The organism is Pseudomonas sp. ZT5P21, from assembly GCF_054897785.1.
In genome coordinates, this window is record NZ_CM142705.1 from 2,967,882 (window position 1) to 3,024,576 (window position 56,695).

Annotated in this window: 51 protein-coding genes and 11 pseudogenes (2 of these 62 only partly in view); 35 read left to right on the forward strand and 27 right to left on the reverse strand. The window is 56.3% G+C overall.

Features of this window, described 5'->3' with window-relative positions; translation table 11 throughout:
• Positions 1–225: the 3' portion of a LysR family transcriptional regulator gene (locus tag ACYZT9_RS13910; protein WP_462006027.1), read on the forward strand. The gene continues 684 nt to the left of window position 1, outside the view; 225 of the gene's 909 nt are visible here — the last part of the coding sequence; the start codon falls outside the window, past its left edge; the stop codon is at positions 223–225.
• 81 nt (positions 226–306) lie between these two features.
• Here ACYZT9_RS13910 and ACYZT9_RS13915 read toward each other — a convergent pair whose 3' ends face one another.
• The gene (locus ACYZT9_RS13915) at positions 307–1,245 is read right to left on the reverse strand and encodes a LysR family transcriptional regulator (RefSeq protein WP_462006028.1); all 939 of its coding nucleotides are present in this window, start codon (positions 1,243–1,245) and stop codon (positions 307–309) included.
• A 180-nt stretch (positions 1,246–1,425) separates the two neighbouring features.
• Between ACYZT9_RS13915 and ACYZT9_RS13920 the strand changes: the two are divergent.
• Positions 1,426–1,528: pseudogene (locus ACYZT9_RS13920) on the forward strand (helix-turn-helix domain-containing protein); the annotation flags it as partial.
• Between the two features lie 366 nt (positions 1,529–1,894).
• Here ACYZT9_RS13920 and ACYZT9_RS13925 read toward each other — a convergent pair.
• Both ACYZT9_RS13925 and ACYZT9_RS13930 read right to left on the reverse strand, forming a co-directional pair.
• Positions 1,895–2,023 (reverse strand): hypothetical protein, encoded by a 129-nt coding sequence (locus tag ACYZT9_RS13925; RefSeq protein ID WP_462006029.1) that lies wholly within the window; start codon positions 2,021–2,023, stop codon positions 1,895–1,897.
• 174 nt (positions 2,024–2,197) lie between these two features.
• Positions 2,198–2,602 carry an MFS transporter gene (locus ACYZT9_RS13930; protein WP_462006030.1) on the reverse strand — a complete coding sequence of 135 codons (405 nt, stop codon included), beginning with the start codon at positions 2,600–2,602 and terminating at the stop codon, positions 2,198–2,200.
• Positions 2,603–2,705: 103 nt separating this feature from the next.
• Here ACYZT9_RS13930 and ACYZT9_RS13935 point away from each other — a divergent pair, with 103 nt between their 5' ends.
• The 10 genes and pseudogenes from ACYZT9_RS13935 to ACYZT9_RS13980 all read left to right on the forward strand — a co-directional run.
• A complete protein-coding gene (locus ACYZT9_RS13935; RefSeq protein WP_462006031.1) occupies positions 2,706–3,602 on the forward strand; it encodes a LysR family transcriptional regulator in 897 nt (298 codons plus the stop codon).
• A 410-nt stretch (positions 3,603–4,012) separates the two neighbouring features.
• Positions 4,013–4,507: pseudogene (locus ACYZT9_RS13940) on the forward strand (SDR family NAD(P)-dependent oxidoreductase).
• A gap of 481 nt (positions 4,508–4,988) precedes the next feature.
• Positions 4,989–5,360 carry a transporter gene (locus ACYZT9_RS13945; RefSeq protein ID WP_462006032.1) on the forward strand — a complete coding sequence of 124 codons (372 nt, stop codon included), beginning with the start codon at positions 4,989–4,991 and terminating at the stop codon, positions 5,358–5,360.
• 110 nt (positions 5,361–5,470) lie between these two features.
• On the forward strand, positions 5,471–5,902 hold the full coding sequence (locus tag ACYZT9_RS13950; protein WP_462006033.1) for a transporter: 432 nt from the start codon (positions 5,471–5,473) through the stop codon (positions 5,900–5,902).
• A gap of 58 nt (positions 5,903–5,960) precedes the next feature.
• Positions 5,961–6,904 (forward strand): annotated as a pseudogene (locus ACYZT9_RS13955) (alpha/beta fold hydrolase).
• 83 nt (positions 6,905–6,987) lie between these two features.
• On the forward strand, positions 6,988–7,722 hold the full coding sequence (locus ACYZT9_RS13960; RefSeq protein ID WP_462006034.1) for a pirin family protein: 735 nt from the start codon (positions 6,988–6,990) through the stop codon (positions 7,720–7,722).
• A 25-nt stretch (positions 7,723–7,747) separates the two neighbouring features.
• Positions 7,748–8,353: an isochorismatase family protein gene (locus ACYZT9_RS13965; protein ID WP_462006035.1), complete on the forward strand. Its 606-nt coding sequence runs from the start codon at positions 7,748–7,750 to the stop codon at positions 8,351–8,353.
• A 466-nt stretch (positions 8,354–8,819) separates the two neighbouring features.
• The gene (locus tag ACYZT9_RS13970; RefSeq protein ID WP_462006036.1) at positions 8,820–9,797 is read left to right on the forward strand and encodes an IS5 family transposase; all 978 of its coding nucleotides are present in this window, start codon (positions 8,820–8,822) and stop codon (positions 9,795–9,797) included.
• A 346-nt stretch (positions 9,798–10,143) separates the two neighbouring features.
• Positions 10,144–10,914 (forward strand): annotated as a pseudogene (locus ACYZT9_RS13975) (PAS domain-containing protein); the annotation flags it as partial.
• A 108-nt stretch (positions 10,915–11,022) separates the two neighbouring features.
• Positions 11,023–11,457 (forward strand): annotated as a pseudogene (locus tag ACYZT9_RS13980) (methyl-accepting chemotaxis protein); the annotation flags it as partial.
• Between the two features lie 97 nt (positions 11,458–11,554).
• On the opposite strand, the pseudogene ACYZT9_RS13985 reads toward ACYZT9_RS13980, so the two are convergent.
• The 3 genes and pseudogenes from ACYZT9_RS13985 to ACYZT9_RS13995 all read right to left on the reverse strand — a co-directional run.
• Positions 11,555–11,801, reverse strand: a pseudogene (locus ACYZT9_RS13985) (SDR family NAD(P)-dependent oxidoreductase); the annotation flags it as partial.
• A gap of 321 nt (positions 11,802–12,122) precedes the next feature.
• Positions 12,123–12,506, reverse strand: coding sequence for a reverse transcriptase domain-containing protein (locus ACYZT9_RS13990; RefSeq protein ID WP_462006037.1), 384 nt, complete (start codon positions 12,504–12,506; stop codon positions 12,123–12,125).
• 5 nt (positions 12,507–12,511) lie between these two features.
• Entirely contained in the window at positions 12,512–13,024 is a 513-nt protein-coding gene (locus ACYZT9_RS13995; protein ID WP_462006038.1) for a reverse transcriptase domain-containing protein, read from the reverse strand.
• A gap of 650 nt (positions 13,025–13,674) precedes the next feature.
• On the opposite strand from ACYZT9_RS13995, the pseudogene ACYZT9_RS14000 reads away from it, so the two are divergent.
• Positions 13,675–14,184: pseudogene (locus tag ACYZT9_RS14000) on the forward strand (IS66 family transposase); the annotation flags it as partial.
• 317 nt (positions 14,185–14,501) lie between these two features.
• On the opposite strand, the gene ACYZT9_RS14005 reads toward ACYZT9_RS14000, so the two are convergent.
• Complete coding sequence (locus ACYZT9_RS14005; protein ID WP_462006039.1) at positions 14,502–15,374, reverse strand: LysR family transcriptional regulator; 873 nt, start codon at positions 15,372–15,374, stop codon at positions 14,502–14,504.
• 124 nt (positions 15,375–15,498) lie between these two features.
• Between ACYZT9_RS14005 and ACYZT9_RS14010 the strand changes: the two genes are divergently transcribed.
• From ACYZT9_RS14010 to ACYZT9_RS14025, 4 genes are all read left to right on the forward strand, one after another.
• The gene (locus ACYZT9_RS14010) at positions 15,499–16,578 is read left to right on the forward strand and encodes an alkene reductase (protein WP_462006040.1); all 1,080 of its coding nucleotides are present in this window, start codon (positions 15,499–15,501) and stop codon (positions 16,576–16,578) included.
• A gap of 11 nt (positions 16,579–16,589) precedes the next feature.
• Positions 16,590–16,994, forward strand: a complete 405-nt coding sequence (locus tag ACYZT9_RS14015; RefSeq protein ID WP_462006041.1) for a hypothetical protein — start codon at positions 16,590–16,592, stop codon at positions 16,992–16,994.
• A 201-nt stretch (positions 16,995–17,195) separates the two neighbouring features.
• Positions 17,196–17,447 (forward strand): hypothetical protein, encoded by a 252-nt coding sequence (locus ACYZT9_RS14020; RefSeq protein ID WP_462006042.1) that lies wholly within the window; start codon positions 17,196–17,198, stop codon positions 17,445–17,447.
• A gap of 530 nt (positions 17,448–17,977) precedes the next feature.
• The gene (locus ACYZT9_RS14025) at positions 17,978–18,061 is read left to right on the forward strand and encodes a hypothetical protein (protein WP_462010223.1); all 84 of its coding nucleotides are present in this window, start codon (positions 17,978–17,980) and stop codon (positions 18,059–18,061) included.
• Between the two features lie 59 nt (positions 18,062–18,120).
• Here the strand turns inward: ACYZT9_RS14025 and ACYZT9_RS14030 are convergent.
• Positions 18,121–18,446 (reverse strand): annotated as a pseudogene (locus ACYZT9_RS14030) (site-specific integrase); the annotation flags it as partial.
• Positions 18,447–18,773: 327 nt separating this feature from the next.
• Positions 18,774–18,875, reverse strand: a pseudogene (locus ACYZT9_RS14035) (antitoxin Xre/MbcA/ParS toxin-binding domain-containing protein); the annotation flags it as partial.
• A gap of 251 nt (positions 18,876–19,126) precedes the next feature.
• Here ACYZT9_RS14035 and ACYZT9_RS14040 point away from each other — a divergent pair.
• From ACYZT9_RS14040 to ACYZT9_RS14055, 4 genes and pseudogenes are all read left to right on the forward strand, one after another.
• Positions 19,127–19,379 (forward strand): annotated as a pseudogene (locus ACYZT9_RS14040) (diguanylate cyclase); the annotation flags it as partial.
• Between the two features lie 445 nt (positions 19,380–19,824).
• Positions 19,825–20,085: a hypothetical protein gene (locus ACYZT9_RS14045; protein ID WP_462006043.1), complete on the forward strand. Its 261-nt coding sequence runs from the start codon at positions 19,825–19,827 to the stop codon at positions 20,083–20,085.
• A 35-nt stretch (positions 20,086–20,120) separates the two neighbouring features.
• Positions 20,121–20,351 carry an inositol monophosphatase family protein gene (locus ACYZT9_RS14050; protein WP_462006044.1) on the forward strand — a complete coding sequence of 77 codons (231 nt, stop codon included), beginning with the start codon at positions 20,121–20,123 and terminating at the stop codon, positions 20,349–20,351.
• Between the two features lie 14 nt (positions 20,352–20,365).
• Positions 20,366–20,644, forward strand: coding sequence for a hypothetical protein (locus tag ACYZT9_RS14055; RefSeq protein WP_462006045.1), 279 nt, complete (start codon positions 20,366–20,368; stop codon positions 20,642–20,644).
• Positions 20,645–21,004: 360 nt separating this feature from the next.
• On the opposite strand, the gene ACYZT9_RS14060 is transcribed toward ACYZT9_RS14055, so the two are convergent.
• Positions 21,005–21,979, reverse strand: a complete 975-nt coding sequence (locus ACYZT9_RS14060) for a site-specific integrase (RefSeq protein WP_462006046.1) — start codon at positions 21,977–21,979, stop codon at positions 21,005–21,007.
• A 180-nt stretch (positions 21,980–22,159) separates the two neighbouring features.
• Between ACYZT9_RS14060 and ACYZT9_RS14065 the strand changes: the two genes are divergently transcribed.
• The 4 genes from ACYZT9_RS14065 to ACYZT9_RS14080 all read left to right on the forward strand — a co-directional run bounded on the left by ACYZT9_RS14065 (position 22,160) and on the right by ACYZT9_RS14080 (position 27,791).
• A complete protein-coding gene (locus ACYZT9_RS14065; RefSeq protein ID WP_462006047.1) occupies positions 22,160–23,149 on the forward strand; it encodes a DNA-binding protein in 990 nt (329 codons plus the stop codon).
• Positions 23,150–23,591: 442 nt separating this feature from the next.
• A complete protein-coding gene (locus tag ACYZT9_RS14070; RefSeq protein WP_462006048.1) occupies positions 23,592–25,496 on the forward strand; it encodes an ATP-dependent nuclease in 1,905 nt (634 codons plus the stop codon).
• Positions 25,496–27,289 carry a UvrD-helicase domain-containing protein gene (locus ACYZT9_RS14075; RefSeq protein ID WP_462006049.1) on the forward strand — a complete coding sequence of 598 codons (1,794 nt, stop codon included), beginning with the start codon at positions 25,496–25,498 and terminating at the stop codon, positions 27,287–27,289. Before ACYZT9_RS14070 ends, ACYZT9_RS14075 begins: the two co-directional genes overlap by 1 nt.
• A 235-nt stretch (positions 27,290–27,524) precedes the next feature.
• On the forward strand, positions 27,525–27,791 hold the full coding sequence (locus ACYZT9_RS14080; RefSeq protein WP_046027269.1) for a hypothetical protein: 267 nt from the start codon (positions 27,525–27,527) through the stop codon (positions 27,789–27,791).
• 124 nt (positions 27,792–27,915) lie between these two features.
• Here ACYZT9_RS14080 and ACYZT9_RS14085 read toward each other — a convergent pair whose 3' ends face one another.
• Complete coding sequence (locus ACYZT9_RS14085) at positions 27,916–30,855, reverse strand: DEAD/DEAH box helicase (RefSeq protein WP_462006050.1); 2,940 nt, start codon at positions 30,853–30,855, stop codon at positions 27,916–27,918.
• Positions 30,856–31,046: 191 nt separating this feature from the next.
• Between ACYZT9_RS14085 and ACYZT9_RS14090 the strand changes: the two genes are divergently transcribed.
• The 6 genes and pseudogenes from ACYZT9_RS14090 to ACYZT9_RS14115 form a co-directional block, all read left to right on the forward strand.
• Positions 31,047–31,199: a hypothetical protein gene (locus ACYZT9_RS14090; protein WP_462006051.1), complete on the forward strand. Its 153-nt coding sequence runs from the start codon at positions 31,047–31,049 to the stop codon at positions 31,197–31,199.
• A gap of 282 nt (positions 31,200–31,481) precedes the next feature.
• Positions 31,482–32,099 carry an inositol monophosphatase family protein gene (locus ACYZT9_RS14095; RefSeq protein ID WP_462006052.1) on the forward strand — a complete coding sequence of 206 codons (618 nt, stop codon included), beginning with the start codon at positions 31,482–31,484 and terminating at the stop codon, positions 32,097–32,099.
• A gap of 19 nt (positions 32,100–32,118) precedes the next feature.
• Positions 32,119–32,442 (forward strand): IS66-like element accessory protein TnpA, encoded by a 324-nt coding sequence (tnpA, locus tag ACYZT9_RS14100; protein WP_462006053.1) that lies wholly within the window; start codon positions 32,119–32,121, stop codon positions 32,440–32,442.
• A complete protein-coding gene (gene tnpB, locus ACYZT9_RS14105) occupies positions 32,439–32,774 on the forward strand; it encodes an IS66 family insertion sequence element accessory protein TnpB (RefSeq protein ID WP_462006054.1) in 336 nt (111 codons plus the stop codon). Before tnpA ends, tnpB begins: the two co-directional genes overlap by 4 nt.
• A 61-nt stretch (positions 32,775–32,835) precedes the next feature.
• Positions 32,836–34,383, forward strand: coding sequence for an IS66 family transposase (gene tnpC / locus ACYZT9_RS14110; protein ID WP_462006055.1), 1,548 nt, complete (start codon positions 32,836–32,838; stop codon positions 34,381–34,383).
• Positions 34,384–34,415: 32 nt separating this feature from the next.
• A pseudogene (locus ACYZT9_RS14115) lies at positions 34,416–34,700 on the forward strand (inositol monophosphatase family protein); the annotation flags it as partial.
• Positions 34,701–34,864: 164 nt separating this feature from the next.
• Here ACYZT9_RS14115 and ACYZT9_RS14120 read toward each other — a convergent pair.
• From ACYZT9_RS14120 to ACYZT9_RS14135, 4 genes are all read right to left on the reverse strand, one after another.
• Complete coding sequence (locus ACYZT9_RS14120) at positions 34,865–35,410, reverse strand: antitoxin Xre/MbcA/ParS toxin-binding domain-containing protein (RefSeq protein WP_462006056.1); 546 nt, start codon at positions 35,408–35,410, stop codon at positions 34,865–34,867.
• Between the two features lie 7 nt (positions 35,411–35,417).
• Positions 35,418–35,648, reverse strand: a complete 231-nt coding sequence (locus tag ACYZT9_RS14125; RefSeq protein WP_462006057.1) for a BPSL0761 family protein — start codon at positions 35,646–35,648, stop codon at positions 35,418–35,420.
• Positions 35,590–36,312: a DUF6088 family protein gene (locus ACYZT9_RS14130; protein ID WP_462006058.1), complete on the reverse strand. Its 723-nt coding sequence runs from the start codon at positions 36,310–36,312 to the stop codon at positions 35,590–35,592. The genes ACYZT9_RS14125 and ACYZT9_RS14130 overlap by 59 nt, the downstream gene beginning before the upstream one ends.
• A gap of 67 nt (positions 36,313–36,379) precedes the next feature.
• Positions 36,380–36,814: a hypothetical protein gene (locus tag ACYZT9_RS14135; protein WP_218473541.1), complete on the reverse strand. Its 435-nt coding sequence runs from the start codon at positions 36,812–36,814 to the stop codon at positions 36,380–36,382.
• A gap of 90 nt (positions 36,815–36,904) precedes the next feature.
• On the opposite strand from ACYZT9_RS14135, the gene ACYZT9_RS14140 reads away from it, so the two are divergent.
• The gene (locus ACYZT9_RS14140; RefSeq protein ID WP_462006059.1) at positions 36,905–37,186 is read left to right on the forward strand and encodes a helix-turn-helix domain-containing protein; all 282 of its coding nucleotides are present in this window, start codon (positions 36,905–36,907) and stop codon (positions 37,184–37,186) included.
• A gap of 540 nt (positions 37,187–37,726) precedes the next feature.
• Here ACYZT9_RS14140 and ACYZT9_RS14145 read toward each other — a convergent pair.
• Positions 37,727–38,227 (reverse strand): cupin domain-containing protein, encoded by a 501-nt coding sequence (locus ACYZT9_RS14145; protein ID WP_462006060.1) that lies wholly within the window; start codon positions 38,225–38,227, stop codon positions 37,727–37,729.
• A 207-nt stretch (positions 38,228–38,434) separates the two neighbouring features.
• On the opposite strand from ACYZT9_RS14145, the gene ACYZT9_RS14150 reads away from it, so the two are divergent.
• Both ACYZT9_RS14150 and ACYZT9_RS14155 read left to right on the forward strand, forming a co-directional pair.
• Complete coding sequence (locus tag ACYZT9_RS14150) at positions 38,435–39,880, forward strand: DUF3300 domain-containing protein (RefSeq protein ID WP_462010224.1); 1,446 nt, start codon at positions 38,435–38,437, stop codon at positions 39,878–39,880.
• Positions 39,881–39,906: 26 nt separating this feature from the next.
• Positions 39,907–40,815 (forward strand): DUF2950 domain-containing protein, encoded by a 909-nt coding sequence (locus ACYZT9_RS14155; protein WP_462006061.1) that lies wholly within the window; start codon positions 39,907–39,909, stop codon positions 40,813–40,815.
• Between the two features lie 30 nt (positions 40,816–40,845).
• Here the strand turns inward: ACYZT9_RS14155 and ACYZT9_RS14160 are convergent, their stop codons facing one another.
• The 7 genes from ACYZT9_RS14160 to ACYZT9_RS14190 all read right to left on the reverse strand — a co-directional run bounded on the left by ACYZT9_RS14160 (position 40,846) and on the right by ACYZT9_RS14190 (position 52,220).
• Positions 40,846–42,477 carry a fatty acid--CoA ligase gene (locus ACYZT9_RS14160; protein ID WP_462006062.1) on the reverse strand — a complete coding sequence of 544 codons (1,632 nt, stop codon included), beginning with the start codon at positions 42,475–42,477 and terminating at the stop codon, positions 40,846–40,848.
• A 60-nt stretch (positions 42,478–42,537) separates the two neighbouring features.
• Positions 42,538–44,316: an acyl-CoA dehydrogenase C-terminal domain-containing protein gene (locus ACYZT9_RS14165; RefSeq protein ID WP_462006063.1), complete on the reverse strand. Its 1,779-nt coding sequence runs from the start codon at positions 44,314–44,316 to the stop codon at positions 42,538–42,540.
• Between the two features lie 7 nt (positions 44,317–44,323).
• Entirely contained in the window at positions 44,324–46,858 is a 2,535-nt protein-coding gene (locus ACYZT9_RS14170; protein WP_462006064.1) for an efflux RND transporter permease subunit, read from the reverse strand.
• Positions 46,859–46,889: 31 nt separating this feature from the next.
• A complete protein-coding gene (locus ACYZT9_RS14175; RefSeq protein WP_462006065.1) occupies positions 46,890–47,963 on the reverse strand; it encodes a WD40/YVTN/BNR-like repeat-containing protein in 1,074 nt (357 codons plus the stop codon).
• Between the two features lie 149 nt (positions 47,964–48,112).
• On the reverse strand, positions 48,113–49,471 hold the full coding sequence (locus ACYZT9_RS14180) for a DUF1329 domain-containing protein (RefSeq protein WP_462006066.1): 1,359 nt from the start codon (positions 49,469–49,471) through the stop codon (positions 48,113–48,115).
• 41 nt (positions 49,472–49,512) lie between these two features.
• Positions 49,513–51,525, reverse strand: a complete 2,013-nt coding sequence (locus tag ACYZT9_RS14185; protein WP_462006067.1) for a DUF1302 domain-containing protein — start codon at positions 51,523–51,525, stop codon at positions 49,513–49,515.
• Between the two features lie 128 nt (positions 51,526–51,653).
• Positions 51,654–52,220, reverse strand: a complete 567-nt coding sequence (locus ACYZT9_RS14190) for an RBBP9/YdeN family alpha/beta hydrolase (protein ID WP_462006068.1) — start codon at positions 52,218–52,220, stop codon at positions 51,654–51,656.
• A 353-nt stretch (positions 52,221–52,573) separates the two neighbouring features.
• Here ACYZT9_RS14190 and ACYZT9_RS14195 point away from each other — a divergent pair, with 353 nt between their 5' ends.
• A complete protein-coding gene (locus tag ACYZT9_RS14195) occupies positions 52,574–53,623 on the forward strand; it encodes an AraC family transcriptional regulator (RefSeq protein ID WP_462006069.1) in 1,050 nt (349 codons plus the stop codon).
• 261 nt (positions 53,624–53,884) lie between these two features.
• Here ACYZT9_RS14195 and ACYZT9_RS14200 read toward each other — a convergent pair whose 3' ends face one another.
• The 4 genes in view from ACYZT9_RS14200 to ACYZT9_RS14215 are tightly spaced (each overlapping or abutting the next) and all read right to left on the reverse strand, a layout consistent with a single transcriptional unit that may run on beyond the window.
• A complete protein-coding gene (locus ACYZT9_RS14200; RefSeq protein WP_462006070.1) occupies positions 53,885–54,895 on the reverse strand; it encodes a YeiH family protein in 1,011 nt (336 codons plus the stop codon).
• On the reverse strand, positions 54,892–55,215 hold the full coding sequence (locus ACYZT9_RS14205) for a Rieske (2Fe-2S) protein (protein ID WP_462006071.1): 324 nt from the start codon (positions 55,213–55,215) through the stop codon (positions 54,892–54,894). Before ACYZT9_RS14205 ends, ACYZT9_RS14200 begins: the two co-directional genes overlap by 4 nt.
• Entirely contained in the window at positions 55,212–55,874 is a 663-nt protein-coding gene (locus tag ACYZT9_RS14210; RefSeq protein ID WP_462006072.1) for a DsbA family oxidoreductase, read from the reverse strand. Before ACYZT9_RS14210 ends, ACYZT9_RS14205 begins: the two co-directional genes overlap by 4 nt.
• On the reverse strand, positions 55,871–56,695 hold the 3' portion of the coding sequence (locus ACYZT9_RS14215; protein ID WP_462006073.1) for an MFS transporter. It continues 495 nt past the right edge of the window; the window shows 825 of its 1,320 coding nt (coding positions 496–1,320); its start codon lies beyond the right edge, outside the window; it ends in the stop codon at positions 55,871–55,873. Before ACYZT9_RS14215 ends, ACYZT9_RS14210 begins: the two co-directional genes overlap by 4 nt.

The following is a 56,695-nucleotide window of genomic DNA, read 5'->3' on the forward strand; positions in this document are numbered from 1 at the left end:
CCGCACTTGCTGCTGAATACCGACATGATCTGGACGTTGCCCATAGCCCTGGGTAAAACCCTGGCGCGCTTTTATCCTCTCGCCATACACCCGCTGCCTCTGCAAATACCCTCCTTCGAGATCGATCTGTACTGGCATGACCGGTTTCACCGAGACCCGCAGAACAAGTGGTTGAGAGAAATGGTTGGCCAGGTTTTGCGCAGCCAACAGTCGGCCTGGCGATAGTCGCGCTGAGAGGGAACCGCGGCCATCAAGGCGTTATGTTCACCTGGCTCAAAACATCAACCGGCGCGGCTTTCACCTTCTTCAAGCGACCCGCTCAACGGTGATGCTGCGTTCCTGGATGCTCTGGGGTAAATGGAGGTTCAGGTAGTCGATCAGGCTGCGCACGGAGGGCAACATCCCCTTCGGTTTGGGGTAGAGCAGATGGATGATATGCGTTGCACCGGTCCAGTAGGGGATGACAACTTCCAGAGCCTTCGCGCGCACAGAAGCTGCAGCTATGGGCTCTGGCAACAAGGCGACGCCTAATCCATTGACGGCGGCCTCCAACTGCATACGTAGGTCATCACATATGAGACGCGGTCGGTGGCTGACCAGCAACTCTTCGCCTGATGAATTGCGCAAGAGCCAGCGGCCGGCGCCATCATGGATGTCACCGGGACGTGAAAGCGTCTCGATTTCCGAAATGGCCTTGATCGTGGCAGGCCTTCCGACACGATCGAGAAAGCGCGGACTGGCAACCAGAATCCGCCGGGTTGCGCCTATTTCCTTTGCGACCAACCCGGCCGTTTCTTCAATCCGGGAACGCGATCGCAAGGCCACGTCGAAGCGTTCCTCAAAGAGGTCGACCTCTCGATCTACCGCATTCAACTCAAGCCGTACCTTTGGATATTTTTCCATATACCCAGGCAGCAGGGGGGCCAAATAACTCTGCGCCATGACCTGAGGACAACTCAGGCGTACCAACCCGACGGGCTCACGTCGAAGATGCTCCACACTTTCATAGGCGGTTTGTGCACCCTCGACAACGGGTTGGCTGAGCGTAAAGAAATGATGGCCGGCTTCGGTCAGCGAAACCTGGCGCGTTGTGCGATGCAACAGTCTCGCCCCCATTCGCAATTCCAGATTGGCGACATGACGACTGAGCAACGTTTTTTCAAATCCCGTTGCCCGTGCCGCTGCCGAGAACCCTCCATGTTTGACCACCAGTACGAAGTAATAAAGGTCATTAAGGTCTTTCATGCAGTTGACGCTCTCCTGCGGGGGACGTTGAGCAACCGTCAACGGCACTTGGCACTGTACTGATTGAGTTCGAGGCATGTGGAATGGCTTCGAAGGCTTACGTGGCTATCATTGATCAAAGTGGATGCGGGATAAACTGGCTACAATTGAAATGACTGATCCACTGATGGAGCAATCAACATGGAACATCTGAAAGACATGGCGCTGTTCGTCGAAGTCGTTAAAGCCCATAGTTTTCGCAAGGCCGCAAAAGCGATGGGCGATGCCGAACTCGACCTTGTCGCCAGCACTGGCTACACCGAAACCGATGAGAAATACCATTACAGCCAACTGATAGGGATCACCCAACAAATAACCAGTGATTGCATTGACCAGAGCCTTCACCGAGTACGAGAGTGTTAGCCACAGGGTAGGGGCCGACGCGATCCATCAGCAAGGCCATGAGAACGGCGCCGACGGTACCTCCCAGCGGCACAATGGCGTCAATACGCGAAGCGTAAGCGATATCGTAGCCGGCCTCTTTAAGCAGGGTCGGCAGCTAACTGGTCAGCAGGTAGAACATAAAGAGCGAGCATAAGAAGGTCACCCACAGCAGCAGTGTTCGGAGCATCCGGCCGTCGATGAACAGGTGCGAGATCGGCGACCTGACCTATGCCGGGCGTTCGACATCGAGGATCGTTACACCGGCCCAGCTTTTTCTGTTGATGCGTTCGACCACCCGGCGTAAGGCGTAGGCGTGCTTGGCCGAGGGCGCCATGAACCGAACCGACTCGGGCATTAGCCAACATTGGCAGCAGCGCCAGCGGCATGACGCCTCCGAGTACCAGAACGGAGCGCCAGCCGAACGCAGGAATCATGTGCGGGGCGAGCATGCCGCCCAAGGCAAGGCCAGCGGTGAAGCCACTCCAGCTCAAGGTCACAATGCGTCGGCGGGCAGGGGAGTACTCGGCGCTCAAGCAATGCACGCTGGCATCGCACCATCTGGGCCAATTCCGGTGATGAAGCGCAAAGCCGTAAGTGACTCGATCGAATGGGTAAAGGCACTGGCGAGCGTGGCGAGGCCAAACACCGGCCCTGAAATCAATAAAACGCTCTTGCGCCCGAAGGCATCGGCGATCGGCCCCAGTATCAGGCTGCCGGTCATCATTCCGGACAATCCAGTGCCGAAAACCGGTGATAACTGGATAGGCATCAGAACCCATTCTTCGCGCAGTGACGGGGCGATATATCCAATGACTGCTGTATCGAAACCATCCACTAGGACGATGAGGAAGCACAGGGCAAGGATAACGATCTGGTACGGCGAGATCTTCGCGTTGTCTATGATCTCGCCAATTCGGGTGTTGTCAGGATTCATGCGGCAACCTTCCGTTTTTTTTATGTGGACGGTATCGTCGCCAAGCGCTTTAAATAAAAGAAGCCAATTCTAATTATTCAAACAATCTGGTTTTGTTATACCTATGCGCACCGACCTCAACTTGCTTCGCGTCCTGCTAGCTATTTATGAAACCGGCAATGTCACCGCGGCGGCGAAGCGGCTCGGCATGAGCCAACCCGCAGCCAGTGCTGCACTGGCCCGCCTGCGCCTTTCACTGGGCGACCCACTGTTCATTCGCTCGGGCAACCTGATGGAGGCGACGCCACGTGCGCAAGGCATCATTGAACGCACCCGCGAGGTCATTCAAATCATCGACCGGGACATCCTCATCGGCCCGACCTTCGACCCCGCTACTAGCGAGCAGGAGTTCGTCTTTTGCCTGAGCGAAGTGGGTGAAGTGGTCTTTCTACCAGCGTTGTTCCAGAGCCTGCGAAGCGCGGCGCCGAATACACGCATCCAAACCGTCAGCCTGGCACCCGATGAGCTTGTGGAGAACCTGCATGAAGGCCGGGTCGATGCGGTGCTTGGCTATTTTCCCGACCTCACTACCCCCAACATCTATCAGCAACGGTTGTTCTCCCATGACCTGGTCTGCCTGATCCGCCTCGATCATCCGCTGGCAGGGGAGCAACTGTCTCTGGAGGATTTCATCAGGCTGGAACATCTGCAGGTACGTGATGGCAGCCGTCGCCAGGAAATGTTCGAAGCCCACCTGACCAAGGCAGGTATTCACCGCAACATCGTGCTGCAGACTTCTCACTACATGAGCGTGCCATCAATCATCGAACGCTCTGATCTGATCGTGGTGTTGCCACGGACCGTTGCCAACATGTACACGCATAATCTGAATGTAAGAATAGTCGAGCCGCCGGTGGACATCCCACGCTACGACCTCAAGCAGTACTGGCATGCGCGTTTTCACGAGTCCCCCAGAAGCGTCTGGCTGCGGCGTTTGATCATGTCGATATTCAACGGGTGACGTACCTGGAAAACCGCTGTGGTCAGATCCGAAATAAAACCGCCTCTTGAATTTCTGACCCTGCCTGTCATCTTCCTTATGGACCCTTTCACCGTTATTGTTGCATGAGAGCAACAGTTCTTGGTGATTTCCGTGACTAGTCAATAAGTAGTGGTCTACCTACATTTCGGCAACTCATCAATAGCAACGACGGAACGGTGTGTTACTGCACCATATATTCTTATAAAAACAAGCAGGAAGAGTAATCATCTGCAGGGTAAAGTTTGCATTATTACCGGCACTGATGGATCCATAGGGCGAGTGGCTGTGTTAATTTTCGCGCACCAAGGCGCCAAAGTAGTGGGGTATGACATTTATCATGAGGCTGCGCTCAGGAGACAGTTGATGCCGTGAAGTCCATGGGCGGGGATATGGTCTCATTAAACAATTGTGACTTAACAGACCTTGCCAGCTGCGCACGCTTGGTCGAATTGGCTGCATCGGAATATGGGCGCGTCGATGTGTTATTCAATAATGCGGCGATGGCCTATTTTGAATGGATCGATCAGAAATCAAACGATGACTGGCATTGAACAATCGATCAGGAACAGAATTTGGTTTTCCATCTTGTACATGCAGCCTGGCCGAAGTTAATCAAGTCTGGGGATGCTTCCATAATTAACACGGTATCTGTTTCGGCATGGTCGACCTACCGTATGCTCCCCGGAACCGCTCATCGCGCGGCCAAGGGGGCCATGCTTTCCATGACTCGCCAACTGGCGCTGGATGGCCGGAACCATGGTCTACGCGCCAGCAGCATTTCCCCGGGGCTGATTGAGTGCAAACAAACAATCCTTTCCTTTTCTGTAAGGCCCCGAGTGGGCTTAAACGATGGTGGCCAAGGTGATGCTGGGGCGTTTGGGTAAGCCTGAAGAAGTTGCGGCCACTGCTGCATTTCTGGTGTCTGATGCTCTTTCTTCACCGGTACCGATATTCGGATCGATGGTACCACTGCCTGGTAATTATGCTCGCACTGTTGCCAAATCATGTTGAATTAAACCTTAACTGTTCAGTTGGGCCAGCCTAAAATAAGGAGTGACTCTATTTGCAAATAATAAATACCCCTTGAGGTAAGCACTGTTGCTGTGAGGCGTTATACCGATTGTTCTAGTTGTTCTAGTTGTTCTAGTTGTTCTATTTGTTCTAGTTGCTCTGTTTGTTTGCATGAATCTTCGTAATCAAATAATAATCTATACGGGATCATCTTTATGTTGCGCATAAAAGCTTTGCGGCTCAGCAATAGTTCTCCCTTGCTCTGCACGGCAGCCATGCTGCTGACGTGCGCCCGCTACCGTAAATAACGGAACCGCTTCACCACTCGGTCTTAACACCGTATTGGCTGGGCGAATGCCACCGCTAGGATTTACCACCTTTTTTTACAGCTCCGCTTACGAGTCGACTGAACTAAAGGAGGCCTATGGACGCAGCATAGCCGGGATTGTGGACATCGACCTCAGTTACCAGTCACTGGGGGTATGCCTGGACTACGTCTATTCCGACTACACATTATCGGGCGCAACGCTGGCCAGTCGTGCCGCTTTACCCTACATAAAAGGCCAAGTGAGTTTATATACAGAAACGCCCCAAGGACGTGTCCGCAACAGTGGCAAGGATGAAGGCCTCGCCGATTTGGCGTTTACACCACTGTTTCTCGGTTGGAGCTCTCCCCGTTTCCATCACATGCTGGGTGTGGATTTTTATGCACCCACCGCTTCGTAGGACAAGGATCGGCTGTTCAATGTGGGAACCAATGTTTGGTCCTACTCGCCGTGATACTCATTAACGGCGAACCCTATAGAGGAGGTGGAGATAAGCGCCAAGATTCTCTAATGATAAACGACAAGAATCGTGCGACTGATTACCGGTCGGGGCACGAGCTTAATGCTGACTACCATCTTGGCTACAGCTTGAACAAAAATTTGCAGATTGGGGTCAGTGGGTATTTGTACAAACAGGTGAACGATGATGAACGTCACGGTGAGTCTGTGTCGGAGGATGGGGATCGAGGCCACGTCGTTGCTTACGGCCCTGTTGTGAAATATCAAACCCCGGAATTTGGCGTACTGGTGAAGTGGCAGCAAGAAACGCTTGTCGGAAAACCGGGCTCGCGGCGAGCGACTCTGGCTCCTGGCGGTAATGCGATTTTAAGCCTGGCCTACAGGCTTCATCTGCTGAGCAGGGGCGCCAGTTATGGCCCTTACAGATCCTTGCGTGGTGATTGGTGCATAAGCACAACAGTCCTTGGTGATTTTGCTGTCTAGTCAGTCCCTGATGCCTCATTTATGGTCTGTCGATTAGATCGATCAGACGGGCTTTGGGATGCTGCAAAAGGAACACTTCAAAACACTGAGCGGCTTCGGCTCCGTGCACACCGTACCCAAGCTGCCAACGGGTTTTACTGACATTTTCGAAAGTTACGAGATCGCTGCCAACGGCGTGAAACTGCTCGCCGTCATTGGCGGGCAGGGCAAGCCATTGCTACTGCTCGGGGGCTGGCCGCAAAACTGGGTTGCGTGGCGTTACCTGATGCTTCCGCTGGCTCGCACGTTCACCGTGATCGCTGTCGATCCAAGGGGCATCGGGCTCTCGGAAAAAACCCAGGAGGGTTATGACTCACGGACCCTGGCCAAAGACATGTTTGCGCTGATGGGCGCCTTGGGGCATGAGTCCTTCGCCATGGCCGGCCCATGACATCGGCATGTGGACCGGTTATGACATGGCACACGAGCAACCCGCGCGAATCGAACGGATTGCGCTGGGCGAGGCGCTTATTCCTGGCGACGGAGTCTCCGCCATTGCTGCCTGAGCACCGCTGGCTCAGTGATATTCTCTGGCATTTCAACTTTAATCGAGCACTGGGCATCAACGAGCAACGGGTCAGTTGTCGCGAACAGCGCTACTCCGGCCATCAGTTCCCGACTAAAGCAGGCTCGCCAAAGGCCATCCCCCGTTACGCGGTCGACTTCTGCATCGAACAACTCAAGCGCGATCCACAAGCCCTGCGGGCCAGCTTCGATTATTGCCGCGCAATCGATCGGTCGATTCCACAGAACCAAGCGCGCAAAGCAACTCGCCTCACCTTACCGGTGCTGGCGTTTTCGGGTGCACTTGCCTGTGGCGACAGTGTCGAGGCCGAGTTGCGCACGGTCGCTTCGAATGTCGAACCCGTGGTTATTCCGGATTGCGGTCACTATCCGGCGGAGGAGCGCCCGGAGGCACTGCTGGCCGCGTTTGAGGCGTTTTTCGTGCCCTATGCAGGCTGACCCATTGCCGTTCGGTGAGAGATGGTGGGGCTACACTCATTATTGCGCATTGAACGACACCACTAGTACTAGAGGCTGCTGTCATGTCTGTCGTTATCGTCCAGCTTTGTCGCGCCAACCCCGGCGGCCATTTCCACGTTTACGGTCTGCGCACCGAGCCAGAGTTGATCTCTCCCTTCATCGGGGTCGACCATTACTGGATGGACGCGCCCACCTTTGCGCCGCATCACCATGCCGGCATTTCGGCGTTGTCCTACCTGCTTCCCGATTCCGAGACGGGGATGGCCAATCGTGACTCGATCGGCACCCAGAACGTGATTCAACCAGGCGGCCTGCACTGGACCACCGCCGGCCGTGGCGTTACTCACGAGGAGGTCCCGGCTGAAACCGGAAAAACTGTTCACGGACTGCAGATATTTGTCGCTCTTGCTCCATCACGAAGAGACATCGCTCCGTTCCCGCTGGTACTCGAAGCGCAGGATGTGCCGGTCATGCAGGAGCCAGGTGCCTACGTGCGGGTACCGTTGGGAAGCTATCGTGAGATGCGCTCCCCGCTGAGTCCACCGACCGAGGTAACGATACTTGACATCTCTCTGGAGGAGCATGCCGATCTGAGTGTGCCTATTGCCGCAGGCCACAGTATGTTCATCATCCCAATCGAGGGCACGGTGGAGGTGGCGTCCCAACGCTTCAATCGCGAGGACCTCAAGCTTCCGGTATTCCCGGCGCAAAAGGCTTCGCGCGAGGTCACGTTAAGAGCCCCACAGGGCAGTGCCAACGTGGTGCTGTTCAGCGGGCCTCCGCTACCCTTAGTTTGAACCCAACGAAACGAGGATTTCTATTATGGCTGCAGTACGATTCACCGCAGAGAACGCCGCTTTGTTGCTGATCGACCATCAGGTCGGCACGATGCAACTGATCAAAAACATAGACCGTGAGTTTGCCGCCAAGCAGTCGATTGCGTTGGCCAAGATGGCGAAGATCCTCAACATGCCGGTCGTGATTACGTCCAGCCAGGAAGATCAAGCCCAGGGCCCGATTCTCCCGGAAATCGCCCAAGTGCTTCCAGAAGCGCACGCAGCGCGGATCAAGCGTCCCGGTGTGGTTAATGCCTGGGAATACGCCGACTTCCGTGATGCAGTGCTTGCCACTGGGCGCAAGCATCTGATCATGGCCGGTGTGACCACCGACGTTTGTCTTATCTTTCCGGCAATCGATGCTGCGCTCGAAGGCTTTGCCGTGCAGGCGGTGTTGGATGCTTCGGGCTCGCCCAGCGATCTTTCCGAAGAGTTCGCCCGTCAACGAATGCACGATGCCGGCGTCGTGCTCACCGCCACCAATACACTCATGGCGGAGATCGGACAGGATTGGTCCACACCTAACGGACAGCAATTGATTGGCTTGTTGTTCACCGATGTATTCCCGGCCTTGGGTGCCGGCATCCTGTAAAACCGGATCCCGTCGCGTTGCTCGAGCACAAGGTTCGTCGGGCGACGCGACGGTTCCCGGATCAGTTGGCTGCCGCAAAGCGAAGATGTTCAGCGCTGATCCGGCTTGAATAGGTGACCAACCCGCGGCTTGAGGTGACATCAGAAACAGCAGCGAGACACCCACCGGGTTGAGCATACCGGCCAAATACATGGCAAAAGGATTGCGATCTTTGTAAGTCTATTCCTTTCGGCATATCTAATACAAAACCCATACATAGATCTCTAATAGTTACAAGAAAAACAATGGCCGTTGACGTTTTACTTAGACGGTGAATGCCTTCGCTGCACTCGAGGAACAGGGATCCTGCGCCGACGCGCCGAAGTGGCCATCATCCTATGGGCTAGGCGCCTCTAGGGAAACTCTGAAAAAGACTTCCATCTCTGGTGAAATACGCACCTCACACGAACCGAACGGTTGAGCCCCGATGAAACAGATGTCCTTCGCCGATGCCGAATATGCCGGCAAACGTAAGCAGACCCGCCGTGAGCGCTTCCTAATCGAGATGGATCAGGTCGTGCCGTGGAAGGGTTTGATTACCTTGATCGAGCCGTATTATCCGAAGGGTGACGGTGGGCGTCCGGCGTATCCGTTGTCGGCCATGTTGCGGGTGCATCTGATGCAGAACTGGTTCGGTTACAGCGATCCGGCGATGGAAGAAGCGCTCTACGAAACCACGATCCTGCGCCAGTTTTCCGGGCTGTACCTAGATCGGATTCCCGATGAAACCACGATCCTCAACTTCCGGCGCCTGCTGGAAAAACATGAGTTGGCGGGCGGGATTTTGCAGGTCATCAACGGCTATCTGGGTGACCGTGGCCTGCTGTTGCGCCAAGGCACCGTGGTCGATGCGACGATCATTCATGCGCCGAGTTCGACCAAGAACAAGGACGGCAAGCGCGACCCGGAAATGCACCAGACCAAGAAAGGGAATATGTATTTCTTCGGGATGAAAGCGCACATTGGCGTCGATGCCGAGTCCGGTTTAGTGCATAGCGTGGTCGGCACGGCGGCGAATGTGGCGGACGTGACTCAAGTCGATCAGTTGCTGCACGGCGAGGAAACCTACGTCTCTGGCGATGCCGGTTACACCGGCGTGGACAAACGTCCTGAACATCAGAACCGCCAAATGATCTGGTCGATTGCCGCCCGGCCCAGTAGCTATAAAAAACACGCGAAAAAGAGTTTGATCGGTCGCCTGCGCCGCAAGATTGAATACGCCAAGGCGCAAGTCAGGGCCAAGGTTGAACATCCGTTTCGAGTGATCAAGCGTCAGTTTGGTTATACGAAAGTGCGCTTTCGTGGTCTGGCGAAGAACATCGGTCAGCAGACGACATTGTTCGCGTTGTCGAATCTGTGGATGGTGCGAAAGCGATTGCTGAGTGCAGGAGAGGTGCGCCTGTAATGCGGGCTAATCGCCCTGAAACGGCGCGATAGAGGGAAAACCATGAGTTAAGAGCAGAAAAGGTCTGGATTTCGACCGAATAAACGTTTTTTGAACCTCAAGCAGAGAGGGCATCAAAAATCGGTGGGTACTTCAGACCTTCCCTAGGGACTCGTTCACGACGCGTCATGAATGTTTGCGTCTGATTGAGCGCCACAATTACTTCAGGACTAGAGAAATAGCAAAACTGGCCAGCGCGGTAAAACACCTACTTGAAGAAAAATCTATGGGCCTCGAGTCTTAAAAACAGGCTCCACTAACGCAAGAACCTAGCTGTATCCCACCTACCAGTATTTATGGAGTCATAATGTTTGACAGCCGTCTGAAAAAAACACTCCAAGATCAGCGCAACGAGTTGTACTTACTTCGTAAACTAATGGGGCAGATGAACCGTGGCATGCTGTCAATCAGGCTCGATGCGCAGACACGCATCATCGAATTCAACCAGCACTTCGCACAAACGTTAGGGTATTCAGACGAACGCCTTAAAGGACGTCCTCTGTCCGAATTTGTGCCCCCATACGTCAAAAACCTGCCCTGCTTCCACGCGTTCAAATCTGCCGTGGCGAAATTTGAACCTATTAGTGGCGACTACCGCTATCTGCGCTCAGATGGCAGCCTTGCTTGGTTGAAATTGCATTGGTTTCCCATACAAGACGAAAGCGGCCAGCTGTCCTACATTCAGGGCTACGGTAGCGAGATCAGCCAAACAATTGAACAGATCAAAGAGAATGAGGCCTTCACTAATGCGCTTAATCGATCTACGGCAGTTATCCAGTTCAACCTGGACGGTACAGTTGTCACAGCTAACATCCAGTTCCTCAAAGCTATGGGCTACTCATTCGAACAAATTGTAGGCAAGCATCACCGAATGTTCTGTACTGCCGAGGAGGCTAACTCCTCCCACTACGCCGCCTTCTGGAAAACGCTCAACACTGGAGAATATGTTGCTGACCGCTTTAAGCGAATTGACGGACGTGGCCGCGAAGTTTGGCTTGAGGCGACCTATAACCCCGTTTACGACACAGAGGGCAAGCTGCAGAAAATCGTGAAGTTTGCAAGCGTAGTAACCGATCAGGTTGCAAGGGAAACGGAGGTGAGGGAAGCGGCAGCAGTCGCCTATGACGTTTCCTTACAGACGGATGTGAGCGCCGAACAAGGTGCTGCAGTCGTCCAAAAAACCGTACAGACAATGCAGCAGATCGCCGAACAGATGCAATCGGCCACTGATAGCATTGAGGCTCTCGACAAGCAGTCGCTATTAATCAGCTCCATCGTGCAGACCATTGGCGGCATTGCATCGCAGACTAACTTGTTGGCGCTTAACGCTGCCATTGAGGCTGCTCGTGCAGGAGAACAAGGTCGAGGCTTCGCAGTGGTTGCTGACGAAGTACGTCAGCTTGCGGGCCGCACAAGCGCGGCAACGGAAGAAATCGTGAGTGTCGTACAGCAGAACCAGGCGCTTGCAAGTCAAGCTGTTCGCGAAATGTTCAGCAGTCGAGAGCAGGCCGAGCTAGGACTGGCCCTGGCTATCCAAGCCGGCGACGTGATTGTGGATATTCAGGACGGTGCCAAGCAGGTCGTGGCCGCAGTCGGGCGCTTCGCCAATGAGCTGCAATAAATCTGTAGCAGCCTAAACAACCGTTACGATCTCCGATCGTCTCAATTCTCCAAGTTACTTTGGCATTGGCTTCGAAGTTGCTTACGACCAGGTACTAGCAGGTGCCAGCGTTTAGGATGGCCTGATCCAGGTGACCCCACCGTTGCTCGATTCGCTCGCCCATGGCTCGAACTTCGCGTGGATCGGTCAGGTCGCCTGGCAGCAGAAGTACCTGTTACGGCTACTCCGCGTGTAATTTTTCCTGGGCCTGTACATTGCGCGCGAAAATGGCCTTGGCTCATAAGAATCTCCGCCAGGGCGGCGCCGATGCCGCTGCTGGCGCCGGTGATCCAGATGCGTTTCATGCCAGACTCCCTTTCAACCAGCAAATCACTGTCCCCATTAACGAATCGCGGTAGGGATGGCAGTTACCTGCCACCCCCCCGCACAGATCCGTACGTGCTGAACTACCGCGTACGGCTCCTGCCTTGGGTACGTGACGCGAAGCGATCCTCAGGATACGGGTGTGCATTCTTTGGGCTCGGTATGTAGTGATCTGTGAGCAACCCGAAGCGAGTCCATTGCAGCCAATTTCGCTGGCTGCGTCGCCCGAGAGCCTGACGCCAATATCGGCATAGAGCCTTCCTAAAACCACTCAGCAGTTTCAAGTTTCCTGGCACCGCGTGTTAATCGAAGTAACCACTCACCACCCGAGTGAGCCATTGCCCTTGAGCCCGGATGGGTTCATGACGTCGGCGCTTCAGCTCATCCCAAATAGCCAGCAGCGTCGCACGCATTCGCTGCTTGACCGTCAGTCGCAGTATTTGAAACCCATCGCCTCTGTTGGTACTACAACAGTGCGTGAAGCCCAGGAAGTCAAACGTCTCCGGTTTACCTAAGCCTCGTTTTCTACGATTTCTTGCAGAAGAACGACCAAACTCAATCAGCCGTGTCTTCGAAGCGTTGAGCGATATACCGAACCTGGCCAGCCGTTCCTGCAACTGCACCAGAAACTGCTGAGCCTGCCATTGCGTCCTGAAATCCACCACGCTGTCATCCGCGTAGCGCACAACGATCACATCGCCACGGGCTTGTCGCTCGCGCCACTGCCTCGTCCACAGATCCAGCACGTAGTGAAGATATTCGCCAGCAGCGGCGAGATCACTGCGCCTTGGGGAGTCCCCTTGATCGCAGCCACCCTATGGCCATCCTCCACAACACCCGCTTGAAGCAATTTGCAGATAAGTCCAAGCAGGCGCCGGTCTGCAATCCGGTGTCCCAGAAACATCAGCATCCACTCATGGTCGATCTCATCAAAGATCGACGTGATATCCGCATCCAATATCCAGTTCACCTTCTGGCCCTTCAGCGCGACCGTCAACGCGACCAGCGCATCGTGCTGGCTGCGCCCCGGTCGAAACCCGTACGAGAATCCCAGGAAGCCCTCTTCGTAGATGACATTCAGAACGGTAACCGACCGCCTCCTGTACGATTTTATCCTCCAGAGAGGCAATGCCCAGCGGACGCTGCCTGCCGTCGACGTTGGGGATATAGACCCGCCGCGACGGCGTTGCCAGATAGGCTCCACTGTAGAGCCTTGCGTGCAAACTAGTCACCCGCTGTAGAAGACTTTCCTCATATTCTCGCCACGACATGCCGTCCACGCCCACCGCTGCATCGCGGCGCAGGGCATAAAAACTCTGCGCCAATAACTGCGGTGTGATGTGGTGCAGCAATGCCGTAAACTGCATGCCCTTGTCCCTTCGGGCTGCTTCACGTACACCTTCAAGTCCCATCGACGCGCAACTGATCCGGCTCATTCCCTGGGGCGCGGGAGGCTTGTTGGTGTTTCCCTTGGCTATGTCCCTTTCCTCCACTATCTCCGCAGGGTCAGGCCCTTTGTTCGATGGCTTCTCAGGTACTACGGACGTATCCGACTTCTCGGCGGCGTAGACAGCAGGGTTACGGCTTTTGGCCTTTTTTGCTCCGCCCGGTGCTTGCGCACCGGGCGCCGCTGAGATTTCCAAGTTTCTGCGCGAAGGACTTCCCGACGAGTCCTGACCAAGGCAGCTTGCTCGACGACCTGCTAGATGCTGCATTTTTTTGCTGCCCGAAAGGGATCTCGATGCTGACCGCCAACCTGGTTCGAAAATGGATACCTGCTTATCGTGATCTTCAGGCGCCGGCGCTGCCCGCTTTCGTTCCGCTGAAACTGGAGTGCGCATGAGCAAATGCTTGTCAGATATCGCAGCCATCGAAGCCGAGCTGAACGCGGTCAATCCGCCACCTGCCTCGGCCGAGCCACGCCAGAAACCCAAGCGTGCGCCTGCGGGTGCCAGCTTCAACGCATTGGCGAAAACGTTTAGCGAGAAGCTCGATTACACATCCAGCGTGTTCACCGTCGAACAGCATGTGCGTGGGAAATGGGCCTGCCGCCAGTGCGAAACGCTGATCCAGGCCCCGGTGCCGGCTCAGGTAATCGACAAGGGCATCCCGACCGCAGGCCTGCTGGCTCATGTAACGGTGGCAAAGTTCGCTGACCACTACTTGCCGCTGTACCGGCAAGAGAAAATCTTTGGCCGAGCCGGCTTGATGATCGCCCGCTCGACGCTCGCGCAATGGGTTGGACAAACTGGCGTGCAGCTCCAGCCTTTGGTCGATGCGTTGCGTGAAGTGGTGCTGGCCTAGGGTGTAATCCATGGCGATGAGCCCCCCGTTCAAATGCTCGCGCCAGGCGAGAAGCGCAGCAGGCTCGGGCCGAAACATTGGAGCAACCACTGTTGCAGGTCCGCCAAGTTGCTGTCGCCAAGCGTAAGCCGCGGAGTCGAAAATCCACGGCGTCGAAGAGTGATCGTTGAAATAAAATGATTGCGCTGACCGTCAATGCAGGTTCCGGGCGCTCGCACCATGGGCAGCCTTCGAAATGAAGTTCTTGGCGACAGGTAATCGGCCCAGGCCGTGTAAAAACGTTTTAGGACAAGACCGACAGTCGGAATCGGAACGAAAATCGCGCTCCTAGCAAATTTTTTAACTGCTGAATAACCAAACACCTGCAGATTTTACGGTCAACTGCGGTTGAACTGTTCAGTAAGGAAATCTATCAGCACACGAACTTTGGCCGGCACCAAGCGGGTCTCGGTAATGATGTAAACTGGAAGGGTTTGTACTCTCCACTCCGGTAATACGCGTTGCAGTCGTCCGCTAGCAAGGTCCTCGCCGATCATCTCGTCCACCAGCATGGCAATACCCTGGCCGAGCAGGGCCAGGCGACGAAGCATGCCGATGTTGTTCAGCAGGTAACGGCCGCATACTGCGAGGCTCAGTTGCTGGTCAGCATTTTGCAGGACCCAAGGCGCATCGAGCATGCGCAGACACTGATGTTGCAGCAGTGCCTGTGGGCTTTCAGGCATGCCATGTCGAGCCAGGTAGGCCGGGCTGGCAAACAGGCTGCGCTTCAGGTTGCCAAGGGGACGAGCAATCAACTGCGAGTCCGCCAGGGTACCAATACGAATCACCATATCAACCGGATCGCTGACTAGGTCTAGGCGCTTCGGAGTGAGATCGAGGTCGAAATGAATCAGCGGGTAGCGTTCGGCAAATTCGGCCAATAGCGGTGCCAGGTAGACCACGCCGAAGTCGATGGGTATGGACAGGCGGATCAGGCCGCTGGGGTTGTCTACCAGCTCGGAGAGTTCTTCATGGGCAAGGCGTGCCTCGTCGACGATGCGTCGACAGCGCTCGTAGTACAGGCGACCGCCCTCGGTGAGCTCGATGCGCCGTGTAGTCCGGTTAAGCAGGCGCAGACCGATACGCCGTTCGAGTTCGGCGATGCGTCGCGAGACCGTGGAGTTGGGCATGCCGACCGCCTCGGCAGCGCCGCGAAAGCCGTTGGCTTTGATCACTTCGACGAATAGCGCCATGTCATTAAGCAGTTTCATACGATGCTCCATTGCTCCGCTGGTGGAGCAATCATTCCTGATTTGTTGACTTTATCTTATACAGGAAGGACCGGATGATCCGCTCACGCCTGATATCCCTCTGCGTGGTTCTGGAGAATTTCGTATGACCGCTCAACTGCTCAGCCCGACGCGCCTGCATGATATTGACCTGCGCAACCACATGGTAATGGCGCCGATGACTCGCTCACGGGCCGATGCTGCCGGTGTGCCGCGTGCGACCACGGCCACCTATTACGCCCAGCGTTCCACTGCCGGGCTAATCATCAGCGAAGCCATCAATATTTCGGCAGACGCAGTCGGCAGTCCGCTGACTCCCGGCCTTTACAGCGAGTGGCAAATTGCCGCCTGGCAGCAGGTGACGACGGCAGTGCATGCTGCAGGTGGCAAGATTTTTGCGCAGCTGTGGCATACCGGCCGTGTAGGTCACTCCAGTGTGCGAGGCGGTTTGTTGCCGGTGGCACCGTCTGCTGTCGCGATTCAGGGCCAGCAGCATTTCACCTTGGAAGGTATGAAGGATTACGAGGTACCGCGCGAGCTGACCTTGAACGAAATCAAGGCGGTCATCGTCGATTACCGGCGCGCCGCTGAAAACGCCAAGCGTGCTGGTTTCGACGGCGTGGAGCTGCATGCCGCTTTTGGCTACCTGCCTAACCAATTCCTGGTGGACTCTGCCAACCTGCGCACGGACGAGTATGGAGGCAGTATCGCGAAGCGCAGCCGTTTCGTGCTGGAAGTGATGCAGGCGCTGATCCACGTGTGGGGCACCACTCGCGTGGGTATCAAACTGTCTCCGGTGATTCCGTTCAACAGCATGATCGACAGTGATCCGTTAGCGCTCTACAGCCACTTGCTGGGAGAATTAAATACCTTGCAACCCGGTTATGTGCACCTGATGCGCGCGCTGTTTCCACTGGACAACTTCCCTCATTGGCCGCGTGACGTACTGGGAACTTTCGGCCCTTTGAGCCGCAGCCCGCTGATTACTAACGGTGGTTATGACGATGTCAGCGCCGAGGCAGCGCTCAAAGCCGGTGAGGCGGCACTGGTGTCATTCGGCACCTCCTTTGTGGCCAATCCCGATCTGCCGGAGCGCTTTGCCCGGGGTGCCGAACTGGCTCAGGCCGACCGCGCTACCCTCTACGGTGGCGAGGACGCAGGCTTCATCGACTATGCAACGCTGTAAAGGAGGTCACCATGAGTCGCTCTGCACTGGGTAAGGCCCTGCTCGGTTTCGCAGTTGTCGCGACCGTGGCAATAGTAGCCATCGCCGACGTATTCAACGCCACCCACTTGTTCAATCCGGATTGGCCAGGCCATGCACGATTCCATATCGGCATGCAGTTCACCACCCTGGTCCTGGTCAGTCTGTTTTCCCTGGCCGCACTGAGGCGTGGCCAGGTGTGGGCGGCCGCACTGGCGCCGGCCAGCTTCTGGCCTGGTTTGTTCGTTGCCTTCCTAATCCCCGGTACCGACGTATATGCCAGCGAGGCACTGCGAGAGCTAGGTGTGCCGATTAATTTGCTGTTGGCGGCGGTGTTATTGGGCATCACTGGGCTAGGAATAGCGCTGCAGGCCTCCAAAGAAAGACGACCATCTTAAGGAAAGTCAGACGCAGCCATGTATTTTTGGCTGACTTCAGCCTTGGCCGATTTTATAACCGGCAAATCGATCAAAAGCGATCAGAGCACCCGCATATTTCTGTGTTTTTAGCCGCCGCGAGCACCTCGCGGCGGCCATTTCTTGCATTACAGGCGCATTTCTCCTGCCTTCGTCGGTATACGTTTCGACAGGGCCGAGTGCTTGGCACGTAAGACCGTGTTTGTGCAGGCGTTGGAAAAGCAAGGATACTCATTTGTTTCGTCGAGCAACTACGGTTTACAGGGGGCAGGACGGAATCTGCTGCCACATGCAATGGAGAACACCTGCGCTGCAATTGAACAATCCAAGGCGGGGGAAGGAGAGAGTCTCTCCGGGCTGGTGCGGATGGGTGTGACTGAGGGCTGCGGCTCCACCATGCTTGCGCTGCAGCTGTTTTCAATAACCAAACGCTAGCCGAATCTGGGTATCGACTTACTGACGGTCCCTTGTATGGTGCAACTGTCGCGACATGGGGCCGATATCGTAATTACCCTGGAGCGGCCGGCGCGTGGTCCGCTCATCATTACCAAATTCACTGATTACGTTCTAAAGGTCTACGCTTCGGCGAATTATCTAGCGCAGCATCTGTCACTTGAAAGATCAAGATGATTTGAGCGAGCACAATGTCAGCTATATAGAAGACTAGACGTATAGCAAAGAGCTGCTTTAACTCGCTGAAAATAGCCAGCCCCGTCACATTGCGCTACGAAGTACCAGCATTCTCGCGCAGCAACAGGCAGCTACTGCTGGGGCGGGAATCGCCAGCTACGGTAAAAGCTTTAAAAAAAACGAAAAACTCCACTCGACCCAAAGAATTTTTGGGAGAGCTGGATAGTATCGCCTGGCAAACACAGTATCGCTTCTCCATACCTCGAAGAGGTCGAAACGATTGTCCATAGGCTGGATTCTGACATCCACGCGGATTGTCAAGTGCCCAGGCTCAAATGCGTCTAAGCCGTGACGGGGCCAATCAGTTACGCACTCAACCTGCCAAAACCCACCTGTCACTACTTGCCGGCGCAATTTAGAGATACGCTGTTTATCCGCTGCTCGTCGCAGTGGCCATCACCTTGGTCGCCTGGTTTCGGCTGTTATGACTCAAGTCCGCTTGGAGGTCTTTCATATCGCAAAGCGGCGCATCGAAGGTCTCGGCTGTATGTCGTAGCCAGTGGAGCGAGGCAGAGCGGAGTTGGTCAATCTCAAACATTCTCCAGTCTTCACTCTGCATACGTTGCAAGGCGCGATCAAACTCGGCTTTAAGAAGCGACCGTACATGCCGTTCCGACAACTCACCGCGACCTTCAGTGTGGTAATCAGTGGTATTTGTTCCTGTGGTGAGGGTAGGGAAAAGAGCTGAAGGAAGTGACGATACCTAAAGAGATAGCACGCGACGTACTCGTCTCTCACACTGATCTAGTAACCTGTACGGGTAGTTCGTTAATCTAAATCACCCCGAAACAGGCGACCAAATAATTTAAATGGATAAATGAATTAAACAAACAGTCCACTAGACAGTTTTGTTACCTTTACCGACGACTCGGAGCCACCTCGGGCGTTCCGTTTAATTAACGACGCTGACAAATGGGAACGATGTCCAGATTTTTCGTATTTTATAGGATGATATAGGTTATGGATCGAAAATCACCATAAGGTCGGTATGTGCGCAAACCTTATCGGATTTTTTCCTAGCTGGATTAAGCCGAACATTGGTGTTGCCGGCATTACCGATGTACTTTGCGATCAAAATGCAATGCCTTCTGCGACCTGTATTAGCAGCTCCTCGACCAGACGAGTACCTGGCGTGGTCGAGATCATCGCTAATGGACTTTTCCCTGAAAACCGATCCTTAGGCTTCGAACGGTGATGTTCACTTCACCGCGCTCGACGTGCCCCATATAGCTACGATCCACACTGCCTCGAAAGGCAGGGAAGAAGCTGTGCAGACAGTCGGTAAGGAACGAAAAAAATGAGATGGATGGCTAAATCCGTTCGACGCCTGCCCAATGGCTAGTTTTGGTTCAGTCGCAGATCTGACCCCGCTTTTGTCGTTTTTCGTCCTGAATGAGACTCAAAGAAGATTTTGCGAGTTCAAAAGTAGCAACTGCCGTTGGATTGTTGCTGTGGGAATGATCAGTGAGGGAACTGATATCCCTCGTTGACAGGTATGCTGCTACCTCAGCCGAATTCGTACAGAACTGCATTACGGCCAGGTCCTGGGAAGAGTCCTTCGACGTATGGGCGGGATTGATGATCAAGCTTATTTGTTCGTCTTGGCGGAACCGACACTGAAGCGATTCTCCCAGCGGATTGCTGATGATTTGCCGGATGATTTGGCTGTAGTGAGTGCTGTAAGTGCATCTGGGTTTGAGACTGGCGCCACAGAAGTTGAGCTAAATACCTCCATGCAAGATAACGCAGAAGAACCGTGCAGCTCTGCAGTTGCCACCATAGCGCAGAAATGTTTATTGGTCGGCGATTCGGCCTCTGTAACGTCTTATCAAATAAGCTTTTCGAAAAATTATCACCAGCAACTGCTGGCCGTTTTCTGAAGTGTTTTTGTTACCGGTCGCCAAGCCATAGCGGTCTAGGCCAAATCACCGAAAGGTGAGCCAGGGTTGGATTCCTGTGCGTTACAGTCGTCTGCATGGAGCCGACTACTGCCTTGCTCTTCGCACTGATGGAGGAGGGAGCAATATGGTTGAGACCGGAACGACAGCAACGCTTTTCCTCATCTCGGGTGCGTGGATCGGCAATTAAAGGTAGGCGCAAAGCGAAGGCAACGAAATGGGCCATGAAGCTTCAATTTGAAACGGAGGCCCATCGGTTGATGGTCACTAGGTCTGCAAAAGCTTCGAATCGTTTTCTCAATGTCGCCCTGCAATTGGGTTCATCGTCCGAGCCGACCGGCAGGCTCGCCGGCGCGTCAAGCAAACCCCAATCGCAAAATCTTGACCTGCCAGCGCTGCTCTCCCTCGTCATCGAGGTGGTTTGCCAGGCAGGGCAACTTCTTGGCGCAGAGATGGACCAAGAGGGCAGGGAGCCGAGGCAGTAGTCGATGTCGAAATTGAACACCTGCTACGCCGGCAATTGCTTGACCTGTATTGCTGCGACTTTTGGGGTGAAGAGACGGGCCACATCCTTACACGACACCCCTGGTGCTGGGTTGTTGACCCCAACGATGGCACGAGTGATTTCCTGAGAGGGCTTAAAGGTTCAGCTATTTCCGTCGGGCTTCTCTATGAGCGTTCCCCAGTATTGGGCGTGGTGTATGCACCTGTGACGATAGAAGGTATTCCGGATTACATCGCTTGGGCTTAAGGATTACCAATTTGGTGCGCAATGAGCAACCCGTAACGACCAAACTTTCCGACATGACATTGTCAGGCGACAGCCGCGTGATGCTCAGTTCCGCGGCTGTTAACAAGGCAGCGATCAATCGCGAGCTCTGCGCCTCACATACCTTTACTGCGATGCCCTCGATTGCCTACAGACTTGCAAAAGTTGCTGCAGGCGAGGGCGTTTGCGGTGTCTCTCTCTGCCAGGTTTCTGCGCATGATATCGTTGCCGGTCATGCGCTGCTAAGGGGGCGGGTGGTGTTCTGCTCAATGTAAATGGCGAGTCAATACGATATATAACGGAAGACAATATGCGAGCGGTCTCACGAAGGTGCTTTGGAGGATTGGAAATTTCGTGTCAGACATTGGTAGGCAGGGACTGGGACCGAGTTTTTCGCGGCTAACCAGTCCGGAAATTTCCGGGCCGAAAGTTGATTCGGTGGAGCTGCTCCCGTTTGACAGTCCATCGATCGAGAATCCATCCGGTGTACCCAGCACGGAAGTACTGAGCTCTCAAGGTGTGGGCGTTTATCAAAATTCTGGTTGAGCCGTTTGATGGGGTAAATTGGGAGTCAGTGGCGCGCCCCGATCAGACGGGACACTCAGTCCTGACTTTTACATGCCACGTCCTCAGTTTTATTCAGCCAGCGCCAACGTAGTCGCCTGGGGAAGCGCCGAGGGCGTGAGCGACTGCCCCATCGCCCACTCTCCGAAAGAGTCTGCCGTGTCGATGTAGCGCATGGCTGATTTCATGTCCTTCCAGCCGACGTAGGTCATCAGCGCTTTAATGTCCCAGCCGTTCGCCGCAGCCCAGGTGGCAAAGCCGCGACGCAGCGAGTGACTGGTGTACAGCTCCCCGGACATACCTGCACGCTTGAAGATTCGCCGCAGCAGTGGAATTAGGCTGTTGGCATTCAAGCCGTCTTGCGCCAGATGCCCCCAACGATCAAGCTTTCGGAAGACCGGCCCCTGCGCGAGACCGGCGACGGTAATCCAGTTCACATAGGCTTGCACCGGACAGAGCTTCTTCAAGGCGGGGGTACGGAACGTCGTGCCGCGGTGCTGGCGATCGCCCTTGCTGTGCGGCAAGTAAAAGGTGATGCCCACCCCGGCTTGCGCCTGGGTGTGTTCTACCTGCAAGCGCGACAACTCATCCCCGCGAAACCCGCGCCAGAACCCTATCAGCACCAAGGCCATGTCACGCCGGCTGCGCAGCAGGGCTGCCAGGTCCTGGCGGGCGGCCGCTTGCTCGGCGTCGTGCTCCAGCCACTGAACGGCGTGTTCCAGGTGCTGCAGGAGCAGGGGAGTCGCTTGTTTCTCTTGGACGGGATGCAGCGCTCGGATGCCTTTGATCATCTGGCGCACCGCCGGCGTTTTAGTCGGATCGGGAAAGCCTTGGGTGGTGTGCCATTGGGCGAGGGCGGCCAGGCGCTGCTTCAGCGTGCTAATGGCATGCTGGTCGGCGTACTCGGCGAGGTAACGCACGATGCCGTCGCCGGTGGCCGGCAGAAACCCGCCCCAGATCACTTCAAAGTGTTCCACCGCTGCCCGGTAACTGCGCCGGGTGTTGTCCCGGGTACCCGCCTGCAGGTACCGATCCGCCTTGCTCATATCGACCTCTCTACGCCAAACATACCTTTTCCGGCGCTGGGAAAAGCCAGAAACAGCTATCTAATGCGATAACGCTCGATTATTTTATCAGAGAAAATGTCTTTTATAGGTCTCCATTTCCTCTTAAGATAGTATGTAGATACGTGGTATGTAAAACAGTACGAAATCGTAGGAGCAAAAATGGCCCGTGGCGGTGTAAACAAGGCAATTGTGCAGAAAGCCCGTGAGGCGCTGCTGGCCCGCGGGGAGAACCCGAGCATCGACGCGGTGCGGGTTGAACTGGGTAATACGGGATCAAAAACCACGATTCACCGATATCTCAGAGAGCTGGAGGTGCATGAGCCTCGCCCTGAATCGTCGCGCGAGCAGCTGAGTAACGAGCTCACCGCGTTGGTGGGACGGCTGTTGGAGCGGGTGATGGAGGAGGGCAGCGACTACGTCGAGCAGGCACAGGCCCAATTCAACCACGACAAGGCCACACTGGAGGCTAAGCTCGAAGTCAGCCAGTTAGCGCTGGCCACCTTGCAACGAGAGTTTGATATTCAGCACGTTGCCTTGGAGACCGAGTCTGCTGAGTTACAGACCAGCCGCAGCAGTCTGCAAACCGAACTGGCGCGCAATGCTCGCCTGAGTCAGAACTGCAGTGATCTGGAGCTGCGCGTACAGGAGAAGGATGAGTACATCCGCTCGCTGGAGGAAAAGCATGTCCATGCAAGAGATGCACTGGAGCACTACCGAAACTCGATCAAGGAGCAGCGTGAGCAGGAGCAGCGCCGGCACGAGGGGCAACTGCAGCAGGTTCAGGTAGAGCTGCGCCAACTTCAGCAGACGATGATTATTAAGCAGGACGAACTCACTCGGTTGAACCGCGATAACGAGCGGCTGCTGGGCGAATCTCGTCATCAGGCAAAAACGAACGCCGGCCAGGAAGACGCGATGCAGCGGTTGGCTGGAGAAATCAATGGATTGAAAACGACCGTTGCCAAGGCGGAAGGAGCCAAGGAAATGCTGCAGGAGCAGGTTGTTCTATTGCGGGAGGAAGGCAAGCGGCTTGAAAGGGAGTTGGGGGTGGCCAATGCGCAGGTTGCCGAGGCCAGAGGGCAACTGGTCGAGTCTTCTACTGAGGTCGCTCGATTGCTGCAGAACATTAGTGAAGCTAGTGCTACCTGATTGACCGGGTCTCAGCCCATTGCACAAAACCGTGCTCGACCCACTGAATCACTGAGCCGAAACCAGTTACCCCCCCATAGGAGAGATTTAAATGTCCGCCACAAACACCGTTTACAGTAGCTCTCTAGAAGGTCGACTGGCTCTGAAATACGCCCATGAGCGTCTTGCTGAGATGCTTGTCTTGGGCAGTGCTTCTGCGCCGGTTAAGCAGATTTCACATCTGACGGCTCCAGTTGAGCGGCGGGATTTCCCACGCGAGGTAGCGCAGGCAAGCTTGCCATCACGTCACTCATGGGTGCTAACTGCAGCACCGTCGCACACATTGGTAGGCAGCGTAACCAATACACGGGTTTGAAAACTACACTAATCCGAGCCATCACCTCCAGCCACGACTGATGAGCTTGCGCTCGACGCTGAGAAAAATCACGAAGAAAGGACTCTCATGTATCTGCGTGCATTGGACATCAATGGTTTCAAGTGTTTTGGCGAACTGTTCACCATAGAGTTTCACGACGGCCTAAATGTCTTGGTGGGCGAAAACGGGGCCGGCAAAACAGGGATAGTCAGCGCGATACGTCAGCTCTTCAACGACTCGGAGTCCGGTAAGCGGATCATCAGTGAGCGTGATTTCTACAGGGGGTTTGAGGCTGGTGCTGTTGCATCCGAGCAAATCCGGATTCAGGCGACGTTCTCAGGCCTAGACGAAAAAGATGTCATCGCCTTTGACGATTGGTGCGGAAATCACGATGAAGCGAAACTGACCTTCACGGCGCTCAACCAGGAGTCGCGTGGCCGGTTTAAGCACCACACGTACGGTGGCCACGAGTACACCAAGGCATTTGAAACCGAGACGCTCGACTACATTCATTGCGTTTATCTACCACCGCTACGTGACGCCGAAACGAAGCTGCGGGAAGGACGCCAGTCTCGACTTGCACGCTTGTTGAAAGCTTTGTGCCGCAAGGATCTCGAAGCCGCTAGAAAAGCAGGTAAGCCGCACCCGCTGGAGCAACACGTGGGTGACTTCAACCGCGAGCTTTCCGAAAGCGATGAGTTTGCCATCAAACTGGCCAACCAACGGATTGGCGACAACCTGAAAGCAGCACTGGGCCTAAATCTGTCTCAGGGCACCATGATCCAGTTTTCGGAGGTCAGTTTCTCGCGCATTGTAGAGGGACTACGACTTCTGTATTTTCCCGATCTCACAAAAGCCGACGCTACCCAATTTCGGTCGCTGGAGGAAAATAGCCTCGGGTACAACAACCTCCTGTACATCGCTTCAATCCTGGCAGAGCTCATTCTTGAAGCTGATGAGGATCGAGGCGAGGAGACTTATCTACGCTTGTTGCTGATCGAGGAGCCGGAGGCACACCTTCACCCACAGCTTCAGCTACGCCTGCTGCGGCATTTGAAAACGGTCGCTGAGGAGCGGGGTATACAGGTAATCATCACGACTCACTCGACGGTGATCTCCGCTGCAGTGTCCATAGATCACATCATTCACCTTTCCAATGAGGGTAAGCCAACAGCAGTGCCGCTCAGGAACGCAGGGCTTCCCGAGCAAAGTCGGCGCTTTGTGGATCGTTGGCTGGATGTCACCAAGTCAAATCTGTTGTTTTCCAAAGGAGCAATCCTGGTCGAAGGCATCGCTGAAGCGATCGTTGTGCCGGAGCTTGCTCGAATTGTCCTGCGTCCGTATGGCAAGGGAAAGGACTGCCTGGACGATTACGGCGTATCGGTCATCAACCTGGGCGGAATCTACTTCAAACACTTCATGCAGTTATTCTGTGATGTGAATGGCGAGCAGCCTGGCGAAAATGTGCCTGTAAGGTGCGCGGGCCTGACCGACAATGACCCACCAAAATCCATCGAGACAATTGTGGATGCAGAGGGCAAGGTGATTGCCGTACCGTTCCTCCCCCACGCCGATGACCAACATGCTGGCAACAACCCGGCATTGGCACTGATGGACACCATCAACCAATCGCAATTTGCTCGTCTGTTCGCTGGCACTTATAAAACATTCGAGTACGACATCGCATTGGAGGGCGAAAACCTGAAACCAATGCTGACCGTTGCGGCCAGGCTCTGGCCAGTGCCCGACGGCCTAGTGGTCAGGGGGCTTGAGAAAAACGCAAAGTTGGATTTTAAAGCCATGAGCTCTGCCGATAAGGCAGTGCTTGCCGGCGCCTTGTTAGATCGTCTCGACTCCGATGAGATCGGCAAAGGGATGTACGCGCAAGGTTTCGCGGATGCGCTGGAGAAGCTTGAAGGCGATTTCGTGGTGCCGGAGTACATTCACCTGGCCATCCTCTGGGCCTGCGGCCTGGAGGAAAGGGTACCGTAATGGCAGCGGTCGCCGAAGGACAGGAACCGGTGATTGCCGGTAACAAGAGATTCACGCGAGAGCAGCTGGATTACATCGCAGCACCGCTAGACCGACATGTTTACCTTAAGGCCTGCCCGGGTAGCGGTAAGACCGAGGTGGTTGCGGCCATGGTGTCTAAAACCGTCCGGGAATGGTCTCGCGTCCCTTCGGGTATCGCGGTATTAACGTTTTCCAACAGTGCGACGGAAGAGCTCAGGGGTAGGGTGCACAAATACCTGGGTGAGCCCATCGGCCTACCGCATTGCATTTCCACCTTCGACAGCTTCGTGCTCACACGGTTGGTAGCGAACATAGCCAGTGAACTTACCGGCTATCCAGGCAGGGATGGTGACTTCCGTATCCGAATCTTGGAAAAGACCGCCGACATATATCGCACCCGAAACAGCATTTGCGACCGTTGGATATCCGCCTGCAAATACAACTATGACGTGGAAACGGCTAGGTTTGTATTTTCAACAGGAGAGCGCGGTCTCGACAACCAGTTGAACGCCGCAGCAATCAATAAAGATACCCTTGAAGACCTCGTTGGCACCAAGAGAAGACTCTGGCGAGGAGGCTTTGGCACCTTCGGTGACATCGACATGCTTGCGTTGATGGCGCTCAGGGAGCAGAAATTTAAGGCTTACTTTTCACGCGTTGCGCGCAGATTCCCTTTAGTCATTGTGGACGAATGCCAGGATCTCTCCGCTGAGCAGCTGCGGATCGTGGAAAAGCTCAGCGAATTTGGAGTGACGTTCCACTTTGTAGGCGATCTGAACCAGTCGATTTATGGTTTTCGCAAGTCAAACCCGGCTAACGTCAACGTGCTGATGGAGAAGCTTAAAGTCCAGCCATACGAACTGAGCGCGAACTGGCGAAGCGGGCAGGCCATCGTTGACCTCTGTAGCAATATCCTCGGAGCCGGGCGGGTCACGGGCAATCCAGAAATTGCTTCCGTGCAACCGAAGATCCTCGAATATGAGCATTGTCCCTCTGAACTGCTACCCGCGATTCGAGCGATTACCCAGGGGTACACAAAGGTAGTACTGGTTGCGCGAGGCCATACAACTCTTCAACGTTTACGCAACGGAGCGACCTTCGAAGGCGTTGAGCTGCTGGCAGTCGCATGCATCGGCGCTGGCTCAGGTAACTTGAAGGACATAAAAGAACGTCTTAGGACATTTGCCAAATGGCTTGCAGGGAAACTGGAGCTTCAAGTCAAGGCAGGGCCCTATTGCCCCGTTGCGATGGAGTCAAAATTGGCGTGGCGCAAGTTCATCCATGAGAGTCTGAAATTCATGGTATCCAATGGCGCGGGCAACCCGGATCAGAGCTGGTCGGCCTGGGTACGGGCCGCGAAGCTCGCACTCCGTCAGCTCCCAGATCAGGCATTCATTCCCGCTGAGATACGAGAAGACCTGGAGGGTCTTAGAGGTCTGAACCTCGTGGCCCGGAAAGGGCAGGGCAACAAGCCAGTGTCAGTGCGGCTTGTGAGCCAGGAGATTCAGGACGGCCAGCCAGATACATTACGCTATGAGACTATTCACCAAGTAAAGGGCGAAACTCACGATGTGACGGTCGTCGTTTCCTCCCTGAAATCCGGAAAATACCACTCACATTGGCAAGACTGGCTGCGTGATCGTGAATCGGAGGCGACGCGGTTTGCCTACGTTGCGAGTTCAAGGCCGCAGCATATGTTGATCTGGGCGGTCAAAAAGTTAAAAGCTGCAGACCGACCAGTGCTGGCCCAGCTGGGCTTCGAGCTGCCGTGAATCACGTATCCGTGATGCCGGTCTAGTGTGGAAAAGCGTGATGATTTCTGGAAATCAGGTGGTTAACCGAGCCAGGTGTTCTTGAATTAAGTCGTGTGCTACGACGATACTCACAAGCTGCTACGTCAATTTTTCAATGACCCGTATCCTATTCCTAACCCCCATTTGAATTTCAGCCGTTCGTGACCCGGGTAGGGCATTAGGTGCTATCAGGGCAGTTTTAAGGTGAGCCAAGATGAGTGCAAAACAAATTCCATCTCTCAATCTGTATACCCATTATGGAAAATGGCTGCCGTTTTCCTTGAGTGTCGAAGACCTCATGAAATTGAGAGTTCTTCTGCTCCTTCGATCGACAGAGACGATCCGATTAGGTAGCGACCTCTTCCACCTAGAAAAAGGCCAACTTTCCTTCGGAAGTGAACGTAAACCATCTGACTTTGATATCGATATGGAGCCTGGAGAGATCATCGAGTTGATCGACGAATGTCTTGCTTCGGCCTAACCGACGAAGATGGCCGTCTTAGGACGAGGTTATCATCGTCCTGGCTGCACCGCGGGGAATGCCGATCGAGCCGTGACATCACTGTCCTTGAGTCTCACGACATCGCACGTTGATTGGCCCGATCTTACGGGCTGACGATGACTTTGACGTCCGAACCCGAGATGCTTTTGATGTAGGAGTAACTCGTTCCAAGCACTGCAAGCTGCGCTTCGGAAATCTTTTTCGCCGAGATGGCTGGCTGGACAATTACAAACTTGAATACCAGCTCGTGATCGTGGCACTTGTTGCGCAGTATCTCAAGCTGCTGGGGGGTGCCCTTGAGGATTCGATCGAAATTTCCACTGAGCGATTTCTGATAGCGATCCATCAACCGGTCGAAAAACTTCTCACCTGTATACAGCCACTTCACAGATCTCGATGCCTGGCCGCACACCTCATAAACATCATCCACTCGGGCACCGGGTGCTGCTACTCCCTTGGTCTGAGAGCAGTACTTACAGTGGTAGAGGTCGATGTAAATGACACCTTTATTTTCGCGAATCGCCACGAGATCTGCGATTTCACCCTTGCCGTCGTCGTTGAAGACGATAGCGTAATCATCTGCGATTTTGCCGTAGGTGAAACCTTGCACAGTGTCCCGGTTCTTTTCAGCACCCATCGACTCTTGGTGGATCTTCGTCGTGCCCCAGTCCCACGCTTGAAGCAGCGCTACGGGTAGCTTGACGTCCAGACTGTTGGGCGAATAGTAACGGTAGTTCCCTTCGACCATCGAGCCGTCCACACCCAGCAGCACGAGCGCGTTGTCATCCAGATAATCTTCTAGCTGCTTTTCTTCAGAGAAAATGATTTTCATCCCTGGGCAGGAGGTCTTGTACGTATCTTTCAGTAGCTTAATCGCGATTGAAGTAATCAGCCGCTCACTACCGTCGACCTCGGAGGTGTACACGGGAATGCTCAGGGTCAACTCGTCTTCGCGCGTGGGTTTACCCAGTTGCACATCAAGAAGGTTGAATACCTCTCCTTCGAAATACAGTGCAATTTTCTGCTCGTTCTCAATCGCGATGGACTCTGGCCAGTCGGCGAAAAATAATCCGCCGGGCCAGCTCCCCTCGATTTTTTCCGCACGCATCACGTTATTCAGCACGTCACCGGAATTGATCGTGTCGTCGTTGAGCTTTTTCGATATGTGTTTACACCACTCAATCCAATAATTGATCGGCGACGAATTCATCTCCCAGATCTTGCCCTTGTGCGAGCATCCGACCGTCGTCCGCTTCCCCAGCTCAAAACCGGTGGCAAAGATGTTCGACTTTTTGGCGTTGCCCTTTTCGATCTCATCGATAACAGAATTGATATCACGACCCACATGCATGGTGAACCTGAGATCCTTTCGAGCCCGGGACAGGCCCACATTCTGCAGCTTCATGAGCTTGATATCGTGAAGCGTGCGGAACGTAGGTTCGCCACTAATGCGCCGTGCATCTTTGGCAATGAGGTTCAGAAAGCGCGTCGCTTGCGAGTCATCGCCCGAGGAGTGGATGAATAGGGTCTTATCTGCAGTGTTGTAGTACGCCAGGTACAAAATCCAGTTGGTGTCGACGATTTCCTCTGTCAGCGCCCACCCAACTGTCGTCTCTCGGCGAGTCACCAAAATGATGGTGTCCGATTCTTCACTCACCGAGAAGTATTGGAGTTTCTCCCTTCGGTGAGTGATGTTGCGCGCCCGTTCCGGCGTCCACTGTTCGAGGTTGACATGATAAGCAACTGCGCTGATCTTCGGATTAGGATTAAGTCCAAAGATTTCTTCTGCGTCATCGTCATCAGAAAATTGGTCGGTAAAAGCCTCTTTTTCAATCTCGCGATTGACCTTCTCGTGGCTGACATCCCGAATGATGGATCCCCAGTCAGCACTCTCTTTATAGAGCGCAGCCATTTGGTGGTCGGTCTTTTGGTTGGCGATATTGGCGACGAATTTGGCGTCACCCAGTGAATCATCAACCCTGGTCAACCTACCAATAAACTGAAGAGTGACAGCAGGGCTTCGATGCTGGTCATGGATCGCGGCAATTTTAAGCTCAGGCAGATCGAAGCCTTCGCCCAACATGTCCACGCACACGATGATTCGGTATTTCTTCTGGACGATCTCGCTGAGGACTTTGGCTTGGTTCGGTACTTTGCTGTGTATCAGGATGGGCGACAGGTCACCGTACTGCTTGTAGATTTTATACAGCGCTTCTGCACGCTTTTGCGATTTCGTCCGCACCATCATAAGGTGGTCGTAGCCTGCCTCGATGTCGGTCCTCAATAGCTCTACAGCTTTGTCCGCAATAGCTTGGTCGGCAAGATCCAGGTTGTATTCCCTGACAGGGTGGAACTCGATGGCTTTGAAATAGCCGTCGTTCTGAGCATCCTTGAGTGGGTAATTGTAGATAATTCTCCCCTCCAAAACCTGGGTGTCCTCACGGAACGGAGTCGCTGTAAATTGGATGCACGGCTTGCCCTTGAACGCGGTCTTGACCCTATTCCAAGTAAGCGCGGCGACGTGGTGAGCCTCGTCGATGACCAAGTGGCTGCAAATTCCGGCTAACGCTTGGATCGCGCCCTCATTAAACCGCTGCAGAGCTTGGGGGGTAGCAACAATGATGTTTGCATCGGCAAGCAGTAGGACTTCTTCCGTTGACATCCCAGAGCCGATGGCCCTGACGACAGGATTTAGCGCGACCGTTGATACCGCGCCAATCTCTCGCAGTTTCTTCAGATCCATACACTTATTGGCAAGCTGAGTTCTGAGCGCATCCGACGGTACCAATATGAGGGTTCTAGCCAGGCGCCCCGCGATGATCAGGGCAAGCATTGTGTCCGTCTTACCGGTACCGGTCGGCATCACGACGGTTGCTGTGGAGGAGGGGTCAACCACGAGATGCCCAAGGGTTGCATACAATGCGGCCACTTGAGGTTTGCGCATCCCTGGCGTTCCGGTCGACGGAACAGCCAAGTTGAAATTGAAAAGATGGTCTTGCCAGCTTTGGAATACTTCCAGATGATTTTCTACAGCCTCGTCCATGGCGGTTTACCTAATGCGGTGGGAAAGCGGGTTCCTGAGGGGCAATATGATATCACGCCATTTGGCGATCTTTTTGGCTGGCTGGCGAGCGCTGTGCCCACCCTCATCTGTTGGGTGGTGCCGTCGGTGCGCTGAGGTAGCAGAATGGAATAACAGGCTACTCTGTCTAAAATCTGGTTAGGGGATCGGCCGTGCGCACCACTTACAGCAAAAGCCAAGATCGCCGCCGTATGCTGGTGCTGGTGCTGGTGCTGGTTGCGCAGGGGCAGACGTTCGTCATCACCCAGAAAGGAAAAGCGGCTTTTCTGCTAGTACAGGTCGAAGCAACAGGGCGTACAGATTGAAAAACCTGACTCGTCAATCCTTAACCCAAAACGGACAGCGTCTTAATGGCAGCGAAATCCCTTCACAGCGCGTAGGTTTATCAACCATCAACAGTCATTGCGGGCGTAGATTGAGTGCGAAGTCCATCGAATCCTGCGGAGAGAGGGAGAAGATTAATCAGATTTTGAAAGGCGATGTTTCCAGTTTGGCTGACAGTTTATTAGACGACTAAGGGGCAATTCGCGTCGCCTTATAGTCCAGACCACTGTATTACCTCATCCAACCATAGGGCGTCCCATTCCGTGCGAACCCCCAACCTTGAAAAACTGCTCAGTCAGACCCTTGAGGTCGTTTTTCGTGCCGGGCAACTACTAATTGCCGAGTGGGCGAGAGTTGATGGCCCTCGGGGTCAAGGTGACAAGGCCGCCGTAGACGAAGAAATCGAACAGTTCTTACATCAGCATCTACTGAAGCTGCTTCCTTGCGACTTCTGGGGAGAAGAGACCGGACATAGTCTGACCGGCCATCCGTGGTGCTGGGTAGTTGACCCGAACGACGGGACCGCAGATTTTCTCAGGGGGCTCAAAGGCTCATCCCTTTCCATCGGTCTATTGCACAAACAGTCGCCGGTATTAGGTGTTGTGTATGCCCCCGTCACCGTTGAGGGAACGCCTGATTGCATCGCTTGGGCAGAAGGGATGGCCGAGGTGAACCGCAATGGGCAGTCGGTCACGTCACGGCTTACGACCAAAACGCTGTCGAGCGACGAGTTCGTGATGGTCAGTGCCGCCGCAATCAATAAGCCTGAACTTAACAGCGAGCTCTGCCGACCCAGCGTATGCGTCCGGCCAAGTCATCTACCCAACCCCGCAACGCCAGGACATGGTGTGCACTTAAATTTAAGTGGGCACCAGTTCTAGCCTTTCAAGCGGGTATGTCATGCAGCCAACACGCCGTTCCTATTCCAAATCCTTTAAGGCCCAGGTCATTCAAGAGTGTGCCCAGCCCGGCGCTTCGATTGCCAGCATCGCCCTCAGCCATCGCCTCAACGCAAACCTCGTCCACAAATGGATTCGGGTGCAAGCGCAGAAAAGCACGGCGCTTCAACCTGCATTCATCCCATTGCCTATGCAAACAACGGCGCACGTATCTTCATCGAATATCAGCGTTGAGATTCTGCATCCGCGCGGCACTGTCAAAGTGAACTGGCCAACCGATAGTGCTGCTGCCTGCGCCGCTTTCCTTCGAGACCTGTTGCGATGATCCGCATCGACGCCATCTGGCTCGCCACCGAACCCATGGATATGCGTGCCGGCACTGAAACTGCGCTGGCCAGGGTGATTGCGGTCTTCGGTGCGGCGAAGCCGCACTGTGCTTATCTGTTTGCCAATCGCCGCGCGACTCGCATGAAAGTGCTGGTGCACGATGGGATTGGCGTTTGGCTGGCTGCACGTCGCTTGAACCAAGGCAAGTTTCATTGGCCAGGCATTCGACAAGGCAGCGAAATGCAGTTGCATACCGAACAACTTCAGGCCTTGGTGCTCGGTCTACCTTGGCAACGTGTTGGCGCTGGCGGTGCAATCACGCTGCTTTAGAAACTGTAATTAGCGTCTTGGCTTGCTGTCGCAAGTGGCCTGCTTTGGTAAAATCCACGGCATGACTTCCTCGCCCAATCTCGATCAAATGACTCCCGACCAACTACGTGCATTCGCTGCGCAGTTGCTGTCGCAGGTCGAGACCATGGGCAAGACGGTCGAAACAATGGGCAAGAAGATCAACCGCGATCAAACGGTGATCGAGAAGCTGACCCACGAGATTGCACAGCTCAAGCGTTTGAAGTTTGCCAAGCGCAGCGAGCAGATGAATCCTGAGCAGGCCAGCCTGCTTGATGACCTGATCGATACCGATATTGCGGCGATTGAGGCCGAGCTTCAGGCCTTGCAAATAGCCCCAGCGGCGACCGAGAAAAAGCAAAAACCCAAGCGCACTGCATTGCCGGCAGAATTCCCACGCACGTTGATTCATCACGAACCGGACAACACCCACTGCCCATGCGGCTGTGCACTCAAGCGCATCGGTGAAGATGTCAGCGAAAAGCTGGACTACACGCCGGGCGTGTTTACCGTTGAACGCCACGTTCGTGGCAAATGGGTTTGCGATGACTGCGAAACGCTGATCCAGGCACCAGTACCGGCGCAGGTCATCGACAAAGGCATCCCGACTGCAGGGTTGCTGGCCCACGTCATGATCGCGAAGTTCGCTGACCATCTTCCGCTTTACCGTCAGGAATCGATTTTTGGCCGTGCCGGTTTGGCGATTCCACGCTCGACTTTGGCTCAATGGGTGGGGGTTACGGGCGTGCAGTTGCAGCCTTTGGTCGATGCCCTGCGTGACGTAGTGGTCGGGCAGCAGGTCGTGCACGCGGATGAAACACCCGTGCAGATGCTCGCTCCGGGCTCGAAGAAAACCCACCGTTCCTATGTTTGGGCATATGCCACCAGCCAGTTCTGTGAAACAGCCGCAGTCGTCTACGACTTCAGCCCCAGCCGCGCCGGTGAGCATGCTCGCAACTTCTTGCAAGGCTGGAAAGGTAAGTTGGTCTGCGACGATTTTGGCGGTTACAAGGCCAGCTTCGAACTCGGCGTGACCGAGATCGGCTGCATGGCCCATGCCCGACGCAAGTTCTTCGAACTGCACGCTACAAACAAGAGCCAGCTCGCCGAGCAGGCCCTGCGTTACATCCAGTTGCTGTACGAAATCGAGGCCGAAGTAAGAGACCTGGAGCCGGATTTACGGCGTCGAATACGGCAAGAAAAAGCCGTGCCCGTGATGGATATGCTGCATGCCTGGATGATCGCCCAGCGTGATCTTGTGCCCGAAGGTTCGGCCATCAGCAGAGCACTCGATTACAGCCTTAAACGCTGGGCAGCGCTGTCGCGCTACCTCAATGACGGGGCCGTACCCATTGATAACAATTGGGCGGAGAACCAGATCCGACCATGGGCTCTTGGGCGCAAGAACTGGCTCTTCGCCGGATCGCTACGCAGCGGAAAACGGGCTGCGGCGATCATGAGCTTGATCCAGTCTGCGCGGCTGAATGGTCATGACCCGTACGCCTATCTAAAGGATGTCCTCACGCGCCTGCCGACACAGCGGGCGAGTGAAATCGAGCAGTTACTTCCGCATAAGTGGCAGCCGGTTTAATCACGCAAGATGGGATGCGCGGACGCATACGACCCAGCACTTTTGTAGCAATGCCATCCATTGCCTACAGGCTCGCCAAAGTCGCCGCCGGGGAGGGGGTCTGTGGCGTCTCTCTTTATCCGGTTTCAGCACATGACGTTGTCGCGGGCCACGCACTCTTGATAGGAGCGGGCGGCGTTTTATTTGATGAGCGAGGCGAAGTGATTACCTACGTTACCGAAGCCAATATGAAAACGGTGTCACAACGCTGCTTCGGTGGTTCAGTGGCCGCGTGCCGGGTCTTGCAGGCTCGTGAGTGGGACCTTATTTTCACTTAATCCCCAACCAAATCGCTGCCCACCTTTTTCGAGCACCTGGCAACGCTTTTACATGGTCGATCAACTGTACGCTGTCCGCAGGCGTCCGGCCGAAGACATCTCGAATGAGATTTACTAAAACCCAGGCGTCGATTAGCGGAACGCGTACGCTCCGAATTTTGAATCTAGGCAGGACCTCCCCATTCCAGCGCTTGAAGTACCCGACGAACCTGCTTGCCTCCAATCTCAGAGCCACAGAGCAGGACTGGTATACCTCCACCGAGGGCTTTGTTTGGTTTCGACATCCAGCATGCGGCCATATTTCTGTTTTGGAACACCTGTTCAGCCAAATGATAGACCACGGCAACACGATCTAGCCGTTCTGAAGCGACGGAGTTGAGGGACTTCTGCTCACGGCTACGTCGCTTGAGAGTGGAGATTGACGCATTAAGGAGTATTTCTAAGCTATGCCCCTGGAGGTCAAAAGCTAAGCAAACCATCTGGTAAAGCTCAGCGGAAAACCCCGCTTTGATCTGGAGCAATCGCTCTGAGTCCTCCAGTAAAACGCGATTGGCGCTGAAATCCAAGAATGCGGCGATAGCGGCCTCACGTAATTCGCCTTTCTTGTTTAGCTGACGCCGAGCGGTCGTTGGGGTATTCATTGTTTCAGTATGGATGAGCAGCGGGAAACCTGGATGGAGCCTTCCGGGAAAGGGGCGGCGAACCGTCACCAAAAAATCATCGCGCAATTGTAGAGCTGAATACGGGCCCCGAAGCTCCGAAAGGCAAAGTGTTGCTATGTTCCTCTATTCGTCCTGCCAAGGCCACGTCATCACGAGATGGAAAGTGTCGTAACAAAAACTTAGCGTCACGCCTAACTCGATCTGGTAGGGAGTCATCACGGCTTAGCTCAACTAGAAACTCGCGGGTCTGCACCACCGCGCGGGAACGTTCCTCTGGCATTGTCATTATTCATCTCCATAAAGATGGATGTGCGCTCTATCTGTGGCAAATGGGAACGCTTGGCTACAGCCTGCTGCGATGGCCATGAAATAGCATGACGGAGTGCGACCTGCATCCAGATAGGAATCTCACAGTCCGCGAGTTGCTTGAATTCACTCGGTGCCATTTTAGCTTTGATAGTCGCTATGACCGTGTCACTCACGCCTTTTTTGCCTAAGTAGAGGAGGGCGCAAAGCGCTAATCCGACGATCGTGCCAGCATGCTGCAGTTTTTTGGGGACAACGTGGAGCAAGCGTATGCGCTTCGCCCCAACTGTCAACTCGCGGCTAGCACCACTCGTATAATAAACAGGCCTGATCTGCATCTGAGTGCTCAATCCGAAATACCGGACAGCCTCAGCACCATGTACCTGAATAATTTCACGATTATGTCTAGCGATTGCTCGGAGGACTGACTTAGTACTTGGTCGCACATAACCAGTGAACTGACTCAACTTTGGTCGCATGTAAATACCCCGACTCAGTCGCTCCAGCTCACCTGATGCAGCAAGGCGAGATAAGGCTTTGGCCACAGCCCCTTGCGAACCTAAATTAGCAAAGCGATTGATACTAAAAGGCTGCGCTTTCGGGGTGTACTTGAGGCGTTTGACGATATTGGCGGTAACAGACATGACACACCAGTCTTGACGTTTGAGGCGGTGCTGCGACTATTTAGGCATAGCAGCCTTATGGTCGATGTCAGTCGCGCTTTTTTTTGACTGCTGGGAATAGAACCCTAACGCTTTTTAGGTTCACCTCGGTGTTCACCCCCAAGTGCGTGTAGGTGCGATCAGAAACCTTGAACAGCGGAACCCGTTCCCCCTGTGGATTAATCGCCTCACTTGCCTCAAGGAGCGGCTCCATTTTCCAATGACCGGTTTCATTTACGAAACCAGGGGTGACGTACTGAATGGATCGCACCCGAAATGACTCATGTTGGACCTTGAGAATGTCTTTCAAAGCCTCAAATGAGGACACCATGAGCATTTCCCCAACGAATTCCTTACCATATCGAACGTGTGCTTCAAGGTAAAACCAAGGGATCATTACCGTCTGCCGCATGAACGGACGCCCCAGAAAATCAGCATTGAAAAGGCTGGAAATAATAGTCGGCCCTTCATGATCCGTGTTCATCGCTGGTACCTCAGCATCTCGAATGAACAATATATGTTGTAGTCATATATTGCGCAATGTCGCCTTATCGTTCCTTTTGTGAGAAGCAAAATGGAACTGAAAGAAGCATTTGGGGCGACGCTCCGACAGGCTCGCCTTCGGAAAGGCCTGACTCAGGAGCATTTTTCGTTGGTAAGCAGCCGCACAAATGTCAGTTTGCTTGAGCGTGGAGGGACCAGCCCGACGCTTGTAAAGCTCGAGGAGTTGTGCAGCGTTTTGGGAGTTCATCCCGTCAGCCTGGTAACGGCGTGCTATATGCGAAAGGAAAACATCACGGATCTCAAAGCGTTTCTAGCTCAAGTACGAAAGGATCTGGAAGCCATCGACTTTTGAAAAGCCATTGATCATAGGCTCAGTGGCTCACCTGATTTTGGTGAAGCAAGAAAAAGAAAAGGTCAATTTGTTCGCGATGGGAAGCTAGGAGGTGTTAAGCGACTCATCGCAACGAAAGACGCATTGCCTCGATAATCTGGATTTTGCGGATGCAAGCGTAAAGCTGAAATGCGCCGGACCAACAGCCAGTCGCGTTGCACGCATTCAGCCGAGGCCGCATCAACTCATACAACGTTCGTAAGGGTGCTGCGGGATCAAGTTTCGCACGTTCTGAGCCGAGTGCTGCGGCTCGTACAAACTGCGAAAGTTTCAGATTTGCAGATTTCTTTGCACGACAGTTTCAAATTTACCTTTCATAAGGGGAGCGTTACCGGCATTTCTGATGGAAAAGTTTCAAATTCATGGAGTCACAAGTACGAGCCTCATGAACATCTATGACATGACCTGTCGTTTAACATAATATACATTACACGTAACAATGTGTTGCAAAATCAGCCCGGTTGTACGCGGCTTTTGCGTAGCTGATTTTCCTCTCGGTCCTCATCCTGATGTCAGTTGTTGAATCAACTCCAGATGTTCGGGAAATGCCTCGCTTAGCTTTTGCCTGGCGCCCATCTCCATATCTGCAAAATCAAACCCCGGCGATACTGCTTCACTGATCAAGCCAAACCCTGCTGAACCGTGCACAAGCTGCGAAGCTTTCCAGACGCCGCCCGGTACATGTAGCTGCAGCATTTCGCCGGCCATGACGTTGCTGCCCATCACGACAGTTTTCAATGTGCCGTCCGGAAACATCAGGCTGTACTGAATGGCATCACCCAAATGGTAGTAATGCACGATGTCGGATCGGTTCAGGTGAAACCGGCCGACCGGAGATTCTGCGGTCAACAGGTAATAGATGGATGTCATTGAGTAACGCGAACCACCCGCCGTCTCCACCAGAGGTTGCTGATCCGCCTGATACGTTCTTCGGTAGTAGCCACCTTCAATATGAGGTTCCAGGTCAAGCGCGGTCACTATGGCTTCACTTTGTGGGTGCATTTGTAGCTCCAAGACGATGATGGCAAATAGCTACGCTCGATAGCCTTTTAGTAGAGTTGGCAATTGACCACTCGGAAATTCGCTCCACTGAATTCGTGGCAAAAAATAAACCTTTGCTACCCTTATCGAGAATCATCGAGGTTGTCTGGTTCACCTCCTGATGTTGAACAACTTATTCCAAGCCTACCTGACCACATCGGGGGCACGATGCGCATCCCAATATTTTATGCAGTGACAGCTGTACTGTTTCTCAGTGGATCTTCTTGCCTGATTCTGGCGCAACAATTGGATGCGGCCGCAAACGCTGCCGATGCAGCGCCTGTCACGGCACCGGTCAAAGATGCCGTATTTACTCAGGAGCAGCTGGACCAAATGCTGGCTCCCATAGCGCTCTACCCCGATCCACTGCTTGCACAGGTATTGATGGCGACCACATACCCCGGGGAAATCGTCGAGGCGGTAAAGTGGTCCAAAGCTCACCCTGACGCCAAAGGCGATGATGCGGTCAAACAAGTAGCGAATCAGCCTTGGGATCCAAGCGTGCAGGCGCTGGTCGCATTCCCGCAAGTGCTGGCAACGCTGGGACAAGATCCCGTTTGGGTACAGCGTCTGGGCGATGCTTTCCTGGCGCAACCCGACGATGTCATGGGTGGCGTGCAACGCTTGCGTCATCAGGCGCAAGCGGCAGGCAACCTGCAGAGCAACCAATATCAGAACGTGACGGTTCAGGCGGCCCCTGCCCCCGCGCCCACAGCCCAGGCCCCTGCCAGCACCTCCACCATCATCATTCAACCCTCCGATCCGCAAGTGGTGTACGTACCCACTTACAACCCGACAACCACCTACGGCACTTGGGCCTACCCTGCCTCGCCGCCTGTCTACTATCCGCCGCCGCCAGCTTATTACCCCGGTCAGGCATTGTTGGCCGGGCTGGCGTTTGGTACCGGCGTGGCGATCATCGGCTCGTTGTGGGGTGATTGCGACTGGGGCAACAACGACATCGACATCGACGTCGACCGGTATAACAACATCAATCGCAACAACCAAATCACCAATAACAAGTGGCAGCACAACGCCGCTCATCGCGATGGCGTTCCTTATCGAGACAATCGGAGCCGCGAACAATTCGGCCGACAACTCGACGGTGCCAGTCGGCGCGATGCCTATCGAGGGGACAATGCACAGCGAGCCCAGGCCCGTGAGAAAGCCCGTAGTTCCATGGACAGAGCCGGTATCGAACGACCTGCCACCACTAATCGCGAAGCCCGCGATCGTGCGCGTGCGGCACAGAACGGGAATTCCGCAGGCAATCGAATGCAAGCCGGAAACAGGCCTGGAGCAACTGACAGAGGCCAGGGCACTGCCAGAAACACTCGGGAGAATCAGCCATCCGGTAGACAGAGTGCTCAGGTGAACCAACGCGACCGGGGCGACTCGCAGGCGCGCCAAACAGCGCAGCAACGACCGTCCGCCGGCAGTGCCCGCAATAATGCATTCGCGGGTGCGCGCTCGCCATCACAGTCCAGCGCTCAAGCCAATCGTGGCCGGGCCAGCCAGGTTTCTGCCCAGAGGCCCAGTGCTTCGCGGGCAGCCGGTCATCAGATCAGTCGGCCGTCCAGCCCACCAGCACGTTCAAGGGGGGGCCGCCGTTGAAATACAATCCTCGAGTGAAGTCACTCATGGGCGTGCTCCCCCATATCGGAGCGTTCGCCCTCGGGGTGGCATGGTCTTGCATCGCTGCGGCGCAGCAATCATTTTCGACACCGGAAAAGGCCGCTGAAGCGTTTGTCGAAGCATTGGGTACGGAACATGCCGATCAGGCACGCCTGACCGAATTGCTGGGTAAGGAATGGCCCACGTACATCCCCCGCAAAGGCGTTGAACGCAGCGATGTGGATGCGTTTTTGAAGCAGTACCGCGATCAGCACCACATTGAAAAAGCCAGCGAAAGTAAGGCGCTCCTGTCGGTTGGACATGACAACTGGACTTTGCCGATACCCCTGATCAAAGTCGAAAACGGTTGGCGTTTCGACATAAAGGCCGGTAGCGCGGAAATCCGCGCCCGACGCATTGGCCGCAATGAACTCGCTGCAGTGCAAGCGGCGTTGACCTATCACGATGCCCAGATGGACTACGCGTCAGAGGATCGTGACGGTGACGGTGCACTTGAATATGCGCAGAAAATCTTCAGTGCCGAAGGTAAGCACGATGGACTTTATTGGGCGGACGACGACAGTGGTCAGATCAGTCCGTTGGGGCCTTTGTTCGGTCAAACAATTGCCGGCGAAGACTGGCATGGCTACCACTTCCGCATCCTCGAAGGTCAAGGCCCTTCAGCACCCGGCGGCGCTTACAGCTACCTCATCGGTGACAAGATGAGCCGAGGCTTTGCGCTGATCGCTTGGCCGGCAAAATACGCTGACACAGGCGTGATGAGTTTCATGATCAGCCATGAAGGCCAGGTGTTCGAGAAAGACTTGGGTCCCGAGGTTGAAAAATGGGCCAAATCGGTCAAACGCTTTGATCCGGACGACAGTTGGAAGGCGGTGGACGTTGACCCAGAGCAGGGAAACCTACCTGGGTCTTGACGGGCAATGATCGCAGACCTATCGCGCCCTTCAGCTCAATTCGCCCTCGCGGATGAGTTTCTTGTTGATTTTACCGACGCTGGTCTTCGGGATCTCGGCAACGAATTTGAACTGTTTGGGGATTGCCCATTTGTTAATTCGTCCACGCTCGACATACGCTTGCAGGTGCGCTTCCAGGATTTTTCGATCCAGATAGTGACCTGTATTGCAGACCACTAGCGCCATGGGCCGTTCACCCCACTGCTCATCGGCGATACCTACGACCGCGACCGATTGAACAGACGCGTGTTCGCTGATCAGGTTTTCGAGGTCCAGAGAGCTGATCCACTCCCCTCCCGTCTTGATCACGTCCTTGATCCGATCCTTGATTTCCACGCCACCCAGCGGGTCGATTGAAGCCATGTCGCCGGTGTGTAGCCAGCCGTCCTGCCAAAGCTCTGCGCCCTTCTCGGGTTCCTGCAGATAGCCTTGGGTCAGCCAGGGTGCGCGCACGACGACTTCGCCGAGCGACTCACCGTCATGGGCAACGTCGTTGCCGTTGCCGTCGACGATTTTCAGGTCGACCATCGGCACCGGGGTTCCCGTCTTGATCCGGGTGGGTAACTGGTCTTGCATGGATTTTTGCAGCTCATCGCTGCGCAAATACGTCAGGCACAACAGCGGGCAGGTTTCCGACATGCCGTAACCGCTGTGCACTTGAATTCCTTTGGCGCTCGCTTCACTGGCGATACCCAAGGTCAGTGCGCTGCCGCCCAGCAGCATTTTCCAACCGTCAAAACGAACGTTCGCGGCTTCTTCGCAGTTCAGGATCATCTGCAGAATGGTCGGTACGCAGTGCGAGAAACTGATGTTCTCGTCCCGATAAAGCCTGACCAGGCTATTGGGCTCGTATCGACCGGGGTACACCTGTTTTACGCCCATCAGCGTGGCGACATAGGGCACGCCCCAGGCATGTACGTGAAACATCGGCGTGATCGGCATGTAGACGTCATCGGAACGCAACAGCGAAGCGCCCAGCGTTGCCGCAGCATTCAAGGTATGCAGGACCAATTGGCGATGGGTGAAGTACACCCCTTTCGGTGCTCCAGTCGTGCCAGTGGTGTAGAACAGGGTCGCCACCGAGTTTTCATCGAAGTCGGGGAAATCGTAATGGTCCGGGGCCTGCGAAAGCAGTTGCTCATATTCTCCCAGCACCGGCAGCGCTGTTGCAGTTGCCGTGTCATCGGTGAGTTGCAGGTAGCCTTTGACCGTTGTAAGTTGCCCCCGAATCTGTTCCAGCAGCGGCAGGAAATCGTCATGCACCAGGACCAGGTCATCCTCGGCATGGTTCATGGTGTAAAGCACCTGCTCCGTAGAGAGACGAATGTTTACGGTGTGCAACACCGCGCCGATCATCGGCACGGCGAAGAAACACTCCAGGTAGCGATGACTGTCCCAGTCCAGCAGTGCCACGGTATCCCCGGCCTTGACGCCGGCAGCGGTCAACGCGTTGGCCAGTTTGCGGATGCGCTGGTTGAGGGTCTGGTAGCTGTAGCGCAACTTGTCGGCATACACGATTTCCCTGCCCGGCTCGTAGCGCACGCCGGATAGCAGCAGGCGCTTGATCAGCAAGGGATAGGCATAGGCGTCTTCGGCAGGCGGAATTATTTTTGTCGCCATCATGGTTTGTTCCCGATTCTTTCATAACGGTGGCTCAGTTCCGCGAATCGCGGAATCTGGCGCTCAGAACTGCGTTGCATCCAGCTCGAACAGGCACTCGCTGCCAGCTCTGGCCGCCGCACTCAATGAATGAATCCGTGGCAACAGACGGGCAAAGTAAAAGCGTGCAGTGCCCAGTTTGCTGACGTAGAAATCATCCTCGGCCTGCTTGCCAAGCGCTGCTTTGGCCATGAGTGCCCACATGTAGGCATACGCGGTGTAGCCGAATACCTGCAGGTACTCGACCGACGCCGCGCCGATTTCCTGCGGGTTGTTCGCAGCGCGGTCCAGCAGCCAGGCGGTCAGCTCGTCGAGGGTATCCACGGCGGCATTCAGCGGTTTGGTGAACTCACCAAGGTCAACGCTGGCGTTGGCAGTGAAGTGACGGATTTGCGCGGCGAACAGGCGGTAAAGCGCCCCGCCGCTGCCGACGATCTTGCGCCCGGCCAGGTCCAGAGACTGGATGCCATTGGTGCCTTCGTAGATTTGCGTGATGCGCACATCGCGCACCAGTTGCTCCTGACCCCACTCACGAATGTAGCCGTGACCACCCAACACCTGCTGGCCATGCACCGTGGTTTCCAGGCCCATGTCGGTGAGAAACGCCTTGGCAACTGGCGTCAGCAGCGACACCAACTCCTGCGCGCGGCTGCGGGTTGCCGGGTCTGCGCTGTATTTGGCCGTATCCAGTTGCAGCGCGACGTAACTGGAGAACGCCCGGCCGCCTTCGTTCAAGGCCTTCATGGTTAACAGCATGCGTCGCACATCGGGGTGGACGATGATCGGATCGGCGGATCTGTTTTTGTCTTGTGGCCCCAACGCCGAACGGCTTTGCAGACGGTCTCGAGCGTAGGCCACTGCGTTCTGATACGAACGCTCGCCCAATGCCAGTCCCTGAATGCCTACGCCCAGGCGTTCGTAATTCATCATCGTGAACATGGCCGCAAGGCCCTTGTTCGGCGCATCGACGATCCAGCCGGTGGCCCCGTCGAAGTTCATCACGCAGGTGGCGGACGCCTTGATACCCATCTTGTGCTCGATGGAACCGCAGGACAGCGTGTTGCGCGCCCCTAGCGAGCCATCAGCGTTAACCAGCACCTTGGGCACCAGGAACAGTGAAATGCCCTTCGGACCGGCTGGGGCGCCCGGCAACCGTGCCAACACCAGATGAATGATGTTTTCAGTCAGGTCATGTTCGCCGCCGGTGATAAAAATCTTGCTGCCGCTGATCTTGTAGCTACCGTCAGCCTGGGGCTCGGCCCGGGTGCGGATCAGTCCCAGATCAGTACCGGCATGCGCTTCGGTCAGGCACATCGAACCGGTCCAGATGCCGGCGTACATGTTAGGCAGGTAGCGTTCCTTTAGCTCCTTGCTGGCGTGTGCGTTGATCGACAGGCACGCGCCGGCGGTCAGCATCGGGTACAGGCCGAACGACAAGCTGGAGCCGTTGACCATTTCCTCGACCTGCGCCGAAATAACCTTGGGCATGCCCATGCCACCGAACTGTGGATCCCCGCCGACGCCGACCCAGCCGCCTTCGGCGAACGCCTGGTAGGCCGAGGCAAATCCGTGCGGTGCCTCAACCACGCCGTTGTTCCAGGTGCAACCCTGTTCGTCGCTGCTGCGGTTCAGTGGCGCAATGACCCCGGCGCTGATCTTGCCGGCTTCCTCCAGGATCGCTGCAGCTGTTTCCTCATCGATCACGTCGGCCAGGCCAGGCAATGCCGACCACAGCCGTGACACCTCGAAAACTTCGTTGAGTACAAAGCGCATGTCGCGCAAAGGAGCGTTGTAAACAGACATAGTTGGCTTACTCGGAAAGGGTCAGAGTGTGAGGGACGCCCTGGCGTTGGGAGGTGTCGGTTTCATCGGTTTGCGCCACCGGGGTTTGCGCAACGGAGCGAGACTCCAGCGACGCCCCGCGCAGCAAGAAGTAAGAAAGGGCCGGAATCAAAATCAGCGCGCCCAGCATGTTCCACAGGAACATGAAGGTCAGCAGGATGCCCATGTCGGCCTGGAACTTGATCGGCGACCAGACCCAGCACACCACGCCCGCCGCCAAAGTGATGCCCACCAGCCCCACGACCCGGCCGGTGAACGCCACGGCGTTGCGGTAGGCCTGAGTCAACGGCAGCCCCTGGCGCTGGTAATGCAATTGCACACTGAGCAGGTACAACGCGTAATCGACGCCGATCCCCACTCCCAGTGCGATGACCGGCAGGGTCGCCACTTTCACGCCGATGCCCATGGCGACCATCAATGCCTCGCAGAGGATCGAAGTCAGGACCAGTGGCAACAGGGCCACCAAGGTGGCGCGCCAACTGCGGAACGTGATCAGGCAGAACACCGTCACCGCTGCATAGACATAAAACAGCATGGTGCGATTGGCATCGCGTACCACAATGTTGGTGGCTGCCTCGATCCCCGCCGACCCGGCCGCCAGCAGAAACTGGCGCTCGTCGCTGTTGTTCTCACGAGCGAATCGCTCGGCGATGCCCACCACCGCATCCAGGGTTTCGGCCTTGTGATCCTTGAGGAAAGTAATCACCGGCATCAGCGAGCAATCGGTGTTGAACAACTCCGGGGAATTGACCGAAGCCTGTTGCGCGGCATAGTTCAGCACGTCCTGGTTGCGCTGGATGCTGTTGAGCTTGGGATTGCCCTCATAAGACCCGGCCGTGATCTGGCGCACCGCGTTGACCAGCGAAGCCGTCGCTTGCACGCCCGGATACTGTTGCAGTTCCCAGGCCAGGCGGTCGGCGAGAATCAGCGTCTTGTAGTTCAGGCAGCCTTCGGGGGCGGTCTTGATCATCACTGCGAACAAGTCGCTGGATAGCGCGTAATGGCTGGTGATGTAGGCATTGTCACGGTTGTAGCGCGAATCGGCACGCAACTCCGGTGCACCGCTTTCCAGGTCGCCGATTTTCAAGTGCAGGCTGACCATGAAGCCGCCGATGCCCATCAGTAATGCAACCAGCAGGGCGACTGTGGCCCATTTGGCCGTGGTGAAACGGTCGAGTGCGTCCCACAGTCTGCCGAAACCCTTGTGCCGGTCCGCACGAGTGTCGATTTTCAGTGCGCGTTCGGCCGCCTTGGCGCCGACGCCGACGTAAGACAGCGCGACCGGCATCAGCAACAGCGAGGTAAAAATCAACACTGCCACGCCGATACTTGCGGTTATGGCGAGGTCGCGGATCACCGGAATGTCGATCAGCATCAGCACCGCGAACCCGACGGCATCGGCCAATAAAGCGGTGACACCGGCAATGAACAGACGGCGAAAGGTGTAGCGGGCGGCGACCAGCCTGTGGGTCCCGCGGGCGATGTCCTGCATGATCCCGTTCATTTTCTGCGCCGCGTGGGACACGCCGATGGCGAAGATCAGGAACGGCACCAGCACCGAATACGGGTCGATGGCATAACCCAGCCAGGCGACGATGCCGAGCTGCCAGACCACTGCGATCAGCGAGCAGCCGACCACCAGCAAGGTGCTGCGCACACAGCGGGTGTAGGCGTAAATGATGACCAAGGACGTGACCACCGCCAGGCCGAAGAACATCATCACCTGGATCAAGCCGTCAATCAGGTCGCCCATCAGTTTGGCGAACCCGATCACCCGGACCTTGTATGGGCCCTTGCCCTCCTCCCCGGCCTTGCGTGCGGCGCTGTCGCCGGCGAATTCGATCTTGTCGCGCAATTGCTCTTCGAGCACCTGCGAAAAGGCGTGGTAGTCGATGCGCTTGCCACTGACCGTGGCCTTGTCCAGCAGCGGCACGATCAGCATGCTCGACTTGAAGTCGCTGGCCACCAGGCTGCCTACGATGCCGGCGCGCGAGATGTTCTGGCGCAATTGCTCGATTTGTTCAGGCTTGCCCTGGTAGGTATCGGGCATCACCGGGCCGCCCTGAAAACCTTCCTCGGTGACTTCGGTCCAGCGTACCGCCGGGCTCCACAGCGACTTCATCCACGCACGGTCGACGCCTTCAGTGAGGAACAGGCGGTCATTGACCTGCTTAAGCACGTCGAGGTAACCGGGGTCGAAGATATCGCCCTGGGTGTTCTCCACCACTACCCGCACCGAGTTGCCCAGACCGCGCAGCGACTGGCGATTTTCCAGGAAATTCTTGATGTACGGCTGACTCTGCGGAATCATTTTTTCGAAGCTTGGGCGCAGTTCAAGGCGTGTCGCGGCCATGTAGCCCAACACGACGGTGGCCAGCGCCATCAGCAGCATGAACAGCGGGCGGTAGTTGAACACCAGCCGTTCCAGCACGTTGCCGGATTGGCGATCAAAGTCCCGCAGATCGCGGATTACCGGCATGGTTTCTTGTTTGGTATGGCCCATGTCTGGGTACTCGCTTTAAGGGTTCGATTGCTCATTCAACGGGCATCGTGCGCACACCACGGGCGCCAACGACCACCAACGCACCGCCGGTGGCGCGGGTGACGCCTGTCACCGGTACCGGTCCGATGTGCTGAACGAAGTGCATTTGCGCGCCGCTACCCTGGCTGACCAGCATCTGCCCGCCCTGGGTGAACAAGCGGTAATTGCCTTGGGCATCAATGATTCCGGCTGTGATGCTGACGTGCACACCGCTATTGAGTACCGCCCAACTGTTGCCGCCATCGGTACTGCGCAGCACATTGCCGCGCAGGCCGTAGACCAGCGTTTCGCCGGGCTTGCCGAGCACACCGAAGAAGCTACCCAGATAGGGTGTTTGCACCGCGGCGAATCGTTGCTGGTGTTCATCCCATTTGAGCAACAGGCCTTGCTCGCCGGCGATGTACAGCGCGTCGCCGGTTGAAGCGATGGCGTTGAGATGGAAGCCCTGCGGGTTTTCGGTGCGATCCTGAAAGGGTGTCCAGCTCAGCCCGCCGTCCTCGGTGCGCAGGATCAGGTTAAATACGCCGACCACATAGCCGACGCGGTCGTTGGCGAACCAGACATCAAGCAAGGGTTTGTCGGCGCCCTGCGCCGCCAGGCGTTCGCCTTCGGCGACCCATACGGGCCATTGCTGGTTGTCGGGCTCAGTGCTGGCCAACGCCTGGTAATGCTTGACCAGCAAGGCACCGATTTCGCGACCGTCCAGTTGCTTGCGCCAGGTCATGCCGGCGTCATTGCTGTGCAACACCACGCCATCGCCCCCCACCGCCCAACCTTGCGTCGGCGAAGGAAAGGTCACGGCATTGAGATCGGCGCTGACCGGCACCGCGGCCTGTTGCCAGTGCTTGCCGGTATCGTCGGAATAGAGAATGTGGCCACGCTGGCCGACAGCGATCAGGCGCTCGCCTGCGCGGGCCATGCCGGATAGCGGGCTGTTGACCGCCATGGCGCTGGCCTTGGCCGGAAGATCCAGCACGTCGACATAAGCGGACGCGTGGCTGAGGCTCTGCAACATTGCAAGCAGAGCGCCCAGCGCCAGCTGCAGGTAATTCTTGTACGAACACATACCGCGTCCTCTTCGCAAAACCGCGCCGGCACACACATCCGTATGCCCGACGTTGAAACCCCGCGTCCGCACCGATCGGCATTCACCGACCCTCATGCGGTCACGCTGCCTTGCAGCAGCGGACCGTACGGACGATTTTCTCGGTTTGTTTAGCGAATCCCGCTACCGGCCAGGGATTCCGCCGACCATTGCGCCTTGGAAAGCGGATCGATGTACTTGATGCCGCCGTAAGGCCCTACTACACCGTTGATGTTGTACGAGCCACCGACCAGGTCGTAGATCATGAAAGGCGTGGAGTCCGGGACCTGCTTGTCGTAGCTCTGGCTGAGGAAGGCGAAAGAGCCGCGGTACAGCTGACCACGGGCGTCGTACTGATCGGAGGCCACAGCGGTCCAGCTGTCTTCATCCAGATAGAAGCGGCGCTTCTGATAAATGTGGCGGGCGCCGGCCTTGAGGTTGCCCTCAACCACCCACACGCGGTGTTTTTCCCAGCGCACATAATCCGATGCCAGGTGATTGGCCGTGGTCAGTGACTTCGGATCCTGGGCGTAGGTCAGCTTGTAGGTGTTGTAGGGAATGATCATTTCCTGCTTGCCCACCAGCTTCCAGTCGTAGCGGTCCAGCGCACCGTTGAACACGAAGACATCGTCGTAGGTGCCCGCGCCGGCAGTGCCTGGGTTAGGCGTGTCGTATGCAAGATTCGGTGCCAGCTTGACCCGGCGTTGGCCAGGCAGGTACTGCCAGGCGCGGCGCGGTTGCTGCAGCGGGTTGGCGGCATCTTTGAGCATCACCGCTTCGCCGGCCCGACGTGCGGGGCCGGTGTAGGACAGTTTCATCTGGTAGTACACATCGTCGCTGCGGATCGGCTGTGCCAGGTTTTCGTAGATCGGATAGGAAATGTTCGCCTGACCGGTGATCGCCAGGCTCGGCACGCCAGCGGAGTCGACGTTCCACGAATCGTACTTGGAACTGATGTTGACGCCCTGATAACGCAGCAGGAAATTCCACATCGCCTCGTTGCCCGACTGCGGGATCGGAAATGGCACACCCGGCAGCACGTTGTCGATGGCCAATCCGCCTTCAAGGGACTTGGCGCCGGTGGCATTTTTCACGCCGTTGTCCAGCACGGCCTTGGGCAAAGTGACGGTACGGTGAGTCGGGTAGACGTTGACATGGAAGCTGGAGAAACGCTTGGCCAGTTCGACCGTGGTCGCGGTGAGCGCGCCTTTGTATTGGTCGACGTTCTTGCCGTCGATCACCAGCAGAGGTTTCTCGTCGGCAAAGGGATCCGGGCGCATGCTGTCGCCGGCCTTGAACGAGGCTGGTGGCGTGGTCAGGCCGCCGGAGTAGGCTGGAATCGAGCCATCAGCGTTCCCGGCTTTTTCAGCGCCGACGAGGGTCAGACTGGTACCCAGTTTTGCGGCTTCGTCCGCCGATACGGCAGCCTGCGCCTGAGCGGCGATGGCCATGGCCAGCGATGCGGCCAACACGGTTTGCATGAATTTCATCTTGTTATTCTCCTGCTTGCGCTGAGCAAGCCAGTGGTGAATCAAAAGGTGGTTTTCATCGTCAGGTAAACTGCGCCACGGTCCGCCGTGGTTGCCCCGCCACCTGAAAATGCCGAGTAACCACCGGCGTAACACGCGTAATTTTCGTTACCGCTAAACGCGTTTGGTGTGGAACCGTCGCCGCTGCCGGCATTGGCCGCGCCAGTGCTCGAACCGCTGACGTCGCACTTGTCGGTCTTGCCGAAAGAGTCCACGTACTTCAGATCGACGAAGTACTTGTTGTACACAACGGCGCCGATGCCCACGGCATAGTTGCCGGTGTTCTTGGCGCCACCACCGGAGACCGGCGATACGCCGTCGAGACCGACGTTCACAGACATCGGTGCGTTGAGATCGACGCCGGGGAACACCTGGTACCACGTCGGTGTGAAGTTGACTGCGATGCCCCAATTGTCACGGGTCGGTTGGTCAATGCCGCGATAGGTATCTTTGCCTTTATAGAGCGCCTCGTTCTTGCTATCGAGCTTGAGCAGATTGCTGTAGTACAGCTCTGCCAGAAGACTCGCGGAATCGAAAACCGGGGTTTTCGGCAGGGTCATCAAACCGTTGAGCGTCCAGTGCAACGTGTCACCGGTGGCGCTCATGCTGTCGCCCTTTTCCGGGGTGTCGTAGATTACGCCCGTCGCGGCCGTGCGGGCCGGCAACAGTCCGAGGCCCGCGCCCAGGCCCCTCGGCCCGGTGGAGCTGACAATCGCCGGAATGCTGGCCAGCGGCATGTTGTGACGAATGTTCAGGTCGGAGCCCACGCTCACGCCGCCGACATCCTTGGACAGGCTCAAGCCGAAGATCTGAATGTTGTCGGCGTAGGCCAGTTGATAGGTGCTGGTGCTCAACGAGTTGAGGGTGTTGACGACAGGCGCTATCGGCCCGACCGGTGCGGTTCCGTTCGGGTTAGCCGACGTCAGACCGGTGGCGTTAAGCCAGGCTTGCGGCAGAATTTCCGAGGTGTTGCGGTAATAAACGCCGAGAGTGCCGTCCAGCCAGGCTGGCGACCACTTGGCCATGACGCCCCAGTCGCCGCGTTTGTCCGGCGTCAGGTCATGCCCCCGGCGCACGTTGGTCAGCCCGTTGCACGGCGCCAGACCACAACCCAGGGGGCTGCCCGGAACCACCGCGTTGGTGTTGCCGAGCAGGAACGACTGCGCACCGAAACCGACCAGGTCGGAACCGCCATAGTACGTGCCGGCTTCCGGCAGGCGGGCCGCATCCCAATCAAGGAAATATTGGGCGCCCACCGTCAACTCGGGATTGACGGTGAACGACATCGATAGCTGGTTGCGCGGTACGAACAGCTCCTTCGCTTCAGTGCCGGGCGACGCCGCCAGTTTGGCCAGGTCGAGGCCGGACTGGCCATAGCTTGTTGAATGCACAGGGTTGAGAAGCGTCTCGCCCCAGAACACGTTGTGCTGACCGGCCTTGACGCTCAGCAGCGACTCCTCGCCCACTTCGGTGCTGTAGAACACGAAGGCATCAAGGATTTCGCCAGAGGGACCGGTGTAGTAACGCTGCGCGTAATTGCTCAGGTGCGGGCTGCCATTGCCGACGTTGTCACGTGTAACCCCGGCAAGACGCGGATCGTTGGCGACCAGGCCCGAGCGGGCGCCATTTCCGTTGACGAACGGGTTGGAATTGGAGCCGGTGTTTTCATACGCCTTGTCATACCAACTGGCGCCACTGACTCGAAAACCCATGTGGTTCTGGTAGACCACATCCAGCTCGGTCAACAGGTCGATACGGTTGGTGATGTTGGTGCCGGCCTTGCGAAAGTTGTAGTCACCGTCGTTGTTATTCGGTGTTCCCAACATGCGCTTGTCGGCGCTTTCAGTGCGCACACCGTAGTTGTACTTGACGGTGTTATCCAGGCGAACGGTCCAGTCCGGGCTGCCGGTGTCGATTTCTACCGCATGGGCAACTGGCATGCTTGCAGCCAGAATGCCCATCGCCAACAAGCTGTAAGGCGATGGTGCAAACCCGTGACGCTTAGTGTTGTGCATTGCGTTGTCTCCGCCTTTTTGTATTTGTTTTAAGCGCAGCTGCCCTCACGCAACTCCTTGTTCCAGGAGATTGCGTCTTTCAGGTTTGAGGGCAAATGCCGGCAGGCTTGCGCCAGCCGACGCCTGAACTAGCGATCCAGCTCGAGAATGAGGGCTTCGGCTTGCGGCCAATGCCCATAACCTGCTGCTGGATTGAGGTGACCTACTTCGCCCAGATTGAGCAGTTCGCTACCCCAGCCTTGCGACATGCGCGTCACGGCGTCGAGGCTGGCGAGGTGATCGTTGGTGCTGCCGGCCACCAGACTGCGAAACGGCAGCGGGCCAGTTGGTAGAGGGGCCCAACCGTTAGTCCGCAGGGACTCGGCGGACGGGTAGCCTTGCGGCCATTGCGCATCGAGATCCGGCGGCGCGGCCAGCAGCGCACCCTTGATCGGATGACGGTGCTTCGCCGCCCAGTGCGCGACCATCAACACACCGGCACTGTGGGCGACCAGAATCACCGGGCCGTCGATCTGCGCAAGTTCGTGCTGGATCGCCTCGACCCGCTTGCTGCAGTCGAGTTTGTCTGTTTCCAGCGGCGGCACACTGCGTACCTTGCAAAGTCTGGCTTCAAGCAACGTTTGCCAATGCTCGGCAACGTGCTCGCGCAGGCCCGGTACGATCAGAACGGTTGCGGCAGTTTGCAGTTTGTCCACTTCAACACCTTCGCTTTCACGCTGACTCGGCTGACTCGGTGGTCAGCGCTTCTTGTAGGACTGACATTAAAGAGCGACCACCCCAGGCGCTTTTCATTGGACGTCATGCACTTTTCTTTTGATGACAAAGTGGCGGGCGTCGCCGGTACGCGACCGTTGGTCAAAAAATGCCACAGGTGCTTTGCAGGCCGCTGTAATCAATGGATGCGCGTCGACTGACGCGTCCGAGAGCGATTATTCCGGGTTGCGCAGGGCGACTGTCGACGATGACGTCGCAACTGTTCAATTGATGAAGTGCTGGATATAGTCGCCACGCTCATTTCCACCGCAACCGGCCCAGGAAAGACCTTCGCATGACCAAGCTTGTTCGCGCCGCCGTCTTGACCAATTACCTGGAGGTCACGCAATACCTGTCGTTCAACCCGCGGGATTTACTGGAAGCCGTCGGCCTGAGCAAGGCCCAGCTGCAAGCTCCTGAACACCGCATTCCCATCGATTCCGCCGTGCGGCTGCTGGAAGATTCGGCCGTCGCCAGCGGCTGCCAGACCTTCGGCTTGAGCATGGCCGAGTCGCGCCAGCTTTCGGACTTCGGCGTGGTCAGCCTGCTGCTCAGCCACCAGCGAACCCTGCGTGAAGCCTTGCAAGTCGTGGTGAACTACCGGCACCTGATGAACGATTCGCTGGCCATCTTCATTGAAGAGGCCGGCAAGATGGTGATCATTCGCGAAGAGGTGGTCACTGAAACGCCCATGCCTTGCCGGCAAGCCAACGAGTTGGCCATCGGCGTGATGTTCCGCCTGTGCGCGGCCCTGCTCGGTTCACACTGGCACCCGTACAGCGTCAACTTCACCCACCAGCCCCCGGACAACCTGCAACTTCACCGTCGCCTGTTCGGCTGCACGCTGGAGTTCGGCAGTGAGTTCAACGGCATTGTCTGTTCCGATGCCAGCCTCGACATGACCAACCCCCATGCCGATCCGGCAATGGCGCGCTATGCCCAGAGTTACCTCGACTCGTTGCTGAGTCATGAAGGGTCGTCGATGTTGTTTGAGGTGCGTAAAGCCATTTACTTGCTGCTGCCCATGGGCCGCGCCACCATCGAGCAGATCGCCCAGAGCCAGGGCATGAACGTCCGGACCCTGCAGCGCCGCCTCAAGGACGACGGCTGTGCCTTCAACGACCTGATCAACGACGTGCGCCGCGACCTGGTGTTGCGCTACCTGGATAACCCGAACTACTCGCTGGGCCGGATCGCCGACATGCTCGGCTATTCCATGGCCAGCTCCTTCACCCGCTGGTTCATCACCCAGTTCGGCATGCCCCCCGCGGCCTGGCGCGCCGCGCAGAAACAGCCCAGGGCGCCGACGCCACCGACCGCCCTGCCCGACCCTGCCGAGCCCTGAGACGACGGAGCGACGCACATCTCTGGTGGGAGCGGGCTTGCTCGCGAAGGCGTCAGGTCCGCCGACAGCTGTGCTGGATCTGCCGGCCTCTTCGCGGGCAAGCCCGCTTCCACAGGGTTTCGTGTTGTTTTCAGCCTTTTGTGTACTCCACAAGAAAAAAAACGGCGACTGCTGGTACAGTCGCCGCGAAAGAACCGGTACTTGTCACACCGGTCGACAGCCCCATTACGCCGAGGAGGCAACGTGATGCGGCCCTGCCACTCAAGCCCCCCAGTGCAGCAACAACAGCACCAGCACGACCAGGAATATCGTTTCCCCAACCATCAACAAAATCGGTTTGATGCCCACTGAGGCCAGCTCTTTGAGCTGGGTTTTCATGCCCAGGGCGCTGATCGACACCACCAGGCACCAGCGAGACAGCTCATTCACCGAACCTTGCACCACCGGCGCCACCCATCCGGTGCTGTTGATACAGGCCAGCAGCAGAAAACCGACGGCGAACCACGGCAGCAACGGCGGACGTTTGCCGGTGGGATCGGCGCCCTGCATGCGAGTGATCATCGCGGCAGTGACGATTACCGGCAGCAACATGGCGACGCGCATCAGTTTGACCACGGTCGCCGTATCGCCGGCCTCGGTCGACATGCTGTAACCGGCGCCGACTACCTGGGCAACATCGTGGATGGTGGCCCCGAGGAACACGCCGGCCACTTGCGGCGACAGCGACAACCCGTTGGCAATCATCGGATAGAGGATCATCGCCAGGGTCGACAGCGCGGACACGCCGATCACCGTAAACAGCGTGGCTCGTTCCTTCTGCGGATGGTTGGGCAATGCCGCCGCCAGCGCGAGGGCCGCCGATGCACCGCAGATCGCCGTCGCGCCACCGGTGAGCATGCCGAACAGACGCTGGAACCCCAGCGCCTTGGCCGCGACCACCGACACGCTGATGGTCACCACCACCAGAATCACCACCAGTGCTACCGGCTTCCAACCCAGCGCTGCCATTTGTTCGAGGGTGATGCGCATGCCCAGCAGTGCCACACCGACACGCAACACACTGCGCGCGGTGAACTCAATGCCGGCCTTGCAAGGGCCGTCACCGGACAGAAAATTCAGCGCCATACCCAGCAATAAGGCGAACAACATGACGGGTGCACCGTAGTGCTCGGACAGAAAAGAGGCCGCCGCCGCAACGATCAGGCTGACGATAAAGCCCGGCGCCAGTTCGCGCGCGCGGCTGTGGATACGGGTCAGGGCAATGGCGCTCATGGTGCGGGCTCCTCGCAGACAATGATGAACACCTGGCCGTCGACGACTTCAACCGGGTAAGTGGCGACTTTGACCTGAGTGGAATTGAGCAGGCAGCCGCTGCGCAGATCGAAACGCAGACCATGGGCGCAGCATTGAATCACCCGCCCCTCAAGTCGACCGCCACACAGCGAGGCGCCCTGATGCGGGCAACTGTCGTCGATGGCGTACAGGTCACCTTCGACGTTGAACAACGCCAGGCTCTTGCCGTCGAATTCGAACAGCGAACGGCTTCCGACCTGCGGGTGTTTTCCGGCAGGCACACAGACACGCAAGTTCATGAGGATTGCCGCTCGCCGGCACGTTCAAGCAAGGCTTCGTACATGACGCCAAACAGCGCTTCGGGAGGCTGCGCGCCCACCACCGTCACGCGCCGGTCGAACTGAAAACAGGGCACGCCGGTGACAGCTCCGAGGCTGCCGACAAAAGGCTCGCCGTTTCCGTACAGACAGTCAGCCACGAAGCCGGCCTCGAAGCCGCACGATTCGGCGATGGCGATCAATGTTTCACGATTTCCCAGATCCTCTCCGTGGTGGAAATACGCGGCGAACAGGCGTTCGAGTAACGCGTCACGCTGCCGGGAATTGCCCAGTACACTGACCCGCTCCAACAGGCGATGGGCATCGGCGGTATTGGGCATCGTCGCAATTCGCCCGAAGTCGATGGTCTCACCCACCGCCAACGCAGCCTGCCTCACCTGAGACTGGCGCATCTGTACAGCGTCGGCACTGCCCAGCCGCTTGCGATAGAACTCGGCGAAGGGCTCTCCCTGTACGGGCAACTGAGGCAACAACTGCACCCCGTTCCATGTCGTTATGAATTCCACGCCAGGCTGGTGGGAGCGTAACAACTCTTGCGCGCGCTCCAGCTGGCGTTTTCCGATCAGGCACCAGGGGCAGATGAAATCGAAAAATACATCGATACGTAAACGACCACTCACAACTTCACCTCTACTGCGGATTCGGCCACCGGTCCATTGACCTGCTCGCCCCTGAACCGGGCAATGTCCTTGTGGTAATGGCACTTGGCATAAAAGAACACCGCCGCCGCCCCGATACTGACCAGGGGCACCAACTGGAAGGCGGCGTGCAAGCCGATCACATCAGAGACCCTGCCGGTGATGAACGGCCCAGGCGCCAACCCGAGTATGTTGTTGGCCAAGGTCAGGGTGGCGAACGCGGTGCCGTGGACCGAATAGTGGGTCAAATTGGCAACCATCGCCCCGGCCGGTCCAGTGGTGCCGGCGGCAATCAGCATGCCCAGGCCGATCAAGGCCAGTTGCAGAGGCCCCGCTTGCAAGGCAAACGCCGCCGACAACAACAGGCAACTGCCGAGGCAAAAAGCGATCGCCAGCGCGACCTTGCGCTGAGGCGAATGACGACACAGGCGGTCGCTGAGCATCCCGCACAGAATCATCCCCGCACCGCTGCACAGCACGATAATCGCTGCAACACCGCCAGCCTTGTCCGTCGCCATCTCGTAATATCGGTTGAGGTAGCTGGGCATCCATACAATCACGGTGCCACCGACGAACAGTTGCAGACCGCTGCCGATGTAAGTGGCGATGACTGAAGGGCTGGACCACAACGTGCGTAACGGACGCTTGACCGCTGCAACCGCCTTGTCCGCGATGCGTTTGGGAGCGATGCGCGCTTCCTTGACGATGATCGGGTACAGCATCGCCAGCACGAGACCAAACAGCGACATTCCGGCAAACGACCAGCGCCAGCCTAACTTGACGGCGATGGCCCCACCCAATGC

Bases quoted from the DNA above. Each gene is read 5' to 3' on its own strand.
- ACYZT9_RS14165 (WP_462006063.1), bottom strand. From the start codon at position 44,316: ATGTCTGTTTACAACGCTCCTTTGCGCGACATGCGCTTTGTACTCAAC.
- ACYZT9_RS14180 (WP_462006066.1), bottom strand. From the start codon at position 49,471: ATGAAATTCATGCAAACCGTGTTGGCCGCATCGCTGGCCATGGCCATC.
- ACYZT9_RS13915 (WP_462006028.1), bottom strand. From the start codon at position 1,245: ATGAAAGACCTTAATGACCTTTATTACTTCGTACTGGTGGTCAAACAT.
- ACYZT9_RS14045 (WP_462006043.1), top strand. From the start codon at position 19,825: ATGAAGCTTCAATTTGAAACGGAGGCCCATCGGTTGATGGTCACTAGG.
- ACYZT9_RS14175 (WP_462006065.1), bottom strand. From the start codon at position 47,963: ATGTGTTCGTACAAGAATTACCTGCAGCTGGCGCTGGGCGCTCTGCTT.
- ACYZT9_RS14185 (WP_462006067.1), bottom strand. From the start codon at position 51,525: ATGCACAACACTAAGCGTCACGGGTTTGCACCATCGCCTTACAGCTTG.
- ACYZT9_RS13935 (WP_462006031.1), top strand. From the start codon at position 2,706: ATGCGCACCGACCTCAACTTGCTTCGCGTCCTGCTAGCTATTTATGAA.
- ACYZT9_RS13950 (WP_462006033.1), top strand. From the start codon at position 5,471: ATGATAAACGACAAGAATCGTGCGACTGATTACCGGTCGGGGCACGAG.
- ACYZT9_RS14060 (WP_462006046.1), bottom strand. From the start codon at position 21,979: ATGAGCAAGGCGGATCGGTACCTGCAGGCGGGTACCCGGGACAACACC.
- ACYZT9_RS14140 (WP_462006059.1), top strand. From the start codon at position 36,905: ATGGAACTGAAAGAAGCATTTGGGGCGACGCTCCGACAGGCTCGCCTT.
- ACYZT9_RS13960 (WP_462006034.1), top strand. From the start codon at position 6,988: ATGTCTGTCGTTATCGTCCAGCTTTGTCGCGCCAACCCCGGCGGCCAT.
- ACYZT9_RS14075 (WP_462006049.1), top strand. From the start codon at position 25,496: ATGGCAGCGGTCGCCGAAGGACAGGAACCGGTGATTGCCGGTAACAAG.
- ACYZT9_RS14155 (WP_462006061.1), top strand. From the start codon at position 39,907: ATGGGCGTGCTCCCCCATATCGGAGCGTTCGCCCTCGGGGTGGCATGG.
- ACYZT9_RS13970 (WP_462006036.1), top strand. From the start codon at position 8,820: ATGAAACAGATGTCCTTCGCCGATGCCGAATATGCCGGCAAACGTAAG.
- ACYZT9_RS14145 (WP_462006060.1), bottom strand. From the start codon at position 38,227: ATGCACCCACAAAGTGAAGCCATAGTGACCGCGCTTGACCTGGAACCT.
- ACYZT9_RS14080 (WP_046027269.1), top strand. From the start codon at position 27,525: ATGAGTGCAAAACAAATTCCATCTCTCAATCTGTATACCCATTATGGA.
- ACYZT9_RS14205 (WP_462006071.1), bottom strand. From the start codon at position 55,215: ATGAACTTGCGTGTCTGTGTGCCTGCCGGAAAACACCCGCAGGTCGGA.
- ACYZT9_RS14005 (WP_462006039.1), bottom strand. From the start codon at position 15,374: ATGAAACTGCTTAATGACATGGCGCTATTCGTCGAAGTGATCAAAGCC.
- tnpB (WP_462006054.1), top strand. From the start codon at position 32,439: ATGATCCGCATCGACGCCATCTGGCTCGCCACCGAACCCATGGATATG.
- tnpC (WP_462006055.1), top strand. From the start codon at position 32,836: ATGACTTCCTCGCCCAATCTCGATCAAATGACTCCCGACCAACTACGT.
- ACYZT9_RS14070 (WP_462006048.1), top strand. From the start codon at position 23,592: ATGTATCTGCGTGCATTGGACATCAATGGTTTCAAGTGTTTTGGCGAA.
- ACYZT9_RS14195 (WP_462006069.1), top strand. From the start codon at position 52,574: ATGACCAAGCTTGTTCGCGCCGCCGTCTTGACCAATTACCTGGAGGTC.
- ACYZT9_RS13965 (WP_462006035.1), top strand. From the start codon at position 7,748: ATGGCTGCAGTACGATTCACCGCAGAGAACGCCGCTTTGTTGCTGATC.
- ACYZT9_RS14065 (WP_462006047.1), top strand. From the start codon at position 22,160: ATGGCCCGTGGCGGTGTAAACAAGGCAATTGTGCAGAAAGCCCGTGAG.
- ACYZT9_RS14125 (WP_462006057.1), bottom strand. From the start codon at position 35,648: ATGACAATGCCAGAGGAACGTTCCCGCGCGGTGGTGCAGACCCGCGAG.
- ACYZT9_RS14085 (WP_462006050.1), bottom strand. From the start codon at position 30,855: ATGGACGAGGCTGTAGAAAATCATCTGGAAGTATTCCAAAGCTGGCAA.
- ACYZT9_RS14160 (WP_462006062.1), bottom strand. From the start codon at position 42,477: ATGATGGCGACAAAAATAATTCCGCCTGCCGAAGACGCCTATGCCTAT.
- ACYZT9_RS14015 (WP_462006041.1), top strand. From the start codon at position 16,590: ATGAGTCGCTCTGCACTGGGTAAGGCCCTGCTCGGTTTCGCAGTTGTC.
- ACYZT9_RS14135 (WP_218473541.1), bottom strand. From the start codon at position 36,814: ATGAACACGGATCATGAAGGGCCGACTATTATTTCCAGCCTTTTCAAT.
- ACYZT9_RS14130 (WP_462006058.1), bottom strand. From the start codon at position 36,312: ATGTCTGTTACCGCCAATATCGTCAAACGCCTCAAGTACACCCCGAAA.
- ACYZT9_RS14010 (WP_462006040.1), top strand. From the start codon at position 15,499: ATGACCGCTCAACTGCTCAGCCCGACGCGCCTGCATGATATTGACCTG.
- ACYZT9_RS14025 (WP_462010223.1), top strand. From the start codon at position 17,978: ATGCGTCTAAGCCGTGACGGGGCCAATCAGTTACGCACTCAACCTGCC.
- ACYZT9_RS14200 (WP_462006070.1), bottom strand. From the start codon at position 54,895: ATGAGCGCCATTGCCCTGACCCGTATCCACAGCCGCGCGCGCGAACTG.
- tnpA (WP_462006053.1), top strand. From the start codon at position 32,119: ATGCAGCCAACACGCCGTTCCTATTCCAAATCCTTTAAGGCCCAGGTC.
- ACYZT9_RS14170 (WP_462006064.1), bottom strand. From the start codon at position 46,858: ATGGGCCATACCAAACAAGAAACCATGCCGGTAATCCGCGATCTGCGG.
- ACYZT9_RS13930 (WP_462006030.1), bottom strand. From the start codon at position 2,602: ATGAATCCTGACAACACCCGAATTGGCGAGATCATAGACAACGCGAAG.
- ACYZT9_RS14150 (WP_462010224.1), top strand. From the start codon at position 38,435: ATGCGCATCCCAATATTTTATGCAGTGACAGCTGTACTGTTTCTCAGT.
- ACYZT9_RS13945 (WP_462006032.1), top strand. From the start codon at position 4,989: ATGCCACCGCTAGGATTTACCACCTTTTTTTACAGCTCCGCTTACGAG.
- ACYZT9_RS13925 (WP_462006029.1), bottom strand. From the start codon at position 2,023: ATGCCCGAGTCGGTTCGGTTCATGGCGCCCTCGGCCAAGCACGCCTAC.